At 71.9% G+C, this 56,089-nt stretch carries 53 protein-coding genes (1 of these 53 cut by a window edge); 22 read left to right on the plus strand and 31 right to left on the minus strand.

The features are described from left to right. Positions 1 to 198: 198 nt before the first annotated feature. Entirely contained in the window at positions 199 to 954 is a 756-nt protein-coding gene (locus ACZ6I3_RS09295) for a GOLPH3/VPS74 family protein (protein ID WP_469413137.1), read from the minus strand. A gap of 236 nt (positions 955 to 1,190) precedes the next feature. Between ACZ6I3_RS09295 and ACZ6I3_RS09300 the strand changes: the two genes are divergently transcribed. After that, complete coding sequence (locus tag ACZ6I3_RS09300) at positions 1,191 to 4,082, plus strand: D-alanyl-D-alanine carboxypeptidase (protein WP_469413139.1); 2,892 nt, start codon at positions 1,191 to 1,193, stop codon at positions 4,080 to 4,082. Between the two features lie 206 nt (positions 4,083 to 4,288). Next, positions 4,289 to 6,193 (plus strand): MFS transporter, encoded by a 1,905-nt coding sequence (locus tag ACZ6I3_RS09305; RefSeq protein WP_469413141.1) that lies wholly within the window; start codon positions 4,289 to 4,291, stop codon positions 6,191 to 6,193. A gap of 12 nt (positions 6,194 to 6,205) precedes the next feature. On the opposite strand, the gene ACZ6I3_RS09310 is transcribed toward ACZ6I3_RS09305, so the two are convergent. Beyond that, a complete protein-coding gene (locus ACZ6I3_RS09310) occupies positions 6,206 to 7,066 on the minus strand; it encodes a hypothetical protein (protein ID WP_469413143.1) in 861 nt (286 codons plus the stop codon). A 99-nt stretch (positions 7,067 to 7,165) separates the two neighbouring features. Between ACZ6I3_RS09310 and ACZ6I3_RS09315 the strand changes: the two genes are divergently transcribed. Together ACZ6I3_RS09315 and ACZ6I3_RS09320 are read left to right on the plus strand one after the other, a co-directional pair. Further along, positions 7,166 to 7,954 carry an SDR family oxidoreductase gene (locus ACZ6I3_RS09315; RefSeq protein ID WP_469413145.1) on the plus strand — a complete coding sequence of 263 codons (789 nt, stop codon included), beginning with the start codon at positions 7,166 to 7,168 and terminating at the stop codon, positions 7,952 to 7,954. A 150-nt stretch (positions 7,955 to 8,104) separates the two neighbouring features. Further along, positions 8,105 to 9,676, plus strand: a complete 1,572-nt coding sequence (locus tag ACZ6I3_RS09320) for a sodium:solute symporter family protein (protein ID WP_469413146.1) — start codon at positions 8,105 to 8,107, stop codon at positions 9,674 to 9,676. A gap of 9 nt (positions 9,677 to 9,685) precedes the next feature. Here the strand turns inward: ACZ6I3_RS09320 and ACZ6I3_RS09325 are convergent, their stop codons facing one another. Then, a complete protein-coding gene (locus ACZ6I3_RS09325) occupies positions 9,686 to 10,801 on the minus strand; it encodes an ADP-ribosylglycohydrolase family protein (RefSeq protein WP_469413147.1) in 1,116 nt (371 codons plus the stop codon). Between the two features lie 156 nt (positions 10,802 to 10,957). Here ACZ6I3_RS09325 and ACZ6I3_RS09330 point away from each other — a divergent pair, with 156 nt between their 5' ends. Continuing rightward, complete coding sequence (locus tag ACZ6I3_RS09330) at positions 10,958 to 11,479, plus strand: GNAT family N-acetyltransferase (RefSeq protein ID WP_469413149.1); 522 nt, start codon at positions 10,958 to 10,960, stop codon at positions 11,477 to 11,479. Positions 11,480 to 11,496: 17 nt separating this feature from the next. Here ACZ6I3_RS09330 and ACZ6I3_RS09335 read toward each other — a convergent pair whose 3' ends face one another. The 5 genes from ACZ6I3_RS09335 to ACZ6I3_RS09355 form a co-directional block, all read right to left on the minus strand. Then, positions 11,497 to 11,757: a hypothetical protein gene (locus ACZ6I3_RS09335; RefSeq protein WP_469413151.1), complete on the minus strand. Its 261-nt coding sequence runs from the start codon at positions 11,755 to 11,757 to the stop codon at positions 11,497 to 11,499. Beyond that, positions 11,754 to 12,101 (minus strand): DUF6247 family protein, encoded by a 348-nt coding sequence (locus ACZ6I3_RS09340; protein WP_469413153.1) that lies wholly within the window; start codon positions 12,099 to 12,101, stop codon positions 11,754 to 11,756. The genes ACZ6I3_RS09335 and ACZ6I3_RS09340 overlap by 4 nt, the downstream gene beginning before the upstream one ends. A gap of 101 nt (positions 12,102 to 12,202) precedes the next feature. Further along, the gene (locus tag ACZ6I3_RS09345; RefSeq protein WP_469413155.1) at positions 12,203 to 12,994 is read right to left on the minus strand and encodes a helix-turn-helix domain-containing protein; all 792 of its coding nucleotides are present in this window, start codon (positions 12,992 to 12,994) and stop codon (positions 12,203 to 12,205) included. A gap of 225 nt (positions 12,995 to 13,219) precedes the next feature. After that, complete coding sequence (locus ACZ6I3_RS09350) at positions 13,220 to 13,768, minus strand: hypothetical protein (protein ID WP_469413156.1); 549 nt, start codon at positions 13,766 to 13,768, stop codon at positions 13,220 to 13,222. Then, on the minus strand, positions 13,768 to 14,202 hold the full coding sequence (locus ACZ6I3_RS09355; RefSeq protein ID WP_469413158.1) for an ATP-binding protein: 435 nt from the start codon (positions 14,200 to 14,202) through the stop codon (positions 13,768 to 13,770). The genes ACZ6I3_RS09350 and ACZ6I3_RS09355 overlap by 1 nt, the downstream gene beginning before the upstream one ends. Positions 14,203 to 14,315: 113 nt before the next feature. Between ACZ6I3_RS09355 and ACZ6I3_RS09360 the strand changes: the two genes are divergently transcribed. Both ACZ6I3_RS09360 and ACZ6I3_RS09365 read left to right on the plus strand, forming a co-directional pair. Next, positions 14,316 to 15,128: a helix-turn-helix domain-containing protein gene (locus ACZ6I3_RS09360; protein WP_469413160.1), complete on the plus strand. Its 813-nt coding sequence runs from the start codon at positions 14,316 to 14,318 to the stop codon at positions 15,126 to 15,128. Then, entirely contained in the window at positions 15,125 to 15,307 is a 183-nt protein-coding gene (locus tag ACZ6I3_RS09365) for a DUF397 domain-containing protein (protein ID WP_469413161.1), read from the plus strand. The genes ACZ6I3_RS09360 and ACZ6I3_RS09365 overlap by 4 nt, the downstream gene beginning before the upstream one ends. On the opposite strand, the gene ACZ6I3_RS09370 is transcribed toward ACZ6I3_RS09365, so the two are convergent. Beyond that, positions 15,304 to 16,155, minus strand: coding sequence for an ABC transporter permease (locus ACZ6I3_RS09370; RefSeq protein ID WP_469413163.1), 852 nt, complete (start codon positions 16,153 to 16,155; stop codon positions 15,304 to 15,306). The two genes, ACZ6I3_RS09365 and ACZ6I3_RS09370, sit on opposite strands and share 4 nt — an antisense overlap. Then, a complete protein-coding gene (locus ACZ6I3_RS09375) occupies positions 16,152 to 17,081 on the minus strand; it encodes an ABC transporter ATP-binding protein (RefSeq protein ID WP_469413165.1) in 930 nt (309 codons plus the stop codon). The genes ACZ6I3_RS09370 and ACZ6I3_RS09375 overlap by 4 nt, the downstream gene beginning before the upstream one ends. Positions 17,082 to 17,218: 137 nt before the next feature. Here ACZ6I3_RS09375 and ACZ6I3_RS09380 point away from each other — a divergent pair, with 137 nt between their 5' ends. Continuing rightward, a complete protein-coding gene (locus ACZ6I3_RS09380; RefSeq protein WP_469413167.1) occupies positions 17,219 to 17,731 on the plus strand; it encodes a DUF2165 domain-containing protein in 513 nt (170 codons plus the stop codon). Here the strand turns inward: ACZ6I3_RS09380 and ACZ6I3_RS09385 are convergent. Both ACZ6I3_RS09385 and ACZ6I3_RS09390 read right to left on the minus strand, forming a co-directional pair. Then, positions 17,724 to 18,284, minus strand: coding sequence for a hypothetical protein (locus ACZ6I3_RS09385; protein ID WP_469413168.1), 561 nt, complete (start codon positions 18,282 to 18,284; stop codon positions 17,724 to 17,726). The genes ACZ6I3_RS09380 and ACZ6I3_RS09385 overlap by 8 nt on opposite strands. A gap of 87 nt (positions 18,285 to 18,371) precedes the next feature. Then, positions 18,372 to 19,355 carry a glycosyltransferase family 2 protein gene (locus ACZ6I3_RS09390; protein WP_469413169.1) on the minus strand — a complete coding sequence of 328 codons (984 nt, stop codon included), beginning with the start codon at positions 19,353 to 19,355 and terminating at the stop codon, positions 18,372 to 18,374. Positions 19,356 to 19,469: 114 nt separating this feature from the next. Between ACZ6I3_RS09390 and ACZ6I3_RS09395 the strand changes: the two genes are divergently transcribed. Both ACZ6I3_RS09395 and ACZ6I3_RS09400 read left to right on the plus strand, forming a co-directional pair. After that, complete coding sequence (locus ACZ6I3_RS09395) at positions 19,470 to 19,940, plus strand: GtrA family protein (protein ID WP_469413172.1); 471 nt, start codon at positions 19,470 to 19,472, stop codon at positions 19,938 to 19,940. 18 nt (positions 19,941 to 19,958) lie between these two features. Further along, positions 19,959 to 21,371: a hypothetical protein gene (locus tag ACZ6I3_RS09400; protein ID WP_469413174.1), complete on the plus strand. Its 1,413-nt coding sequence runs from the start codon at positions 19,959 to 19,961 to the stop codon at positions 21,369 to 21,371. 380 nt (positions 21,372 to 21,751) lie between these two features. On the opposite strand, the gene ACZ6I3_RS09405 is transcribed toward ACZ6I3_RS09400, so the two are convergent. From ACZ6I3_RS09405 to ACZ6I3_RS09425, 5 genes are all read right to left on the minus strand, one after another. After that, positions 21,752 to 24,337: a bifunctional FO biosynthesis protein CofGH gene (locus ACZ6I3_RS09405; protein ID WP_469413176.1), complete on the minus strand. Its 2,586-nt coding sequence runs from the start codon at positions 24,335 to 24,337 to the stop codon at positions 21,752 to 21,754. 43 nt (positions 24,338 to 24,380) lie between these two features. Beyond that, the gene (locus tag ACZ6I3_RS09410) at positions 24,381 to 24,587 is read right to left on the minus strand and encodes a hypothetical protein (RefSeq protein WP_469413178.1); all 207 of its coding nucleotides are present in this window, start codon (positions 24,585 to 24,587) and stop codon (positions 24,381 to 24,383) included. Between the two features lie 233 nt (positions 24,588 to 24,820). Then, a complete protein-coding gene (locus tag ACZ6I3_RS09415) occupies positions 24,821 to 25,669 on the minus strand; it encodes an LLM class F420-dependent oxidoreductase (protein ID WP_469413180.1) in 849 nt (282 codons plus the stop codon). A gap of 53 nt (positions 25,670 to 25,722) precedes the next feature. Continuing rightward, positions 25,723 to 26,229 carry a DedA family protein gene (locus ACZ6I3_RS09420; RefSeq protein ID WP_469413182.1) on the minus strand — a complete coding sequence of 169 codons (507 nt, stop codon included), beginning with the start codon at positions 26,227 to 26,229 and terminating at the stop codon, positions 25,723 to 25,725. Continuing rightward, on the minus strand, positions 26,226 to 26,924 hold the full coding sequence (locus tag ACZ6I3_RS09425; protein WP_469413183.1) for a class I SAM-dependent methyltransferase: 699 nt from the start codon (positions 26,922 to 26,924) through the stop codon (positions 26,226 to 26,228). The genes ACZ6I3_RS09420 and ACZ6I3_RS09425 overlap by 4 nt, the downstream gene beginning before the upstream one ends. 132 nt (positions 26,925 to 27,056) lie before the next feature. Here ACZ6I3_RS09425 and ACZ6I3_RS09430 point away from each other — a divergent pair, with 132 nt between their 5' ends. From ACZ6I3_RS09430 to ACZ6I3_RS09440, 3 genes are all read left to right on the plus strand, one after another. Next, positions 27,057 to 28,208 (plus strand): sensor histidine kinase, encoded by a 1,152-nt coding sequence (locus ACZ6I3_RS09430; RefSeq protein ID WP_469413185.1) that lies wholly within the window; start codon positions 27,057 to 27,059, stop codon positions 28,206 to 28,208. Next, a complete protein-coding gene (locus ACZ6I3_RS09435) occupies positions 28,205 to 28,855 on the plus strand; it encodes a response regulator (RefSeq protein WP_469413188.1) in 651 nt (216 codons plus the stop codon). Before ACZ6I3_RS09430 ends, ACZ6I3_RS09435 begins: the two co-directional genes overlap by 4 nt. A 141-nt stretch (positions 28,856 to 28,996) precedes the next feature. Then, the gene (locus ACZ6I3_RS09440) at positions 28,997 to 30,526 is read left to right on the plus strand and encodes a CehA/McbA family metallohydrolase (protein WP_469413190.1); all 1,530 of its coding nucleotides are present in this window, start codon (positions 28,997 to 28,999) and stop codon (positions 30,524 to 30,526) included. Positions 30,527 to 30,623: 97 nt separating this feature from the next. On the opposite strand, the gene ACZ6I3_RS09445 is transcribed toward ACZ6I3_RS09440, so the two are convergent. Beyond that, positions 30,624 to 31,022: a VOC family protein gene (locus ACZ6I3_RS09445; protein WP_469413192.1), complete on the minus strand. Its 399-nt coding sequence runs from the start codon at positions 31,020 to 31,022 to the stop codon at positions 30,624 to 30,626. Between the two features lie 93 nt (positions 31,023 to 31,115). On the opposite strand from ACZ6I3_RS09445, the gene ACZ6I3_RS09450 reads away from it, so the two are divergent. Next, positions 31,116 to 32,105 carry a helix-turn-helix transcriptional regulator gene (locus ACZ6I3_RS09450; protein WP_469413194.1) on the plus strand — a complete coding sequence of 330 codons (990 nt, stop codon included), beginning with the start codon at positions 31,116 to 31,118 and terminating at the stop codon, positions 32,103 to 32,105. Between the two features lie 51 nt (positions 32,106 to 32,156). Continuing rightward, a complete protein-coding gene (locus ACZ6I3_RS09455) occupies positions 32,157 to 32,549 on the plus strand; it encodes a nitroreductase/quinone reductase family protein (protein ID WP_469413196.1) in 393 nt (130 codons plus the stop codon). Positions 32,550 to 32,555: 6 nt separating this feature from the next. On the opposite strand, the gene ACZ6I3_RS09460 is transcribed toward ACZ6I3_RS09455, so the two are convergent. The 9 genes from ACZ6I3_RS09460 to afsR form a co-directional block, all read right to left on the minus strand. Further along, positions 32,556 to 34,007: an aldehyde dehydrogenase family protein gene (locus ACZ6I3_RS09460; RefSeq protein ID WP_469413197.1), complete on the minus strand. Its 1,452-nt coding sequence runs from the start codon at positions 34,005 to 34,007 to the stop codon at positions 32,556 to 32,558. Then, entirely contained in the window at positions 34,004 to 35,734 is a 1,731-nt protein-coding gene (locus ACZ6I3_RS09465; protein WP_469413199.1) for an N-acyl-D-amino-acid deacylase family protein, read from the minus strand. Before ACZ6I3_RS09465 ends, ACZ6I3_RS09460 begins: the two co-directional genes overlap by 4 nt. A 90-nt stretch (positions 35,735 to 35,824) precedes the next feature. Then, positions 35,825 to 36,943, minus strand: coding sequence for an LLM class flavin-dependent oxidoreductase (locus ACZ6I3_RS09470; RefSeq protein ID WP_469413201.1), 1,119 nt, complete (start codon positions 36,941 to 36,943; stop codon positions 35,825 to 35,827). A gap of 97 nt (positions 36,944 to 37,040) precedes the next feature. After that, a complete protein-coding gene (locus tag ACZ6I3_RS09475) occupies positions 37,041 to 37,811 on the minus strand; it encodes an SDR family NAD(P)-dependent oxidoreductase (RefSeq protein ID WP_469413203.1) in 771 nt (256 codons plus the stop codon). An 8-nt stretch (positions 37,812 to 37,819) separates the two neighbouring features. Continuing rightward, positions 37,820 to 38,722, minus strand: a complete 903-nt coding sequence (locus ACZ6I3_RS09480) for an LLM class F420-dependent oxidoreductase (protein ID WP_469413676.1) — start codon at positions 38,720 to 38,722, stop codon at positions 37,820 to 37,822. Positions 38,723 to 38,736: 14 nt separating this feature from the next. Further along, positions 38,737 to 39,981, minus strand: coding sequence for an amidohydrolase family protein (locus ACZ6I3_RS09485; protein WP_469413205.1), 1,245 nt, complete (start codon positions 39,979 to 39,981; stop codon positions 38,737 to 38,739). Positions 39,982 to 40,124: 143 nt separating this feature from the next. After that, the gene (locus ACZ6I3_RS09490; protein ID WP_469413207.1) at positions 40,125 to 41,051 is read right to left on the minus strand and encodes an endonuclease domain-containing protein; all 927 of its coding nucleotides are present in this window, start codon (positions 41,049 to 41,051) and stop codon (positions 40,125 to 40,127) included. Positions 41,052 to 41,260: 209 nt separating this feature from the next. Then, positions 41,261 to 41,446, minus strand: a complete 186-nt coding sequence (locus ACZ6I3_RS09495) for a hypothetical protein (RefSeq protein ID WP_382580118.1) — start codon at positions 41,444 to 41,446, stop codon at positions 41,261 to 41,263. Positions 41,447 to 41,676: 230 nt separating this feature from the next. Then, positions 41,677 to 44,670, minus strand: coding sequence for an SARP-family global regulator AfsR (afsR, locus tag ACZ6I3_RS09500; protein WP_469413209.1), 2,994 nt, complete (start codon positions 44,668 to 44,670; stop codon positions 41,677 to 41,679). Positions 44,671 to 45,177: 507 nt separating this feature from the next. Between afsR and ACZ6I3_RS09505 the strand changes: the two genes are divergently transcribed. After that, on the plus strand, positions 45,178 to 46,107 hold the full coding sequence (locus tag ACZ6I3_RS09505; RefSeq protein WP_469413211.1) for an SMP-30/gluconolactonase/LRE family protein: 930 nt from the start codon (positions 45,178 to 45,180) through the stop codon (positions 46,105 to 46,107). On the opposite strand, the gene ACZ6I3_RS09510 is transcribed toward ACZ6I3_RS09505, so the two are convergent. After that, the gene (locus tag ACZ6I3_RS09510) at positions 46,050 to 47,699 is read right to left on the minus strand and encodes a FadD3 family acyl-CoA ligase (RefSeq protein WP_469413213.1); all 1,650 of its coding nucleotides are present in this window, start codon (positions 47,697 to 47,699) and stop codon (positions 46,050 to 46,052) included. The two genes, ACZ6I3_RS09505 and ACZ6I3_RS09510, sit on opposite strands and share 58 nt — an antisense overlap. 96 nt (positions 47,700 to 47,795) lie before the next feature. Here ACZ6I3_RS09510 and ACZ6I3_RS09515 point away from each other — a divergent pair, with 96 nt between their 5' ends. The 5 genes from ACZ6I3_RS09515 to ACZ6I3_RS09535 are packed head-to-tail and all read left to right on the plus strand — an operon-like array spanning position 47,796 to position 51,518. Beyond that, entirely contained in the window at positions 47,796 to 48,956 is a 1,161-nt protein-coding gene (locus ACZ6I3_RS09515; protein ID WP_469413214.1) for a lipid-transfer protein, read from the plus strand. A gap of 10 nt (positions 48,957 to 48,966) precedes the next feature. Next, complete coding sequence (locus ACZ6I3_RS09520; RefSeq protein WP_469413678.1) at positions 48,967 to 49,380, plus strand: Zn-ribbon domain-containing OB-fold protein; 414 nt, start codon at positions 48,967 to 48,969, stop codon at positions 49,378 to 49,380. Next, positions 49,377 to 50,150, plus strand: coding sequence for an enoyl-CoA hydratase/isomerase family protein (locus ACZ6I3_RS09525; RefSeq protein WP_469413215.1), 774 nt, complete (start codon positions 49,377 to 49,379; stop codon positions 50,148 to 50,150). Before ACZ6I3_RS09520 ends, ACZ6I3_RS09525 begins: the two co-directional genes overlap by 4 nt. Before the next feature lie 52 nt (positions 50,151 to 50,202). Further along, positions 50,203 to 51,156, plus strand: coding sequence for an alpha/beta fold hydrolase (locus ACZ6I3_RS09530; RefSeq protein WP_469413680.1), 954 nt, complete (start codon positions 50,203 to 50,205; stop codon positions 51,154 to 51,156). Between the two features lie 35 nt (positions 51,157 to 51,191). Next, complete coding sequence (locus tag ACZ6I3_RS09535; RefSeq protein WP_469413216.1) at positions 51,192 to 51,518, plus strand: hypothetical protein; 327 nt, start codon at positions 51,192 to 51,194, stop codon at positions 51,516 to 51,518. A gap of 115 nt (positions 51,519 to 51,633) precedes the next feature. Here the strand turns inward: ACZ6I3_RS09535 and afsK are convergent, their stop codons facing one another. Both afsK and kbpA read right to left on the minus strand, forming a co-directional pair. Beyond that, a complete protein-coding gene (gene afsK / locus ACZ6I3_RS09540; protein ID WP_469413219.1) occupies positions 51,634 to 54,051 on the minus strand; it encodes a protein serine/threonine kinase AfsK in 2,418 nt (805 codons plus the stop codon). Positions 54,052 to 54,243: 192 nt separating this feature from the next. Continuing rightward, on the minus strand, positions 54,244 to 54,981 hold the full coding sequence (gene kbpA / locus ACZ6I3_RS09545) for an AfsK-binding protein KbpA (protein WP_469413221.1): 738 nt from the start codon (positions 54,979 to 54,981) through the stop codon (positions 54,244 to 54,246). Between the two features lie 134 nt (positions 54,982 to 55,115). Here kbpA and ACZ6I3_RS09550 point away from each other — a divergent pair, with 134 nt between their 5' ends. Next, complete coding sequence (locus tag ACZ6I3_RS09550; RefSeq protein ID WP_382829113.1) at positions 55,116 to 55,751, plus strand: TetR family transcriptional regulator; 636 nt, start codon at positions 55,116 to 55,118, stop codon at positions 55,749 to 55,751. Between the two features lie 112 nt (positions 55,752 to 55,863). Here the strand turns inward: ACZ6I3_RS09550 and ACZ6I3_RS09555 are convergent, their stop codons facing one another. Next, on the minus strand, positions 55,864 to 56,089 hold the 3' portion of the coding sequence (locus ACZ6I3_RS09555; RefSeq protein ID WP_469413222.1) for a nitroreductase family deazaflavin-dependent oxidoreductase. It continues 248 nt past the right edge of the window; 226 of the gene's 474 nt are visible here — the last part of the coding sequence; its start codon lies off the right edge, out of view — the gene reads right to left on this strand; it ends in the stop codon at positions 55,864 to 55,866.

Genomic DNA, 56,089 nt, shown 5'->3' on the forward strand with positions numbered 1-56,089 from the left:
TGTGTGTGTTTTGGAGAGGGGCGCCCCACAAAGTTTTTTGTGGTTGGGGGAGGGGTGGGGGTGTGGGGGGGCCCCGGGGGGGGGGGGGGGGGACGGGGGGGGGGGGGGGGGGGCCTTCCCCCCCCCCCCCCCCCGCTCGGACAGCGGCTCCCGTGACCGGGTCGTGGGTGCGGCGTCGTGCCGGTGGTGCGGCGCGGCTCAGTGGGCCGCGACGCGGGCCATGGTTCCGCGGTGGGGCTGCATCGGAACACCACGGGCGGGTTCCGGTGCGGACCTGGCTCCGCCGGCGGCCTGGCGGCCGGGCGGTGCCGGGTTGCGGCGCGGCTGCGCGGCCACGCCGTTCTGGACGTCCATCACGGCGTGCGCGACGAGACCGCCCATGGGGTCGTGCCTGATCAGGTCCCGCAGCCGGGACCGGGACGAACGTCCCTCGTTCCCCGGATACAGGTGCTTGCCGAGGCCGACCGCGTGTGCCAGGGCGGCGAGCGCGGCGGTCCGCGGGTCCGGCGGTACGCCGGTGCGGATCGCTGAATCCAGCCTGGCCCTGATCTCCCGGCTGATTTCGGTGTCCGTCGCCTGGTAACGAGTCGTCGGCAGCACTCCGCACATCTGGCCCGCCACGGCATGCACCATGCCGCATCGCTCCAGATGCGAGAGGTAGGTCTGGCGGAGCCCCAGTCGCGGCCCGCCGATCCAGTGGACGGCCCGCACGGGAGCGCCACGCCTTCGCAGCAACTCCAATGCGCAGTCCAGTGTTGGATCTCCAGTCGGCCGTGGTGCCACCACGGCGATACGATCCCCGTCCGGGGCTATCCGTCCGGCCAGCGCCAGCTCTACTAGCTGTGCTCCGGCCAGACCGAGGTCGAGCGACTGCGGCTGTGCAGTGGTACCCGTGGTCGGGTCCAATGCCAGCAGCAAAAGCTCTTCCGGGATTGTTCTGCGGCTCCTGCCCATCCATGCCTCCCCGCGTGGATGACAGACAGGGTGACCCCTCTCACATTGGTCTGTCGAGGGTGCGTGACCGGTTCGTAGTGGAACCAGTAGGTATGTCGTTCTCGTCTACCGGATGGGTTCGACCCGTACACAGGACACTGGTACATGGTTCGGACAGCGCCGGGGAGCGGTGTCACGGCGGCGGTTCACGGTTCGTTACGCGTACGCGGGGAGTGCGGCGCGAGGAGGAGGCATCGGTGGCGGGCGAGTCCCCCGACAGGTCGAAGAAGCGCGAGTCGTCGGAACGAAAGACGTCGGGGAGCGCGAGTCCGGTTCCGGAAGCCAGGAGCGAGGCGTCCGCGGAAGCCCGCGACCCGCGCCTCGCGGTGGCCCGGGACGCGGAGAAGTCCTCAGCACGCGGCGGCGTCGACACGGCGACCCGCGTGTTCTCCGTACGCACCACGGACGACCCGACGGACACCCCCGCCCCCAAGCAGCCCGCGGACGCGACGGGTGACGCCGAGGAGGGCGACGGCGACGCGGGCGTCGGGGGCACGGCGGGCGACGCCGAGCGGGGCGAGGGCGACGCGGCGGGTGATGCCGCGGACGGCGAGAGCGACGCGGACGCCGAAGGCGCGGCGGAAGACGCCGGGCGGGACGACGACAGCCACGCGGCGGGTGACGCCGCGGACAGCCAGAGCGGCGCAGGCGCCGAAGGCGCGGCGGAAGACGCCGGGCAGGACGACAGCCACTCGGATACCGCGAGCACAGCGGGTGACGCCGACTCGGCTGCTGAGGAGGCCCGGGAGCCTGCGGAGGGTGCCGGATCCGCTGAGGGCAGTGAGTCCTCCGGCTCCGGTCAGGCCGGCGACACCGCGGGCAGTGACGGGCGGCTGCGGGACGCGGTGGCCGCGTGGGTCGCGTCGGCGGACGAGGGCAAGGAGGCCGCGGAGAGCTCCGAGAAGGACTCCACGGACGGCCGGGAGACCGCCGAGGGCACGGACGAGCCCACGAAGGCCGAGAGCGCGGACGAGTCCGCTGAGGCCGACGCGGGCGCCCGGGACGGCCAGGAGGCCGCCGAGAGCGCGGGCGAGAGCCCTGACGGGCCTGCGGACGCCCCTGAGGCCCAGGAAGCCGTGGAGGAGGCGTCCAAGGGCGCCGAGGCGAGCCAGGACGAGGACGACGAGCCCCAGGCGGACCGTTCCGCCACCGCCGACAGCACGGACGCGGACGCCCCCGACGCAGACGCCGACGCCGAGCCGGGCACCGATTCCGAGGCCGGAACGAAGCCCGCCGAGGGCGGCAGCGCGACGAGTGACGCCGACAGCACCACGAAGGCGGACAGCACGGCGGACACGGACGACGAGGCCGCCAAGCCCAAGGCCCCGCACGCCTCCGAAGGATCCGAGTCCGCGTCGAAGGCCGACAACACGGCGGACACCGAGGACAAGGCCGCCAAGCCCAAGGCCCCGCGCACCTCCGACGACTCCAAGTCCTCCCCGAAGGCCGCCAAGCCCAAGGACCCACGCGCCGGCGACGACGTCGAGGACAGTTCCCCCGAAGCCGAGAAGACCGGCGACGGACGGAAGTCGGATGACGGTGGCGACGGGCCCGTCGTCGATCAGCCCACCGCTGTTTTCAAGGCGCCGCGGCCGGCGGTCGATCAGCCGACCACGATGTTGAAGATCGGGGGCGCGACCAAGGACAAGGGCGCCCCCGAGAGGGACGCCGAGCGGACCAGTAAGTTCGTCGCGCTCAAGCCGCTGGACGGACCGGCGACACGGAAGCCGGCCGCACCCGCCCCCGCCGAAGCCACCGCCCCCGTCCCCACCGTCAGCCCCGAGCGGACCACGCAGCAGCCGTTGCCGCCGCGGCCGCCGCTCGACATGCTGGCCGAGCTGACGAACACCCCGCCGCCCCCGGACACCCCGCTGCGGACGGCCGTACGGCGGGTGAAGATCTGGACGCCGCTGGCGCTGCTGCTCGTGATCGTCTTCGCGGTCGTGCAGAACGTGCGCCCGCTGCCGGCGCCCACCCTCCAGCTCACCGCGAAGGACAGCTACACCTTCGAGGGCGGCAAGGTCGACATCCCCTGGCCGGCCGACGGCCAGGCCGCGCTGGACGTGCAGGGCATCGGTACGTTCGGCTCGTCCGGCGAGCAGAAGCCCGTGCCGATCGCGAGTGTCGCCAAGGTCATGACCGCCTACGTGATCCTGCGTGAGCACCCGCTGAAGAGCGGCGAGGACGGGCCGAAGATCGGGATCGACCAGGCGGCCGAGGACCAGTCCGACGCCGGCCAGGAGTCCACCGTCGATGTGACGAAGGGCGACAAGATCACCCAGCGGGAGGCTCTGGAGAGCATCCTGATCGCGTCCGCGAACAACGTGGCGCGGCTGCTGGCCCGCTGGGACGCGGGGTCGGAGAAGGCGTTCGTGCAGAAGATGAACGACGCCGCCAAGGACCTCGGCATGAAGAACTCGACGTACACCGACCCCTCGGGCCTGAACAACACGACCGTGTCCACGGCCGTGGACCAGGTGAAGCTCGCCCGGGCCGCGATGGAGCAGCCCGCCTTCCGCGAGGTCGCGGCGATGATGTCGTACGTCGACTACAAGGGCACCAAGCACGACAACTGGAACCGCCTGGTCGGCTACAACGACGTCACCGGCATCAAGACCGGCACCACCACCTCGGCGCTCGGCAACCTCGTCTTCTCCGCGAAGAAGGACGTCGACGGCGAGATCCACCGGGTCATCGGCGCCGTCGTGCGCCAGCCCGCCGGCGGTCCGGACAACACGATCCTGGGCGCCGCGCTGCACGAGGGCGACCAGCTGATCCGGGCCGCGCAGGGCGCGCTGGAGTCGGCGACGATCCTGAAGAAGGGCGACGTCGTCGGGTACGCCGACGACGGTCTCGGCGGCCGTACGCCGGTCGCCGTCACGGAGGACGTCACGGCCGTCGGCTGGGCGGGCCTGTCCGTCAAGCTGACGTTCGCCCCGGACGAGCTGCCGCACACGGCCAAGGCCGGCAAGAAGGTGGGCACGCTCACCGTCGGTGACGGCAGCAGCAGCGCGGTCAAGGTTCCGGTCGCCCTCCAGGAGGACCTCGTGGAGCCGGGCTTCGCGGACAAGCTCACGCGCATCAGCTGAGCCGGGACGCCCACCAGCACCACCGCACCCCGCCGGTCAGGCGGCCCAACGGCCCGTCCGGGCTCCGTCCGGCGGGGTGCGTGCTAGCGTCCCGAATCGGGGCAGGTCGCCGTCCGCGGCGGCGCGGTCGCGAACCGAGGGTGAACGGTACGCGGCCGGGAAGCAGAAGCTGAGAACAGAAGACGGGACACGGGGAGTGCCTTTCAGTGGCCACTGCGGAGCCGACACGCACCGAGAACGCCGATCCGGGCCCGGTATCCGGCCCGCGAATAGGCATGCCAGCATCGCAGGAAGCCAACGCTCGGGAAGCTGACGCACGGGACGCTGACGCACGGGACGCCGACGGCACGACCGGCCGTGAGCGTCCTGCCCGCGACACCCGGCTGCGGACCGCCGTACTGACGCTGCGTGAGCGCATGCTGCGCCACCCGGTCCTGTCCGTCACCGGCCTCGCCGGAGTGCTCCACGTCGTCTGGTTCTTCACGTTCGCGAACAGTGGCGGCGACCTCGCCGCGCAGGACGCGTGGGCCGAGTTCGTCGGCCGGCACCCGGACTCGGCGTACAACCTCGCCTGGTACGGCGGGATGCACCCGGTGTCGTACAGCGTCGTGTCGCCGTATCTGATGTCGGTGCTCGGCGTGCGGACGACGATGATGATCGCGGGGACGGTGTCGGCCGGGCTGCTGACGCTGCTCCTGCTGCGCAGCCGGTCCGTCCGCAACCCCCTGTGGGCGTCGATGGCGGGCGTGTTCGGGCTGTTCTGCAACGCGGTGTCCGGGCGGGTGACGTTCGGCCTCGGCATGATGTTCGCGCTCGGCGCGGTGGCCGTCGTGTTCTGCTGGCCGTACAGGTGGCGTTACAAGCGCTGGGCGAAGGCCCTGTGCGCGGCGCCGCTGGCCGCGCTTGCCACCATGTCGTCGCCGGTCGCGGGCCTGTTCGTGGGCCTGGTGGCGGTCGCGCTGTTCCTGCAGAAGCGGCGGCCGGGCGCGTGGGCGCTGGGGCTGGCTCCGACTGCGGTGGTGGGCGTGTCGGCGCTGCTGTTCCCCTTCTCGGGGACGCAGCCGATGATATTCGGCTCGGTGATCCTGCCGGTCGCGTTCTCGGTCCTCGTCTTCGTCCTCGTCCCTGAGGACTGGAAGACGGTCCGGCTGACGGCCGCGATCTACGGACTGAGCGTCGTGCTGGTGTGGCTGGTCAGCTCCCAGATCGGTTCGAACATCACGCGTCTGGCGATGCTGTTCGCCGGGGTCGGGCTGGTCACCGCGCTGCCGTTCACGGTGCCGCGCAGCCGCAGGTGGTACGCGGTCGTCGTCGCGTTCGTCGGTTTCACCGGGTGGATCGGCTTCAAGACGGTCGACGACATCATCCACACGGCCCCGGAGGCGTCCTGGTCGCGTGAGCTGGCTCCGCTGGTCAACGAGTTGCAGGAGGTCGGCGCCGAGAAGGGCCGCGTGGAGGTCGTCCCCGCCCGCTCCCACCGCGAGGCCTCCGCCCTCGCCCCGTACGTCAACCTGGCCCGCGGCTGGCTCCGCCAGGCCGACATGGAGCGCAACCCCCTCTTCTACGACGACACGCTCAACTCCGCGAACTACCACGAGTGGCTGAAACGCTGGGCGGTCCACTACGTCGTCCTGCCGAAGGGCGAGCCGGACGGCGACGGCGGCCAGCGGGAACGGGCCCTGGTGCAGCGCGGCCTGCCCTATCTGAACCAGGTCTGGGGCGACGCCAACTGGCAGCTGTTCAAGGTGACCGACCCCGCCCCGCTGGCGGCGCCGAACACGGTGGTCGACCGGGCCGAGCAGGGCGAGATGATCCTGCAGGTGAAGAAGGCGGGCCGGATCCTGGTCCGGATCCCGTACACGCCGTGGCTGAGCGTCGTCGACGCGGAGGGCAAGAGCCTGAAGCCGCCGCGGGAGACGGCGGAGTCCAGTGAGCGCCCCGAGGGCGAGCCCAAGACGTACGTCAACGTCAACGGCTGCCTCACGGAGACGGAAGAGGACGCACAGGGCGACAAGTGGACGGAGCTGCTCGCGCCGAAGGCGGGGACGTACCGGCTCGCGGCGCCGTACAAGTTCCCGCGGGGGACTCCGTGCCCGGAGGAGCTGCGCTGATCGCCTGAGTCCTCAGCGGAGCCGGTCCACGTAGGTGTCGGTGCCCGGCAGGGTCGGTACGAACGGTGCCACCAGTTCCACCCTGCCGAGCCCCGACTCCGCCACCGCCGCGTCGAGACCGGTGAAGTGGTTCTCCCAGCACTCCCTGGGGTCGGCCTGGAGGAACCACAGCAGGGTCAGGCGGGTGTCGACGCCCTCGACCTGCTTGACGTAGGTCATGCGGTCGCCGGGGAGCGGGGTCGGGCGGAAGACCGTCACCATCGCCGCCGGGGAGCCCGCGAGGCGCTTCGGCAGGTGGCGGGAGCGCAGCCACTCCAGCAGCCCGGCGCGCTGCTCGGGAGTGTCGGCCTCGACGACCTGGAGGACCAGGCCGGCGTAGGGGTGGTCGAGGGCGTGCCGGTCCCTGGGGCCCGCCGCGCCGTCCCGGTAGACGGTCGCCTCGTGGTCCTGGAACGCGGTGAGGACGTGGGTGCGGTCCTGGTAGACGCGGCCGTCGCGGTTGAGGCGCTTGTTGATGGCGACCGTCCAGCGCATGTGGTCGTCGTAGCGGCCGTCGGTGATCCAGTACGTGGAGAGGTAGCAGCCCGTGGTGACGGGCTGGGCGATCGCCGACTTCTCGGGGTAGCGCAGGAGTTGCAGGTCCCGGGTGGCCACCCAGCGGCGGCCCGCGTACATCCAGGGCATGGCCATCGCGCCGGCGTAGTAGTGGTCGTCCTCGTACCAGCGGTTGTAGGCGTACTCGTGGCCCGGGTGCGGTTCGACCATGGTGATCAGGGCGTGGCCGGGGTGGGTGCCGTAGGGGCCGACGGCGGCCAGTTCGGCGTACAGCTCGCTGCGGGTGTCGTCTGCTCGGCCGCGGGTGTCGTCGCTCATGACCCTTCCCCTTCGTCGGTGGCAGGCCCATACTCTGACGCTCCGTCAGATAAAGCGCCAGAGGTCCGGCTTCGGGTCCGGCTGCGGGGAGGTCCTGCCATGTCATTGCTCGCGGGGAAGACGGTCGTGGTGTCGGGGGTCGGGGCCGGGCTGGGGCGGCAGGTCGCGGCGGCCGTCGTACGGGACGGCGGGCGGGCCGTGCTCGGTGCCCGGACGGAGGCGAACCTGGCGAAGACGGCCGCCGAGATCGATCCCGGCGGGGCGCACACCGCCCACCGGGCCGTCGACATCACCGACGAGGCGCAGTGCGAGGCGCTGGCGGGGCTGGCGGCGGAGCGGTTCGGGCGGATCGACGCGGTGGTGCAGGTGGCCGCGCTGGACGGCTACTTCGGCGGTGTCGAGGACGCGGACTTCGAGAGCTGGCGTGCGGTGCTGGACGTGAACCTGCTGGGCACGCTGCGGATGACCCGGGCCTGTCTGCCGGCGCTGAAGGAGGGCGGCGGCGGATCGGTCGTGTTCATCGGGACGCAGTCGGCGGTGGCGGCTCCGTCGCAGGTGCGGCAGGCGGCGTACGCGGCGTCGAAGGGGGCGCTGACGAGCGCGATGTACTCGCTGGCGCGGGAGCTGGGGCCGTACCGGATCCGGGTCAACACCGTGCTGCCGGGCTGGATGTGGGGGCCGCCGGTGCAGGCGTACGTGCGGTTCACGGCCCAGACGGAGGGCGTGTCCGAGGCTTCCGTCCTGGAGCGGCTGACCGGGCGGATGGCGCTGCCCGAGCTGGCCGCCGACTCGGATGTGGCCGACGCGGCGGTGTTCCTCGCGTCGGACCGGGCCCGGGCGATCACCGGGCAGTCATTGCTGGTCAACGCCGGGGAGTTGATGCGATGAGTTCATGTAGCTGAACCATAGCCACCACGCCGAACATTTTTACCCCTCCTTGACCTGACCGTCACTTGTCGTGTTCACGCGGCAGCGCCCACGATGAGCGCCGGGCTGATCGCTGGACTGATCGCTGGGCTGACCCCTGGGAGGGCGCACATGAACGGTCTCGACTGGGCCGTGCTCATCGGCTATTTCGCCGTGATGGTCGCGATCGGCGTCTGGTCGCACAAACGCGTGGACAACGTCAGCGACTTCTTCACCGCCGGCGGCAAGATGCCGTGGTGGCTCTCCGGTATCTCCCACCACATGTCGGGCTACAGCGCGGTGATGTTCACCGGGTACGCGGGCATCGCCTACACCTACGGCGTCACCTCCTTCGTCACCTGGTCCTTCCCGATCGCCCTCGGCATCGCCATCGGGTCCAAACTCTTCGCCCCGCGCATCAACCGGTTACGCTTCCGCCTCCATGTGGCCTCCCCGCTGGAGTACCTGAAGAACCGCTACGACCTGAAGACGCAGCAGGCGCTGGCCTGGTCCGGCATGCTGCTGAAGATCGTGGACGTGGGCGCGAAGTGGGCGGCGATCGCGACGCTGCTGTCCGTCTTCACGGGCATTTCCCTGAACCAGGGCATCCTCATCACCGGTGCCATCACGGCCATCTACTGCACGATCGGCGGCCTGTGGGCGGACGCGCTGACCGAACTCGGCCAGTTCATCATCCAGTTGCTGGCCGGCATCGCGATGTTCGTGGCCGTCTTCGTACGGCTGGACGACCATGGCGGCTTCCTCGGTGTCTGGGACTCCCCCGAACTCCAGGGCCACGGCAAGCCGCTGGTCGGACCGTACGGCACGGTGTTCCTGCTCGCGTTCCTGTTCATCAAGCTCTTCGAGTACAACGGCGGCATGCTCAACCAGGCCCAGCGCTACATGGCCACGCCGAACGTGAAGGAGGCCGAGCGCTCGGCCCGCCTCTCGGCGATCCTGTGGCTGGTCTGGCCGCTGGTGCTGTTCTTCCCCATGTGGATGTCGCCGCTGCTGGTCGAGTCGCAGAAGCCGGACGGCTCCGACTCCTACGCCCTGATGACCGAACAGCTCCTCCCCCACGGCCTGCTGGGCCTGGTCATCGTCGGCTTCTTCTCCCACACGATGGCCATGTGCTCCTCGGACGCCAACGCCATCGCGGCGGTGTTCACCCGGGACTGCGCGCCGGTGATCTGGGCGCGGGCCCGGGCCTGGAACCAGAGCCAGGGCCTGCGGGTCGCCCGTATCGCCACGGTCGTCTTCCTCGGTCTGTCCATGGCGGCGGCGACGCAGGTCAACTCCCCCGCGTTCAAGGACATCATCACCGTCGTCATCAAGTGGGTGGCCGGCCTGATGGGCCCGATGGCCATCCCGATGATGCTGGGCCTGCTCCGCGCGTTCCGCCGCTCCGGCCCGACGGCCGCCCTCACCAGCTGGTCGATGGGCCTGCTCGCCTTCTGGCTGGTGAACTACCCGATCCACTGGAACGTCGAGGGCGGCGTCCCCCTCCAGTACCAGGTCTCGATCCCCCTGGCGGTCTCCCTGGTCCTCTACATCCTCATCGGCTACATCAAGCCGGAGGACACCCCGGAGCGGCTGGCACTGATCGAGAAGATCAACACGGACGGGGACGGGACGGCGGCCGCGGCGGTCCCGACACCGGGCGGACCGGCGGACGGGGTGGTACGGACGACGGTCAAGGACTGAGGCGCGGGCTCAGGCCCTCGGGTAGCGGGCGAGCCACCCCGGCGACGATCCCCCGGGGCCGTGCAGGGCGGGGCCCTGGGTCATTTCCATGGCGAAGTCGTCGGCCAGTTCCAGGACGGTGGGGCGGCCCTCCAGTTCGGCCAGCCAGGCCGGGGGGAGGGCCGTTTCGCCGTGCAGGGCGCCGAGGAGGCCGCCGGTGAGCGCGCCGGTGGCGGCGGACGGGCCGTCGTGGTTGACGGCGAGACACAGCCCGTGCCGGACGTCGGCGGCGACGAGGGCGCAGTACACGGCGGCGCCGACGAGGCTCTCCGCCGTACCGGTCCCGCACAGCTCGCTCACGCGCTCCGGGCCGGGCATGCCCTGCCGTACGGCGCCCAGCGCGTGCTGGAGGGCGTCCGAGACGGGCTGGTGCCCGGGCCGGGCGGCCAGCATCGCGAAGGCGCGCTGCACGGCGGCGTCGAGGCTCTCGCCGAGGGCGAGGGCGTGCACGATCACGGCGTACGCGCCCGCCGCGAGGGAGGCCGTGGGGTGACCGTGGGTCTGCGCCGCGCACTCGACGGCGAGCTGCGCGACCAGCTGCGGCTCCCAGCCCACGAGCAGTCCGAACGGGGCGGAGCGGGTGGCGGCCTCGGGCCCGGCCTCGCCGGGGTTCTTGGGGGTCTCCGGGGTGCCCATGATCTCGTCGCCGAGCCCCAGCAACAGGGCGGGACCGGGATCCCGCCGCGCGTACAGCCACTCCTCCCGGGCGAGCCAGCCGTCGTCCTTGCGGCGCTCGTCGGGCCCCCAGTCCCGCTGGGTGGCGGCCCAGCGCAGATACGCCCGGTGCACATCGGTCGGCGGATGCCAGGCTCCGGTGTCGCGGCGCACGTGGGCCCGGATCAGTCCGTCCACGGAGAACAGGGTGAGCTGCGTGATGTGCGTGACAGCGCCGCGTCTGCCGTAGGCCGGGGCCAGATCGACCAGCCCCTCGGCCCCGTGCGCCTCCCTGATCCCGTCGATCCCCAGCCCGTCCACGGGCGTGCCCAGCGCGTCCCCCACGGCCACGCCGAGCAGCGTCCCGCGCACCCTGCTGCGGTAGTCCTGCTGCTCCGTACGGCCCCAGACGGCGCCGGCAGTCGCACCCACCTTGACCTCCCAGGGACCGTCCATACGTACGACAGCTAGGCACTGTAATCGAACGAGGACGGGGGGTTCAGAGGCCGGAATGCCGCCTTCACGGCCGGCTTACGGACCGTCGCTCTGAGCACTCAAGGTATCGGACAGGCGTGCGAGGATCTCCGGATGAACGAATTACACGTCCGCCCGGCGACCGAGGCCGATCTGTCCGCCCTCGTCCGCCTCCGCGACGACGCGGCCCGCTGGATGCTGACCCGTGGCATCACCGGGCAGTGGCAGCCGGGAGAGCTCGACGAGTCCCACTTCCGCCGGGTCATGACCCACGGCGAGGTCTGGCTCGCGGAGGCCGACGGGCACGTCGCCGGCGCCTGGGAACTGTGGTGGGAGGACGAGTCCGCCTGGGGCCCGCAGCCGCCCGTGGCCGGGTACGTGCACCGCCTCATGGTGAACCGGAGCGCGTCCGCGCCCGGGACGGGGCGGCTGCTGCTGGAGGCGGCGGAGCATCGCGTGGCCGCGACCGGCCGGACCCACGTACGCCTGGACTGCCTGGCCGGCAACGCCCCGCTTACCGCGTACTACCGCGACGCGGGCTACCAGATAGTGGGCCACAAGGAGGGCAAGCCGCAGCCGGGCGGGGCGCCCAAGTCCTTCACACTGCTGGAGAAGGAACTCGGGCGGGCCGCCTGAGGTACGACGGGTCGATGTCAGCCGTACCAGATCACATTGCAGACGTAGACACACTCGTGGCGTGGTACGGCCAGAAAACTGATGAAGCCACGCCCGCCGAGCAGATCGAACTCGCGCAGCCCGGCCTCGCGGTCGAACGGTCTACCGACCCTCACGGAATCATGGCCGAGCGCTGCCAACTCGACTGCGAGTCGTTCGACCTCCGCCACCACTCCGGGCGGCAGCCCCTTCATCACGTACTCGGCACTCGGGTTGTAGTCCCAGGACCAGTCCGTCACAGGCCTGCCTCTGCCTCTGCAGCCTCCCGGACAGCGCGGATCTCGGCGATGGCATCGGAGGGGTCCTCTTCGCCGGCGTCCACGATCCGCTCCAGCTCCCGCAGGCGCTCAGCCCGCGCGGGGTGTCGTTCGATCGCGACGAAGACCGCCCAGGAGTGCACGAAGGCGCGCAGGGGGGCGAGACTCTGGGTCTGCTGTGCGTTGGTGGTGGCCTCGAAGAGATGCCGCGTGAGCGTAGGCAGCCGACTCGGGGCGATCCGGGCGACGGCATCACGCAGCGCGTCCGGGGTCAGCTGCGGCATGGGGATCAGCGGTCCGTACGGGCCGTCGCTCTGAGCACTCACGGTGACCTCCGGTGCTGGTGCTTCGCTCCTCGTACGGTACCGGCGAACGCCGTGGGAAACCGCTGAGACAGCGCACACCCCATGACTCGTTCCCGGCATGCCTAGGCCACCGTCCGCTCGCTGGGGCGGCAGTCGCGGCACCGGTCGCCTGGGTGCGCTGCTCGGAAGGCTCGTTCGCAGCCGTCGCAGGTCTGGAGCGGGGCCGGGCGCGGGGTCGGTGCAGGGCGGGATGGGGCCGTGGGGAGGGGTGGCGGGAGGAGGGTGGTCAGGCGGTGGGCGAGGAGGGCCGCCGGGTGCTTGATCGGGTCGTGGGGCAGGCCCGACGTCAGGGTCCGTTCCACCGCTGTGGCGGGGACGCCCCGCTCCAGCCAGGTCGACACCTGCGGGGCCAGGCGGTGCACGTCGCGCTCGCTCAGCAGAAGGCGGGGGTCGGCCGCTCGCAGGCCGGTGAGGAGGTCGGCGGCGGTGGCGGCGGTGCGGTGGGGCTTCGGGGCCGGGGGTTCCGTCCGGGGCGGAGGGGAGGCCGGGCGGTGCTCGGGGGGCGTCGTCCGGGGCTTGTTGTACGCGACCGTGCGGGTTACGACTCGGCCGGATTGAAGACGCTCCCTGGCACGCGTCAGGTAACCGTGGGTCTCCAGTTCCCGCAGGGCCGCGGCGATCCGGATCTCGCCCTCCTGGAACTTGGCCGTCAGCGCCTTGATGCCGATCGGGGTTCCGGCGGGCAGCGACTGGATGTGGACGGCCAGGCCGATCGCGGTGAGTGACAGGTCCGGGTGCTGGGCCAAGTGGTTGCCGACCACCGTGAAGTTGTCCTCGTGGCGTTCCGTTACGTGCTGGACGCCGGAAGTGCCGGACTGTGCGCGTGCGGGCACGCTAGGGTTCTTGTCAGTCATCGGGAAGGTCTCGCTTCCTAGGTGATCAGGCCCTCGCACTGGGATGCCAGTCCCGGCGGGGGCCGTATTCGTTTGTGGGGTTGTCTGCGCTGACGCTGCACCATCGACTGCCCTCCACGCCAGTTGAGTTGGCGATGTTCACCCCTGCGGGTGAGCTGCGGGGGCGGTGGGGGCGGGTTGGTTCTTTCCCCGGTTCTTTGGTTCTTGACGTCGGGAGACGCCGGGTCATGACGGGCCGCGATCCGGCTCCTCGAAGTCCTGCGTCACGCCCAGGTCCCGGCGCATCGCCTCTCTCATGGCGGCGATCAGAGGCCAGACGTCCTGTTGGGCCTCGACGGCCGACTGCGAGGTCTCACCGGGTCGTGGGTTTCCTTGCTCCAGGCGCTTGACCTGGCCGTAGACCCTGTTCAGGGCGCCGTTCACCTCCCTGGCCGGGGTGATCACCGCGTCCGGCGCGATCATCAGGGACTCGGACCAGCGGTCGCGGTAGGCGTCCTTGGCGGACTCCAGCGCCTGGATGTCCTCGCCGCCGGGCGTACGGTCGCGGAGCGCGTACAGATGGCGGCTCAGGGCCGTGCAGAACTGTCTCGCGTCCCGGTGCTGCTCCGAATAGCAGCGCCGCCGGAGTTCACGGTTCTCCCGCGTCTCCTGGAGCGCCTGGGTCATCTCCAGCTCGCGCCGCTTGGCCTTCTCGGCCCCGCGTTGGGTGAGCAGGGCTCCCCCCAGCGTTCCCGCCACACCGGCCACGGCTATCAAGACCGCCCCCACGTCCATCAAGTCACCCTAGATCCCAGCGTCAGTTCGGCCCAGACCGTCTTGGCGTGGGCCGGTGCCTCCGCCACTCCCCAGCGGTCCGCGTACGCCGAGACGATCCGCAGACCCCGGCCGAACTCCGCGTCCTCCGCTACCGGTTCCGGGACTCGCGGGATCCGGTCGCCCCGGGCGTCGGTCACCTCGACGCGGAGCGTGCGGTCGGCGTGCAGCTTCAGGCCGAGGCGGAAGTCCCTGCCCCGGACGCGGCCGTGCAGCACGGCGTTGGACGCCAGCTCCGCCACCACCTGCGCGGCAGCCTCGTAGGGCTCACCCCACTCGTCGAGTTGGCGTTCGGTCAGCAGGCGAGCCAGTCGGGCGCCTCTTCGGGTAGCGGACAGCTGGATCGTGAAGTGGCGGGTGAGGAGCGGGATTCGCGTGGGGGATTTCTGGCTCATGTCACCCAGCGTGGCCGTCTGTCCCTACTCTGAACAGCAACGACCTCGGTACGGAGGGTGACTGTCCGGTCGCTTCGCGGGGTCGTACGGCTGGTACGTCAGGAGGGGAAGGCATGGAGGACGAGGAAGCGGCGGCCGTGCTCAGGACGGTCGGGCGGCAGATCAAGATGTGGCGCGAGGCGGCGGGGCTGAAGCAGACGGAGTTGGGCGCCGCCATCGGGTACGGCGAGGAGATGGTCTCGTCCGTGGAGCGGGCGCGGCGCGTCCCCAAGCCGGACTTTCTCGACAAGGCCGATGAGGTGCTCGGCGCCTGCGGCAAGCTCTCCGCGATGAAGGAGGACGTGGAGAAGGCCCGGTACCCGAAGAAGGTGAGGGACCTGGCGAAGCTGGAGGACGAGGCCGTTGAGCTGGGCGCCTACGACAACCACCAGATCCACGGACTGCTCCAGACACCGGAGTACGCCCAGGCGTTGTACGCCATGAGGAGGCCGGCCTTCACGGAGGACGAGATCGAGCGGCACGTCGCGGCACGTATGGCACGGAAGGTCGTGTTCGATCGCGTGCCGCGAGCGCTCATCACGTTTGTCCAGGAAGAGTCGACACTGCGGAGGCCGATCGGCGGCAGAATGGTGCTGCGCCGACAGCTCGAACACCTGTTGGAGGTCGGCAAGTTGAGGCACGTGTCGATCCAGGTCATGCCGACGGATCGGGAGGATCACGCGGGGATGGCGGGCCCGTTCCGAGTGCTGAAGCTCCAGGAGGGCAAGACGCTGGGGCACTTCGAGGCGCAGCTGCACAATCGCGTGATCAGCGACTCCCGGGACGCCCAAATCCTCGACATGCGCTATGGAATGATCCGGGCGCAGGCGCTCTCGCCCCGAGAGTCCCTGGCCTTCATTGAGAAAGTTCTGGGAGAAGAGACGTGACCGCTGAACTCCACTGGTTCAAGAGCAGCTACAGCAGCAACGACGGACCCGACTGCGTCGAGATCGCCATATCAATCCCCACCGTCCACATCCGCGACTCCAAGAACAAGGACGGCGCCCGTCTGGCAGTCGCAGACGGAGCCTGGTCCGAATTTCTGGAGTTCGCGGCAGGGCGCTAGCCGATCCGCTGCATCGCCTTGCGGTGTCGTTCCGCCATAGCCGCACCCGACTCGCGGCGGGCCATCCTGCGCAGGACGCTCGGCGCGAGGAGCAGGCCGGCGACCGTCCACGCGCCCAGTACGCCCGCCGTCTCCAGGAGCCGCCAGGACGCGTCGACCTCGGCGGCGACCGCGTCGGCCGGAAGCAGCGCGGAGCGCAGAGCGAGGCCGAGCCAGTACACCGGGAAGACCTGCCCGACGGTCCGCAGCCACTCGGGCAGTTCCGACAGGGGGAAGTAGATACCGGAGATCACGACGAGTCCCATCACCGGGAGCATCAGCAGCCCCACGGTGCGCGGGCTGTTGACGAGTGAGCCGATGACGGCTCCGATCGGGAGGGTCGCCAGGAGTCCCAGCGGAATCGCCCACAGCAGCGTCAGCAACGCTCCGCCGCCCTGCCGGGCGACTCCGTCCACCAGGAACAGGCCGACGGCGAAGGGGAGTGCCATGGAGACCAAGGCCGTTCCCGACACCATGATGATCTTGCCGACCAGGTGACCGACCATGCCGTTGGGCACGGCCTTGGCCCGCAGCAGCGTGCCGTCCTCCCGCTCGGTGGCGAGCAGTTGCGCCGTGGTCATCATGCCGGTGAACGCGAGTGTCATCCCCAGCATGCTCGGCAGCATGAACGCGCCGGTCGAGATGCCGGCGCCCTTCAGCGGGTCGTCCCTGAGCAGGAACAGCGGCACCATGAGCATGACGGTCCAGAGCACGTAGCCGAACACGTCCTGGCCGGTGGTGAAGGTCTGCCGGAGTTCCGTCCAGCCGCGCCGGGCGCCTGTTCCCGCCGCGTGCCACACCGGGCTCATCGCGCCGCCTCCAGTTCTCGCACCATCGTCAGGTAGGTGTCCTCCAGGCTCGCCCGGCGCACTTCGAGCCCGCCGACCGCCTCGCCGTGCTCCTCGAACAGCTCACGGACGAACCGGGTGGGCTCCGCCGTCGCCTCCTCGAAGGGCCGCCCGTCCAGCGTCCAGCGCACCGTGGCCTCGGCCGACGCCTGCCGGGACAGTTCCTCGGCCGAACCGTCGGCCACGATCCGGCCGCCGGCCAGGATGAGGATCCGGTCGGCGAGTTTCTCCGCCTCGGCGAGGTCGTGCGTGGTCATCAGGACGGTCGTGTTCTCGTCCGCGAGCCCGCGCACCAGGCCGTGGAACTCGTTCCGGGCCTCCGGGTCGAGACCGGCCGTCGGCTCGTCGAGGAACAGCAGCTCGGGTCGGCCGACGATGCCGATGGCCACGTCGAGACGCCTGCGCTGCCCGCCGGACAGGGTGCCGACCCGCTTGTCCGCGTGCTCGGTGAGCCCCACCGCGGCGAGGAGTTCGCCGGCGTCCCAGGGGCGCTGGATGGCGGCGGTGGAGTAGGGCACGTAGTACGAGCCGAGATGGGCCAGGAGTTCCCGCACGCGCCACTTGCCATGGTCTCGCCAGGACTGCAACACGATGCCGAGGCGTGCCCTCCACTGTTCGTCCCCGCGGGCCGGATCGGTGCCGAGGACGGTCACGTCGCCGTCCGAACGCATCCGGAAGCCTTCGAGGACCTCGATCGTGGTCGTCTTGCCGGCGCCGTTCGGGCCGAGCAGCACGATCACTTCGCCTCGCCGGGCCCTGAAGTCGACGCCCTTCAGCACGTCATGGCTGCGGTAGCGCATGCGCAGATCGTGTACGGCGATGACGGCGTCGCCGTCCGGTGGTGAGCTGCCGCTCTCGATCTCGGTCAAGGCGTGAGCGTTCGTCATCCGCGTTCCCCCGTGCGACTCGCGTGTCTTGACCGATACTTTACCGAACGTTCGTGCGGCTGTGTGGCCAAGTGGCTGCGGATCAGGGCCGGTTCACTGTGTCGCGCCCGCCGCGGCTGCCGGGGAGAATGATCGGCATGGCCACCTCCCCCACTTCACGCGGCACGCTGCCTCTCGCCGCCATGCTGCTCACCGCCACCATCGCCCTCTACATGACGCTCGTCGCCTTCGGGAACATCACCGACTTCGGCACCAACCAGCAGTTCGTCCGGCATGTGCTGGCCATGGACACCACGTTCAAGGACGAGGACCTGATGTGGCGGGCCATCACGAGCCAGACCCTTCAGGACGCCGCCTACATCGCGATCATCGCGTGGGAGACCGTCGCCGCGTTCGCCCTCATAGCCGGGAGCTGGCTGTGGGCCAGGCGTGATCAGCGGCGCGCCCGGCAATTGTCGACGTACGGGCTGCTGATGGTGATGCTGCTGTTCGGGGCCGGGTTCATCGGGATCGGCGGCGAGTGGTTCTCGATGTGGCAGTCCGAGGACTGGAACGGGCTGGACGCGGCGACCCGTGTCTTCCTGTTCAGCGGTGTCGTGCTGATCGTCAACCAGCTGTCGGACCGGGGGAATCAGGCTCCCGCTACTTGACGACCGCCACGGTCGTGCCGACCGTGCCGAACGCCCACAGTGCCGTGCCGTCCGCCTTCCGCATCCGGACTCCGCCCGTCTTGGTGCCGGAGGCGGCGGGCGGCGGTGAGGCGCCGTCGACCGCGTTGGAGAAGGCGACGGAGACGCCGTCCTTCGCGGCGAAGTACATGATGTGCTCGATCTGGACGCCGTCCGAGCCGGTCGTGCCCTCGTTGCGCGACGACACCGTGTACGAGCCGGGGTCGGGGCTGACCGTGCCCGGCCAGACCGTGAACGTACGGCGGCTGCCCTCGCTCGCGTCGACCAGCCACACCCGCTTCTCACCGACGGAGTAGACGACGCGCCGGCCGGTGCCGGAGCCGTCGGGCACCCGGGTCGGGACGGACGCGGTGGGGGTGGGCTTCGCACCCGCCGAGGCCGTACTTCTCGGCTTGGCCGATGTGGCGGTGGGGTGCGGGCCCCGGTCCGCCTGCACGGCAAGGACCGTCACCGCGGCTATCGCTCCCACGGTCAGCCCGGTCGTCCAGGCCCACGAGGGAAGTCGGGCAGGCACGGGCACGCATCTCCTCAGTCACGGGACCCCGTACGGACACCGGGGTTCCGATCATCGTACTGCGCGCATGCCCCTCCCCCGGCGGCCTCAGGGGGTCTTTCGGACCGGTACCGGGCCGGTGCCGGCGCCATGGGCGGTGGGGAGCGGGGCACGGGCGGGGGCCGGGTAGGAGAGGTGCACGAGGCGGGACTGCTCCTGCCGCATGTGCATGAGCGACTCGAGGATGTAGCCCACGAGCAGGACGAGGGCCGCGATGGTCATGATGGCGGCGGCGAGGATCGCCGTGGGGACACGGGGCACGGTGCCCGTCTCGATGAAGTCGGCGATGACGGGGATGCCGAGGATGACCGAGACCAGGGCCAGCACGCCCGCGACGACGGTGTGGACGAGTGAGGGCCGCTCGCGTCGCGCCAGGTCGAGGATGACCCGCATGATGCGCCAGCCGTCCCGGTAGGTGTGGAGTTTACTCTCGCCGCCCGCGGGCCGTTCCCGGTAGTCCACGACGACCTCGGCGGTGGGGAGGCGGAGGTGGAGGGCGTGGATCGTCATCTCGGTCTCCGTCTCGAACTCCCTCGCCAGCGCCGGGAACGACTTCACGAAGCGCCGCGAGAAGACCCGGTAGCCGCTGAGCATGTCGGTCACGTCGTTGCCGAACAGGGACCGCACGGCCCCGGTGAGCACCTTGTTGCCGACCGCGTGTCCCGCCCGGTAGGCGCCGTCGGCCGTCACCCGGCGGGCGCCCACGACCTGGTCGTAGGGCCCCTCGAAGAGCAGGTCCACCAGGTCACGGGCGCGGGCGGCGTCGTAGGTGTCGTCGCCGTCGACGATGAGCAGGGCGTCGGCGTCGACGTCGGCGAAGGCGCGCCGGATGACATTGCCCTTGCCCTTGCGGGTCTCCTCCCGAACGACCGCGCCCGCTGCCCGGGCGATCTCCACCGTGCGGTCGGTGGAGGCGTTGTCGTACACGTAGACGACGGCCTCGGGGAGGGCCGCCCGCAGGTCGCGGACCACCTTGCCGATGGCCGCCTCCTCGTTGTGGCACGGCACGACACACGCGATCGTCGGTTCCACGGCTGCTCCTCCCGGACCGGTGCCGAATGTGACGGATAGGACGAATATGACGAAAATCATGCGATATGGGCGGGTCTGGGTAGCGAGGGCGCGCCGGGTCGTTACGCTCACCGTGTGCCGGTCCTCGCATCTGCCGCGCTGCGTGCGCGTGACGCCGTCAAGGGCGTCTGGCGGGAGGCCGCCAAGTTCGGCGTCATCGGGGCCCTGGCCTTCGTCGTGGACAACGGCGGCTACAACCTGCTCGTCTTCGGTCTGCCCGGCGGTGCGCAGGGCGGGCCGATGCGGGCCGCTCCCGTGCAGGCGTCCGTCCTCGCGACGGCCGCCGCCGCGCTCTTCAGCTGGGTCGGGAACCGCTACTGGACCTACCGCGGCCGGCACCGCGAGCAGGTGACCCGCGAACTCGCCCTGTTCCTGGTCGCCAACGGCGTGGGGCTCGCCATCACCGCGGGCACGGTCTTCGCCTCCCGGCAGCTGCTCGGGCTCGACTCGGCGCTCAGCGACAACACCGCCCGGATCTTCGGCTGGGTGCTCGCGACGTTGTTCCGCTTCTACGCCTATCGGCGCTACGTCTTCGTCGCACCCTGAGCCGTTAGCATCCGGCTTATGGGACAAATGGGATGGATGCCGCGTGTGCGGCGCTGGGTCTGGGTGCTGGCCGCCGTCGCCGCCGTCTGCTGCCTGGGCACGATCCTCGTCTTCGCCCCCGGTTATCTGAGCCCCGACAGCCTCGAACAACTCCGTCAGGCCGAGGGGAAGCTGCCCCTGACGGACTGGCACCCGCCGGTGCTGAGCCTGGTGTGGCGTGCGTTGATCGCCGTGACCGGCTCGATCGCGTCGATGCTCGTCCTCCAGTGCCTCTTCTTCTGGGGCGCGCTGGGAGTGCTGTCCTGGTGCGTGTGGGGGCTGACCGGAAGCCGTGGTGGCTCACTGGCCGTGCTCGGCCTCGGGCTGGCCCCTTTCGTGCTGACGTTCGTCGGGGTGGTGTGGAAGGACGTCCACGCGGCGTTCGCGCTGCTCGCCGCGTGCGCGGTCGCGTTCACCGGGCTGCGGCTGCGGGACCGGGACCTGCGTCGTCCCGCCTTGCGGTGGGGGCTGCTCGGGCTGGGTGTGCTGTTCCTCGCGTACGCCATGCTGGTGCGCAAGAACGCCTTCTTCGCCGCGATCCCCGTCTTCGTCCTGCTGGTCCTCGCGCTGTGGCGCGCTCCCGGACGGCGTACGTGGGTGACGTGCACGGCGGCGCTCGTGGGCGCCCTGGTCGTGCCGGCCGCCGCCATCTCCCTGTTCGCCCGGCCCCTGGAGACGAAGCAGGGCGCGCAGATCATGCTCGACGACCTGGTCCACGTCCTGAGGGTGGACGAACTCCGCTCGGCGGACGTGTCACCCGCCCTGCGTGACCGGCTCGTCGCCTCCGCCGAGGAGTGCCGACGGGTCGGCGCCCTGTCGGACGCCTACTGGGCCTGCTACGCGCGCCCGGCGGACGGGCTGCGCTCCGACTCGGGCGAGATCACGTCCCTGTGGCTGGACGAGATGAGCGGGCATGTGCCGGGGTATCTCCAGTACCGGCTGCGGCTCTTCGCGAGTCTGCTGTTCGATACCGGCTACGTCTACAAAGCGGGGATCACTCGCAACGACCTGGGCGTCGAGGTGGCGCACCCCCGGCTGGAGGACACCCTCGGCACGTACGTGCGCGGCATGGCGAGTGACCTGCCGTGGCTGTTCCGCGGCTGGTTCTGGCTCGCCGTGGCCCTGGTACTGGCCGTCCGCCCGGGCACGGGCCTGTTCTCCATGCCGGTCCGCGCGCTGGGCATCAGCTCGGCGGCCTACATCCTCGGCTATCTGCCGATCATGCCCGCGACGGACTTCCGCTACCTCTACTGGCCGGCGATCGCCACCTCCCTCGGCCTGCTCCTGCTCTGGCTGGGCCGGGGCACGACTCCCCCACCACCGAAGAGCCCCGGCGCCGCCGCCGACCGTGCCGTGACGGCACATCAACCGGCGGATGCCGGGGGCCAGTAGACCGCCGGTCGGCGGGTTGTCGGCCCGGCAGGGCTTCAGGCCCCGGCAGGGCGCGAGGCCCCCGGCAAGGCGTCAAGCCCGGCAGAGCGTCACAGGCCGCCAGGGCATCAGACCCCGCAGGGCGTCACCCACCGCCAGGCCGTCAGGGTCCCGCAAGGCGTCAGACCGCCAGACCGGGCCGGTCCGACAGACCTGTAGCACGGGCAGGCCGCCAGGCCCTCAGGCCCGGCAGGCCACCGAGCCAGCAAGCCGCCAGACCGTCAGCCCTCAGCCCTCAGCCCGCCGAGCCGTCACACCGTCAGGCCCTCAGGCCGCCAGCCCGGGTAAACCGCCGCCCGGGCAAGCCGCCAGCCCGGGCAAGCCGCCAGCCCGTCAGACCCTCAGTCGAGAACCGGCAGCAGCTCCGGCAGATGGCCGTCCGAGGCGGCCGCCGCCTGCTGGCGGTCCTCGGGGACCTCTCCGTAGAGGGTGTTCCGGGCCTTGGCGGGGCGGCCGGCCGCGTCGGCTACCGCGATGAGGTCCTTGACCGACTTGTAGGAGCCGTACGAGGAGCCCGCCATACGGGAGATGGTCTCCTCCATGAGCGTGCCGCCGAGGTCGTTCGCGCCGGAGCGGAGCATCTCCGCCGCGCCCTCGGTGCCGAGCTTCACCCAGCTGGTCTGGATGTTGGGGATGTGCGGGTGCAGCAGCAGCCGGGCCATGGCGGTGACCGCGCGGTTGTCCCGCATGGTCGGGCCCGGGCGGGCGATCCCCGCCAGGTACACCGGCGCGTTGGTGTGCACGAACGGCAGCGTCACGAACTCGGTGAAGCCGCCCGTGCGCTGCTGGATGCCCGCGAGGGTGCGCAGATGCCCGAGCCAGTGCCGGGGCTGGTCGACATGGCCGTACATCATCGTCGAGGACGAGCGGATGCCCAGCTCGTGGGCCGTCGACACGACCTCGATCCAGTCGGCGGCGGGCAGCTTGCCCTTGGTGAGGATCCAGCGGACCTCGTCGTCGAGGATCTCGGCGGCCGTGCCCGGGATGGTGTCCAGGCCCGCTTCCTTCGCGGCCGTCAGCCACTCGCGGATCGACATGCCCGTGCGGGTCGCGCCGTTGACGACCTCCATCGGCGAGAAGGCGTGCACATGCATGCCGGGGACGCGTTCCTTCACCGCCCGCGCGATGTCGAAGTACGCCGTGCCGGGCAGGTCCGGGTGGATGCCGCCCTGCATGCAGACCTCGACCGCGCCGACGTCCCAGGCCTGCTGGGCCCGGTCGGCGACCTGGTCCAGGGAGAGGGTGTAGGCGTCGGCGTCCGTGCGGCGCTGGGCGAACGCGCAGAAGCGGCAGCCCGTGTAGCAGACGTTGGTGAAGTTGATGTTCCGCGTGACGATGTAGGTGACGTCGTCGCCGACGGCCGACTTGCGTACGTCGTCGGCGACCCGGGCGAGGGCGTCCAGGGCCGGCCCGTCGGCGTGCAGCAGGGCCAGCGCCTCGTCGTCGGTGAGCTTCGTGGGGTCGTCGGCGGCCGTGCGCAGGGCCTCGCGTACGTCCGTGTCGATGCGCTGCGGTGCCATGCCCGGGGCGGCGGCCTCGCGCAGGGCGCCCCAGTCGCCGTACACCTCGTCGAAGTCGTCCCGCCGGTCGGAGGTGCGGCCCTCGCTGTCGATCGTGGTGTGCAGGTCGGTGCGGCCGGACGCCGTGAAGACCTCCTCCGGCTCCTGCCACGGCAGTCCCTGCGGCAGCGCGTCGGGGCGGGCAAGCCCGGTCTCCGGGTCGGCCAGCGCCGCCACGTGCGGGCGCAGCCGCGGGTCCAGCCAGGGCTCGCCGCGCCGCACGAACTCCGGGTACACGCACAGGCGTTCCCGCAGCTCGAACCCGGCCGCCCGGGACTTCTCGGCGAGCTGCTCGATCTGCGGCCAGGGGCGCTCGGGGTTGACGTGGTCGATGGTCAGCGGGGAGACCCCGCCCCAGTCGTCGATGCCGGCCCCGATCAGCCGCTCGTACTCGTCGTCGACGAGGTTGGGCGGGGCCTGGATGCAGCCCGACGGGCCCATGAGCAGCCGGGCGACGGCGACCGTGGCGACCAGTTCGTCCAGTTCCGCGTCGGGCATGCCGCGCATGGCGGTGTCCGGCTTGGCGCGGAAGTTCTGGATGATGAGTTCCTGGACGCCGTGGTAGGCCCGGGTCACCTTGCGCAGCGCGAACAGTGATTCGGCTCGCTCGTCGTAGTTCTCCCCGATGCCTATCAGGACCCCGCTGGTGAAGGGAACGGACGAACGCCCGGCGTCCTCCAGCACCCGCAGCCGAACCGCCGGCTCCTTGTCGGGAGAGCCGTGGTGAGGGCCGCCCGGCTCCGACCAGAGCCGGGTCGCGGTCGTCTCCAGCATCATGCCCATCGACGGGGCCACCGGCTTCAGGCGCTGGAAGTCGGTCCAGCTCATGACGCCCGGGTTGAGGTGGGGCAGCAGGCCCGTCTCCTCCAGGATGCGGATGGAGATGGCCCGTACGTAGGCGAGGGTGTCGTCGTAGCCGTGCGCGTCGAGCCACTCGCGCGCCTCGGGCCAGCGGTCCTCGGGCTTGTCCCCGAGGGTGATGAGGGCTTCCTTGCAGCCGAGGGCGGCGCCCTTGCGGGCGATGTCCAGGACCTCGTCCGGGGACATGAACATCCCGTGGCCCTCGCGGCGCAGCTTGCCGGGGACGGTGACGAAGGTGCAGTAGTGGCACTTGTCCCGGCACAGCCGGGTCAGGGGGATGAAGACGCTCTTCGAGTACGTGATGACACCGGGGCGGCCGGCCGCCTCCAGACCGGCGTCCCGGACCCGGGCGGCCGAGGCCGACAGGTCCTCCAGGTGCCCGCCCCGGGCCTGGAGCAGCACCGCCGCCTCGGCGACATCGAGGGAGACGCCGTCCCTGGCCCGTTTCAGGGCGCGACGCATGGAGTTCTCGGTGGGGCCCGTTCCGGAGGTCGCGGAAGTCGTCATCCTTCGAGCATACGAGTGCGCTGATCAACGCGGGTGAGCCCCGTCAGTGGAAGGCCAGCCACCCGATGCCCAGGGCGGACGTGAGGCCCGCTGCGGTCACGGCGAGCGGCCTGTTGCGGTGCAGCGTGTACCAGACCAGCGCGGCGGTCACGAGCACGGCCAGCGTGCCGATCGCGGCGGGCAGCAGCCCTTTGCTGTAGCCGTACTCGTCGAAATGGCCCGCGAGCCTCGCTAAGAAGGCGATCCTCATGAAGCTCTCCCCCCATGGGCGACATGAATCCGGCCCGCAGTTTAGCCAGCTGCGCCGGTGCGGGTGGGCGGTGGTTGCTCGCGCAGTTCCCCGCGCCCCTGAAGGGATGGCCTGCGGCCCCCTTCAGGATCAGCACGGGGAGCAGCCGACCTTCAGGGGCGCGGGGAACTGCGCGACCGGCCACGACGGACCCGCAGTCGGCCACAGCCCCCGCCCGGCGGACGAGACGCCGACTACCCCACGAACACCCCGTACTCGTCCAGCGCCTTGAGCACCTCCCCCTCCCCCGCCGGAGGCAACTGCACCACGACCTCCTCGATGCCGAGGTCGGCATAGTGCGCGAGCTTGCCCGGGGTCGGGTGGACGGCGTACGGGACGACCTGGAGGGCCTCGGGGTCGCGGCCCGCCTCCGCCCAGGCCGTGCGCAGCCGGGGCAGGGATTCGGAGAGGCCTCGGCCGCCGATGGGCAGCCAGCCGTCGGCGTACTCGCAGATGTGGGCGAAGAGTTTGGGCCCGGCGGCCCCGCCGAGCAGCGTGCGCGGACCCACGACCGGGCCGCGCGGCTTCTGCACGGGCTTGGGGTGCGCGTGACTGGCCCGGACGCCGCCGAACTCCCCCTCGTACGCGACCGGTTCCTCCGACCACAGCGCCCGCATCAGCGCCATCCGGTCCCGGCCCAGCTCGCGCCGGGTGTGCCACCGTACGCCGTGGTCGGCGGCCTCCTCGACGTTCCAGCCGAAGCCGAGCCCGAGGGTGAACCGGCCGCCGGACAGATGGTCCAGGGTCGCGACCTGCTTGGCCAGGTCGATCGGATCGTGCTGGGCGACGAGCGTGATGCCCGTGCCGAGACCGAGCCGCTCGGTGACGGCGGCGGCCTGGCCGAGCGCCACGAACGCGTCGAGGGTACGGCCGTACTCGCGCGGCAGTTCGCCGCCCGCGGGGTACGGGGTGGTCCGCTCGACGGGGATGTGCGTGTGCTCGGGCAGATACAGCCCGGCGAAACCGCGGCCCTCCAGCTCCCGGGCGAGCCGGGTGGGGGTGATCGTCTCGTCGGTGAGGAAGATCGTTACGGCGATGCGCATGACGTATCTCTACCCGAGGGAGACCCGGGCGTCCATGCCGACCGGTCGGACTTTCAGGTGACGGTCGCGAGCGCCGCGTAGCCGAGGCCGGTCTCGGCGGTGGCCCACAGGGCAGCGGCGGCGGCGCTGTGGGGCGCGATGCGGTGGTAGGGCAGGCGGGTGGCGCCCGCGAGATGCGGGGTGAGGGTGCGGGCCACCGGGAGGAAGCGGGCCAGGAAGACGGCTCCGCCACCGCGGCGGTCCATCTGGGCCTCGGCCTGCCGCCAGGCGGCGGCGGGGATGCGGCGGCCCAGGTTCCCCGTGCGAAGGCGATCGCCCAGCAGGGCTCCGGTGCGGTGGGCGAGGAAGTCGCCGGTCACCGCCGCGGCCGTGGTGACACCGATGACCAGGGGCAGGCTCAGCGGTCCGGTGCGGGCCAGCGCCCCCGCCGCCAGCAACAGGCCGAGGCTGGGGACGAAGGCGCCGAGCAGCAGGACGGACTCGGCCAGCACCGCGGCGGCCAGCGTCGCGTAGGCGGCGGTGGCGGGGAGGTGACCGAGGAGGTCCGACGGGTCGGTCACCGGCCGGCTCCGGTGACGGCTCGCGGCTCGCCCCGCTCCTGCCGCCCGGCCCGGTACGGCCTCCGCAACTGCCAGACCCTGGCCGGCGGAAGGTTCGCCCACACCGACCAGCGGCCGGTGGCGTACCGGCGCTGGTAGGCGGCCATGACCTCCTGGACGGCGTGGTGCCGTCGGGCCTCGGCACGGGAGGACAGCAGGGCGCGGGCCTGCCGGGTGCCCAGGTAGGCGAAGTAGGTCAGGGTGCCGCCGGGGTGCAGCAGCCCCAGGTAGCGGGTCATGATCGCGTCGACGCCGTCCGGGGTGAAGTTGGTCAGCGGGAGGCCGGAGACGATCACGTCGTAGCGCTGTTCGCCGGGGAGGTCCTCGACGTAGGAGCGGTGGACGCTGACCCGCTCGGGCTCACCGGCCAGGTGCGGGTGGGTGTCGACGAGCCGGCGCAGCCGGTCGGCGAAGCGCGGGTTGGCCTCGACGACGTCCAGGCGGCTGCCCGGGGACAGCTGGGGTATCAGGGCGCGGGTGACCGCGCCGGTCCCGGCGCCCGCCTCCAGTACGGTCAGCGGCCCCGGGGCCAGGGTGCGCACCGGGTCGGTCAGCGCACGGGCGAGGGCCTTGCCGCTGGGGGCGACGGCGCCGGTGGTGCGCGGATCGCGTGCGGCTTCGGTGAGGAACGTCCAGTCCATGGTGCGTAGAGCCATGGCTTTGACGCTAGGAACCGGGCCGCACCCGGAGATCATGCCTTGTGCGGCCGTCATCCCCTACGAAAGTAGGGGATGGAAGGGGACTGAGGTCGGACGGCGGGCGGACCGTGCCCGCCTAGGATCCGACGGGTGAAACGGAGAGATGGCTTCCGGTGGAGCGCCTTCGGACGCTGGTGCCTGGTCGTGACGCTGACCGCCCTCGCCGTGCTGAACAGCGCCACCCCGGCCGGCGGCCGGTATCTGATCCCGGCCACCGTCGCGGCGGTGCTGTGCGGGGCGGCCCTGCTGGTGCGGCGGCTGCCCTGGTACGCCGCGGCCGGGCTGACCACCGTGGCGACCGGGCTGTGGGGGTGGCCGCTGCTGGTGCTGCTGCTCGTCGCGCTGTTCGACCTGGCGTCGCGGCGGCGTGCCTGGGCGGCGCTGACCTGTGCCGCGACCGCGCTGGTCGCCAACCTGCTCATCCCTCCGGCGATCTCGCTGTGGACCCCGCAGCAGTACGGCTCCACCCTGTTCGTGCTGCTGGCCCTGGTGGGCGGGCTGTGGGTGGGCAGCCACCGACGGCTGCTGACGGCGCTGGGCGACCAGGTCGAGCATCTGCGCATCGAGCGGGAGTTGCGCGAGGAGGCGGCCCGGTCCGCCGAGCGGTCCCGGATCGCGGCCGAGATGCACGACGTACTGGCGCACCGCCTGAGCCTGATCGCCCTGCACACGGGGGTCCTGACGACCAGGAGCGAGCCGCTGCCCGAGCCGGTCGTGGCACGTCTGGCCCTGCTGCGCACCGCCTCCACCGAGGCCCTGGCAGATCTCCGCGACGTCCTCGGGGCTCTGCGCGACCCCGGGGCGGAGCCCGCCGAAGCCGCTCCCGTCCCCGTCCTGCGCGCCGTGGACGAACTGGTCGAGCAGGCCCGGGCAGCGGGGCAGCGGGCCGAACTGCGGGTCGAGGGACGGCCCGAGCAGGCTCCGGCCTCGCACCGGCTGGCCGTCTACCGCCTCGTCCAGGAAGCGCTGACGAACGCCCGCAAGCACGCCGGAGGCGCCCCGGTGCGCGTCCACATCAGCTACCGGCCGCCCGCCACCACCGTGGAGGTCACCAACGCCCCCGGCGGCCAGGCCGGGCACGCCGTCGCCTCCGGGTTCGGGCTGGTCGGGCTGCGCGAGCGCGTCACCTCCCTCGGGGGCGACCTGCACGCCGGGCCGGGCGGGGCCGGCAGCTGGCGACTGGCCGCGCGCATCCCCCACCCTCACCCCGTCCCCGTCGAACAGAACGGCACCCCCGCATGATCCGCGCCCTGATCGCCGACGACGACGCCCTGGTCCGCCTGGGCCTGGCCGACCTCCTCGACGGGGACCCGGGCATCGAGGTCGTCGCCCAAGCCTCCGACGGACTGCACGCCGTCGAGCAGGCCACCGCGCACCGCGCCGACGTCGCCCTGGTCGACGTACGCATGCCCCGCATGGACGGCATCACGGCCACCGCCCGGCTGCGCGCCCTGCCCCACCCGCCGAGGGTGATCACACTGACCACCTTCGATCTCGACGAGTACGTCTACGACGCCCTCGCGGCCGGGGCGGACGGCTTCCTCCTGAAGGACACCGACCCGGCCGAGATCCTGCGCGCCGTCCATCTCGTCGCCGCCGGCTCGGCGATGCTCCACCCCAGCGCCGCCCGCCGCCTCATCGACCGCTACCACCGGTCGGGCGGACCGCGGGCGAGAGCCGCCCGGGCCGGCCTCGAACGGCTCACACCCCGGGAACGCGACGTGTTGGCCCTGCTCGCCCAGGGCGAGACCAACGCCGACATCGCCGCCCGCCTCGGCATGCGCGAGTCCACCGTCAAGGCCCATGTCAGCCGCATCCTCACCGCGCTGGAGGTCACCAACCGGGTGCAGGCGGCCCTGCTGGCCCGGGACGCGGGGCCGACGGCCTGACCCCGGCGGGCTGTTTCCCTGTTCCCCGCCGTCCAATTCCCTTCCCTTGCACGCCGGTTCACGGGTGGCTACAAGGGTGCACAGGCACCACCCCGCACCACACCCATGCCACGTCACCGACGACACCCTGGGAGCAGCAGCATGTGCGAGGACCATCAGGTGGACAGCCACGAGGGCGGCCGCGGCGGGCTCGCCCGGCGCGCTCTGTTCGTGACGGGAGCCGCCGCCGCGCTTACGTTGGGAAGCGTGAGCTTCGCTGCAGCGGCCGACGGGGACCAGGAGACCAGAACGGTGCGGGGCACCCTGCCGCCCGGCTCCCCCGACTTCGTGTACGTGCCCGTCGAGGTCCCGGCCGGGGTCCGGGAGATCAAGGTCGCCTACACCTACGACCGGCCGTCCGTCCCGGCCGGCACGACGGGCAACGCCCTCGACATCGGCGTCTTCGACGACCGCGGCACCGAGCTCGGCGGCCGGGGCTTCCGGGGCTGGTCGGGCGGCGCACGCACCGAGTTCTTCGTCCGTGCCGACGACGCGACGCCCGGCTACCTCCCGGGACCGGTGCGCGAGGGCACCTGGCACATCGCGCTCGGCCCGTACACGGTCGCCCCGCAGGGCCTGTCGTACGAGATCACGATCACGCTGACGTACGGCGAGCCGGGCGAGGCCGCCCGGCCGGTGTATCCGCCGGAGCGGGCCAAGGGGCGGGGGCGTGCCTGGTACCGGGGCGACTGCCACCTGCACTCCTGGTTCTCCGACGGCCGCCGCACCCCCGCCGAGATCGGGGCGCTGGCGCGGGCGGCGGGGCTGGACTTCATCAACTCCTCCGAGCACAACACGCACTCGGCGCACGCGCACTGGGCGGATGTGGCCGGGGACGACCTGCTGGTCATGCTGGGCGAGGAGATCACCACCCGGAACGGGCACGTGGTGGCACTCGGCACCGACCCGGGCACGTTCATCGACTGGCGCTACCGTGCCCGCGACAACCGCTTCGGCCGGTTCGCCCGCCAGATCCGGCGCGCCGGCGGCCTGGTCGTCCCGGCCCATCCGCACGCCACCTGCGTCGGCTGCAACTGGAAGTTCGGCTTCGGCGAGGCCGACGCGGTGGAGGTGTGGAACGGCCCCTACACGCCCGACGACGAGGTGACGCTGGCCGACTGGGACAGCATGCTCGTGGCGTCCGTGCGGGGCGAACGCGGCTGGATCCCGGCGATGGGCAGCAGCGACGCCCACCGCGACCCGGACCCCGTCGGCAGCCCCCAGACGGTCGTCCTGGCCGACGACCTGACCCGGGAGGCGATCCAGGAGGGCATCCGGGCGGGGCGGTCGTACGTCGCCGAGTCCGCCAGGGTCTCGCTGTCCTTCCGGGTGTCCGGCGGGCGCGGCGAACACGCCGGCATCGGCGAGCGGCTCACCGTCGGCCGCGACACCCCGGTCACCGTCCGCCTGGAAGTCACCGGCGCCCCGCGCTGCACGGTCCGCTTCGTCACCGACCAGGGCGTGCTGCACACCAGCGCGCCGCTGCCGGTGGCGGGCGCGGGGGTGGTGGAGTGGCACACGACGCCGTCGTACGCGGCCTACGTACGGGCGGAACTACGGCACGAGGCCGCGGCCGGCCCGCTGCCGGGGCCGCTGGCGGCGTTCACGAACCCGGTGTTCCTGGGGCGTTAGCTGCCGCGGGATGTCCGCAACGACGTGCGCGAACGGACGTCCGGCTCACCGGGAGTCCTGGGATCTCAGGCTCCCGTGTGGGCGGCTGTGTGTCGCGTCAGCGTGCGAACTTCTCGACGGCCGCTGGGGTGACGGGGGTGAAGAAGTTGACGAGGTTGCCGTCGGGGTCGCGGAACAGCAGCGACCGGTTGCCCCAGGGCATCGTGGTGGGCTCGGTGACGAAGTCGGTGACGAAGCCGGTCAGGTTCTGGCGAACGCGGTCCACGTCGTCGACGAGGAACTCGGTGATCACGCTGTGGTTGTCCGCCGGGCGGGCAGAGCCCGGGGCGAACAGCGGGACGGTCCGGGTGCCGGCGATCGCGAGGGTGGCGCCCCCGGCCTTGAGTTCGGCGAAGTCCTCCGTGGCCCACGTCGCCCGCGCCCCTGTGGCTCGCTCGTAGAACTCGACGAGGCGCGCCACGTCGCTGGTGATGATGCGGATAGAGACGAAGTCCATGGGGATCTCCTTGGCTGTGCTGGAGGCGTGCACGTCGCAGACTAGGAGAAATAGTGGACAGAATCGGTCCGGTATTCGCCGTAGGGTGTGCGCATGCCCCGACCCACCGGCCGCGTGCTGACACTCCTGGAGTTGCTGCAGTCGGGCGGCACTCGGACAGCGGCCGAACTCGCTGACCGGCTCGCCGTCGAAGAGCGCACCGTGCGGCGGTACGTGGACCAGCTGATCGACCTGGACGTGCCGGTGGAATCGGTGCGCGGCCGCTACGGCGGGTACCGGCTCGCCCCCGGGTACCGCTTGCCTCCGCTCATGCTCAGCGACGACGAGGCGCTGGCCGTGCTGCTCGGCCTGGTCGCCGGCCGCCGAGCAGGGTTGACGACGACGGAGCACACGGCAAGCGAGACGGCATCGGCCAAGATCCGGCGGGTGCTGCCCAAGCACATCGCCCATCGGCTCGACACACTCCTGGAAGCTCTCGCCTTCACGGATCAGCCCGGCGAGTCCGACACCCCGGACGCCGAGGTCCTGCTCGCCGTCGCCGATGCGGTGCGCCACTGCCGACCGGTCTCGATCCGCTACACCGACCGCGAAGGACGGCACAGCGAACGCACGCTGCACGCGTACGGGATCGTCGCCCATGCGGGCCGGTGGTACGTCACGGGCAAGGACGCCCGGATCGGCGAGGACCGAACCTTCCGGCTCGATCGCATCGCAGACGCGCGGACCCTGCCCGGCTCGTTCGAAGTACCCGTGGGCCCCGGTCCGGCACAGCGCGTGTTGTCAGCGTTCGCCACGGCCGAGTACCGGCATGAGGTGACCTTGCGGATCCACGGCACGGTCGGGCAGATCCGCGCCCGCCTTCCCGCCGGCGTCGCGAGCCTGGAGGAGCACGAGCCCGTGGCAGGCGAGGACCGGGAAACCGAGCGCTGGCTGCGCGTCGAGCTGCGGGCGGAGCGGCTCGACTGGCTGCCTCCGGTACTCGCCTCACTCGACCGGCCGTTCGTCATCGAGCGCCCCGATGAACTGCGCGACCTCGTCACCGCGCTCGCCGATCGCCTCACGTCCTGCGCCCGTCAAGCCTGACAGGCCGGCCGGCAGCCCGCCCGCACCCCCGTACGAAGGAGACCCCCGACGATGTCCCGCCTCTCCGACATCAGGTTCCGTGGCGCCACGGCCTTCCAGCGCCGGATCAATCCGGTGCTGCGCCGCCTCCCCCTCCAGACGGTCATCGAGACGAAGGGCCGTGTCTCCGGGCTGCCCCGGCAGACGCCGGTGGGCGGGCGGCGGGTCGGCGACGTCTTCTGGCTGGTGTCGGAGTTCGGGGAGCGGTCGCAGTACGTCCGCAACATCCAGGCCGATCCGCGGGTGCGGGTGCGGGTCCGGGGGCGGTGGCACACGGGGACCGCCCGGCTGGTGCCGGACGACGATCCGGTGGCGCGGCTGCGGCGGCTGCCCCGCTTCAACGGGCTGGGGGTTCGGGCGTTCGGGACGAATCTGCTGACGGTGCGGGTGGACCTGGACAGTTGAGGGACGTCAGCCCGGCCACACGATCGCCTGCACCTCGCTGTACGCGTGGAGGGCGTACGAGCCGACGTCCCTGCCGACCCCGCTCTTCTTGAACCCGCCGAAGGGTGCCTCCATGTTGCGGCCGACGGTGTTGACCCCGACCCCGCCGGCCCGCAGCCGCCGTGCCACCCGGAAGGCTCGGGCCACGTCCCCCGACCAGACGTAGTCGATGAGGCCGTAGTCGGTGTCGTTGGCCAGTTCCACACCCTCCTCCTCGTCGTCGAAGGGGATGACGGTCACGACCGGGCCGAAGATCTCCTCGCGGGCCACGCGCATGTCGTTGGTGCAGTCGGCGAGGAGGGTCGGGGCGACGTAGAAGCCGTGCGGCAGACCGGGGCGCTCACCACCCGCCACCACCACCGCGCCCTCCTTGCGGCCCAGTTCGACGTACGACTCCACACGGTCCCGGTGTGCCGCCGAGATCACCGGGCCCACCACCGTGTCCGGCTCCCTCGGGTCACCGACCTTCAACCGGCTGGTGTATACGGCCAGTTGCTCGACCAGACGGTCGTACACGCCGCGCTGCGCCAGCACCCGCGTCGGTGCCGTGCAGATCTGGCCGCTGTAGAAGGAGAAGGTGGTCCCGATCCCGGACACGGCCGAGCCGAGGTCCGCGTCGTCGAAGACGACCGCCGCGCCCTTCCCGCCCAACTCCATCAACTGCCGTTTCATGCCGCGCCCGCACACCTCGGCGATGCGCTGCCCGACCGCCGTGGAGCCGGTGAAGCTGACCATGTCGACGTCCGGCGACTCCACGGCCGCCTCACCGACCTCCGTCCGCGACCCGCTGACCACGTTCACCACGCCCGGAGGCACGCCCGCCGCCTCCAGTGCCTCCGCCATCCGGTAGACCGACAGCGGGTCCTGCGGGGCCGGTTTCACCACCACCGTGTTGCCCATGGCCAGGGCCGGGGCGACCTTGCCTGCCGCGTTGGCCCAGGGGTTGTTGTACGAGGTGACGCAGGTGACGACCCCGACGGGCTGGCGGACGGCCAGGGCGCCCATCACGCCCGCCTTCCCCATGGGACCGGCCTCGTTGATCTGGGGCGGGATCGCCCACTCGGCGGGTTCCACGCGCGCGTAGCGCCGGAAGCGGGCGGCGGCGACCCCGACCTGCATGGCGCGGGCGGTGGCCGTGGTCGCGCCGGTCTCGGCCCGGGCCAGCTCCGCGTACGGCACGAGACGTTCCCGGATGACGTCCGCCGCCCGGCCGAGGATCACCGCCCGTTCCTCCGGCGAGGTCCGTGACCAGGGCCCGAGGGCCTCGCGGGCCGCGGCACAGGCCGCCAGCACCTGATCCCGCGAGGCCTCCGGAGCCCACCCGACGGTCTCCTCGGTCGCCGGGTCGATCACCTCGTAGTGCCCACGGTCCGGCTCCGCCCAGGAGCCACCGACGAACAACGCCTGGCGTGCCGTCACCTGGTGCTCACCGTCTCCGTGTCCCGGCCCGAGCGCAGCACGCGCCCCGGTACGGCGCCCGTCACCACGTCGTCCCGGATCGCCTCGACGCCGTTGACCCACACGGCCCGGACGCCGAGCGCCCGGGAGTCCAGGCGCGGGCTGTCGCCCGGCAGGTCGTGCACCAGGGTGGCCGGGCCCGCGTCGATGCGGTCCGGGTCGAAGAGGACCAGGTCCGCGTGCCAGCCCTCCCGCACCCGCCCCCGCTCCAGCAGGCCGAAGAGCCGGGCCGGGTCGTCGGTCAGCATCTTCACCGCCTGCTCCAGACCGACCAGTTTCCGGCCCCGCAGACAGTCCCCGAGGAACCGGGTCGTGTACGGCGCCCCGCACATCCGGTCCAGATGGGCGCCCGCGTCGGACCCGCCGAGCAGCACGTCCTCGTGCTGCCAGGTCTCCGCCCTGAGCGCCCAGGACGCCGGGTCGTTGTCGGTGGGCATCGGCCACAGCACCGTACGCAGCTCATCGGCGGCGCAGATCTCCACCAGGCACTCGAAGGGCTCCTGGCCGCGCTCCTCGGCGATGTCCCTCACCACGCGCCCGGTCAGCCCGTCGTTCGCGTCGCTGTAGGTGTCGCCGATGACGTACCGCCCGAAGTGGGAGAGCCGCCGGAAGACGCCCGCCTCCTTGGAGGTGGCCCGGCGCAACAGCTCCGCCCGCACGGCCGGATCGCGCAGCCTCTCGATCCGCTCGGGCACGGGCAGCGCGAGCACCGGACCCCACCCGGGGATCAGGTTCAGCGCGCAGAACGTACCCAGCGACATGTTCATCGGCGTGAGGATCGGCATGGTCAGCGCCACGACCCGGCCGCCCGCCTTCCGCGCCTGCTCGCTCGCGAGGAGCTGGCGGGGCACGCGCTCGGGAACGGACGCGTCGACCGTCAGCACGTTCCAGTTCAGCGGCCGCCCCGCCACCGCGCTCATCTCCACGAACAGATCGATCTCGGCGTCGCTGAACTGATCCAGACAGCCCGCGACGATCGCCTCGATCTGCGTGCCCTCGTGCTCACCGACGGCCCGCGAGAGTGCCAGCAGTTCGGCCGGCCCCGCGTGCCGGGAGGCGACCGGCTGCCCGTCGCCGTCCGAGTGACTGGTCGACTGGGTGGTGGAGAACCCCCACGCCCCGGCGTCCATGGCCTCGCGCAGCAACCGCACCATGTCGGCGAGCTGCGCCGCACTCGGCTGCCCGCCCACCGCCTCCGGCCCCATCACATACCGCCGCAGCGCGCAGTGCCCCACCATGAACCCGGCGTTGACCGCGATCCGCCCCTCCAGAGCGTCCAGATACTCCCCGAAGGAACTCCAGCTCCACGGCGCCCCCTCCTCCAACGCCACCAGCGCCATGCCCTCGACCTTCGACATCATGCGGCGCGTGTAGTCGGCGTCCTCGGGGCGGTCGGGGTTCAGCGGCGCGAGCGTGAATCCGCAGTTCCCGCCCGCGACGGTGGTGACACCGTGGTTGAGCGAGGGCGTGGCGTACGGGTCCCAGAAGAGCTGGGCGTCGTAGTGGGTGTGGGGATCGACGAACCCGGGCGCGAGAACGAGACCGGCGGCGTCCTCGGTGCTGCGGGCTTCCTCGGTGACCCGACCGATGACGGCGATACGCCCGTCCCGTATGCCGACGTCGGCGGTGAAGCCGGGCGCACCGGTCCCGTCCACGACGGTCGCCCCTTTGATGACGTGATCGAGCATGACCACTCAACTCCTTGAGCCGCATGTCCCTTCAGGGGCGCGGGGAACTGCGCGACCAGCCACACACCACCCGCACCCGCCAACGAACGCTCAGACCCCTCGACGGAACCGCGAAGTCCGATGCACAGGATCCGTATCGATCTTCGGAATCACGTACTCCCCGACCAGCCGGATCGTCTGCAGCGTCTCCTCCTTCGGCACCCCCACCGGCAACCCGAAACTCAACTGATCCGCCCCGGCCCGCTCCCACCGCTCACACTGCCGCAGCACCTCGTCGGGATCCCCGCAGATCAGCAGCTCCTCCTCGATGAGCACCTCCACGAACTCCTCGGTGTACTCCGGCAGCGTCTCGGGCCACACCGGGAACCCCTCGGGCCGGGGAAACGTGTCGTGGTACCGGAACACCAGCGAGGGCAGATAGTGCAGCCCCCCGCTCGCCGCGATCCGCACGGCCTCCGCATGGGTCGGCGCGCAGATCGCCGTGGTCGTCACCATCACGTTGTCGTTGACGAAGTCACCCACCGGCTCCGCGTCCACGATCGCGGTCTTGTACTGCTCCAGCACCCACTCCATGTCGGAGACCTTCTGCACGCTGAAGCCGAGCACGCCGAGCCCCTTCTTCGCGGCCATGGCGTACGACGGCGGCGACCCGGCCGCGTACCACATGGCCGGGTGGGACTTCCCGTACGGCTTCGGCAGGATCTTCCGCGGCGGCAGCGACCAGTGCTTGCCCTGGAAGCCGGCGTACTCGTCCTGGAGCCACATCTTCGGGAACTCGGCGATGGTCTCCTCCCAGAGTTCCTTGGTGTGGTTCATGTCGGTGATCCCCGGCAGGAACCCGAGGATCTCGTGCGATCCGGCGCCCCGCCCGCTGCCGAACTCGAACCGCCCCTCGCTGAGATGGTCGAGCATGGCGACCTTCTCGGCGACCTTCACCGGGTGGTTGACCGGGGCGAGCGGGTTGAAGATCCCCGAGCCGAGATGGATCCGCTCGGTCGCGTGCGCCAGGTACCCGAGGAAGACGTCGTTGGCGGAGAGGTGCGAGTACTCCTCCAGGAAGTGGTGCTCGGAGGCCCAGGCGTACTTGAAGCCGGACCTGTCCGCCTGGATGACGTACTCGGTCTCCTCCATCAGCGCCTTGTGCTCGGCGAGCGGGTCGGTCTCGGCCCGCTTGCCGACGTATCCCTGTACGAAGATGCCGAATTCCAAGGAGGTTCACCGCCCCGGTACTAGTTCTGACGATCCGTCAGATGCGTGACTCCGACTGTTCCACCGGCCCCCGGGAGCGTCAATAGCTGACGGTGCGTCAGATAATGGTCACCCCGGCCAGCCACCCGCCGTCGATCACGAACGGCTGTCCCGTGATGTACGACGAGTCCTGAGAGGTCAGGAACAGGGCGAGCCTGGCCACCTCCTCCGGCTGCCCGACCCGCCCCAGCGGCACGAGCTTGCGGTAGAGCCGGTCGAGGCCCTTCGCCGTCTCCGTCAGATCGGCGCCCGGGTCCAGCCGGGCCGGGTTGGACATCGCCGTGTCGATGGCGCCCGGGCAGACGGCGTTGACGCGTATCCCCCGCCCGGCCAGTTCCAGCGCGGCGACCCGGGTCAGCCCGAGAACGGCGTGCTTGGTCGCCGCGTAGGAACCCACCGCCGCCATCCCGGTCAGGCCCGTGTAGGAGGCGGTGTTGACGATCGTGCCCCCGTCGGCCATCTCCGGGGCGACCGCCCTGATGCCGAGGAAGCAGCCCACCTGGTTGACCTGGACGACCTGCATGAACTCGTCGAGGGGCGTGTCGAGGAGGGAGTTGAAGCGCAGGATGCCGGCGTTGTTGACGAGCCCGTCGACGTGCCCGTACGCCTCCTTCGCCGCCGCGACGGCGGCCTGCCAGTCGTCCTCCCGGCCCACGTCGAGATGGACGTACCGGGCGCCGATCTCCTTCGCGAGGGCCTCGCCCTGGTCGTCCAGTACATCGGCGACGACCACCCGTGCCCCCTCGGCCGTGAACAGCCGGGCCTCCTGCTCGCCCTGGCCGCGCGCGGCGCCGGTGACGATGACGACCCGTCCGTCGAGCTTGCCCATGGCTCTCCTCACAGGTGGGGTGCGACCTCGGCGCCGAACGCCGCGATCTGGTCGGTGAGTTCGGTCCGGCTCCGGCTGCGGAACCGCACCTGGATCTGGTGCACGCCCATCGCCCGGTACGCCCGCAGCGACTCGGCGAGCTCCTGCGGACCGCCGGAGAGGGTCCTGCGGCCCACATCCCAGCGGGGCGCGCCCACGTACAGCGGCTCGGTGATGGCGCCGACGGTGAACGGACCTCGGGCGCCCGCCTGTTCGCGCAGCTCCCGGATCCGGGCGATCTGCGCGGGCAGCCGGTCCCTCGGATCCCCCTGCGGCAGCCAGCCGTCGCCCTTGAGCGCGGCCCGTCGTACGGCGGCGGGCGAGGAGCCGCCGACCCACAGGGGGACGCGGTCCTGCGCCGGACGGGGCCGCTGGCCGAGCCCCTCGAAGTCGTACAGCTTGCCGTGGTGCTCGGGGAACTCGTCGGGTCCGAGGGCGGCGCGCAGGGCGTCGAGGCACTCGTCGAGCACCGCCCCGCGCCGGTGGAAGTCCACGCCCAGGGTCTCGAACTCCTCCTGGACGTGCCCGGCGCCGACCCCGAGGAGCAGCCGGCCTCCGCTGAGATGGTCGAGGGTGGCGTACTGCTTGGCGGTGAGCAGGGGGTGCCGCAGCCCGACGATCGCGACATGGCTGAGCAGTCGGACGCGTTCGGTGGCGGCGGCGAGGAAGGAGAGCGTGGCGACGGGGTCGTACCAGATCGTGCTCATGGCGGCGGCGAGCCTGCGCGGGATGCCGACGTGGTCGCAGCTCGCGAGGTAGGCGAAGCCGGACCGGTCGGCGGCGCGGGCGATCTCCAGCAGGTCCTCGGGACCGGCCTCCGCCTCCCAGGGCTCGGCGTAGAGGGTGCTCTGGGACTGGACGGGAAGCTGCATCCCGTATCGCAGGCTCACCGCGCACCACCGCCGCCCGGCCACAGTCCTTCCTCCGTCAGCCCGAGCAGCTCGATGGCGTTGCCCCGCACGATCCGCTCCACGACCTCCGGCTGAAGATGCCCCATCTGCGCCTCGCCGACCTCGCGGGACTTGGGCCAGGTGCTGTCGGAGTGCGGGTAGTCGGTCTCGTAGAGCACGTTGCCGACGCCTATCGCGTCCAGGTTCTTCAGCCCGAAGGCGTCGTCGAAGAAGCAGCCGTAGACGTGCTCGGCGAACAGCTCCGACGGCGGCCGGTGCACCTTGTCGGCGACGCCGCCCCAGGCCCGGTTCTCCTCCCACACCACGTCCGCGCGCTCCAGGATGTAGGGGATCCAGCCGATCTGCCCCTCGGCGTACATGACCTTGAGGCCGGGGAACCGCTCGAACTTGCCGCTCATCAGCCAGTCGACCATCGAGAAGCAGCAGTTGGCGTAGGTGATGGTGGAGCCGACGGCGGGCGGGGCGTCCGCGGAGGTGGACGGCATGCGGCTGGAGGAGCCGATGTGCATGGCGATGACCGTGCCGGTCTCGGCGCACGCGGCGAGGAAGGGGTCCCAGGCGTCGGTGTGGATGGAGGGCAGCCCGAGGTGCGGCGGTATCTCGGAGAAGGCGACGGCACGGGCCCCGCGCGCGGCGTTGCGCCGGACCTCGGCCGCCGCGAGCTCGGCGTCCCACAGGGGGATGAGGGGCAGGGGGATGAGCCGCCCGTGCGCGTCCGGGCCGCACCACTCCTCCAGCATCCAGTCGTTGTAGGCCCGGACGCAGAGCAGGCCCAGTTCGTGGTCCTTGGCCTCGGTGAAGGTCTGGCCGCAGAAACGCGGGAAGGTCGGGAAGCACAGGGCGGACTGGACGTGGTTGACGTCCATGTCGGCGAGGCGGGCCGGGACGTCGTAGGAGCCGGGCCGCATCTGCTCGTACGTGATGACTTCGAGGCGTATCTCGTCCCTGTCGTACCCCACGGCGGTGTCGAGGCGGGTCAGAGGGCGGCGGAGGTCTTCGTAGACCCACCAGTCACCGACCGGGCCGTCGTCGCCGGGCTGCCCCATCACGGGCTTGAAGCGCCCGCCGAGGAAGGTCATCTCCTTCACGGGCGCACGGACGATCCGGGGTCCGACGTCCCGGTACTTCTCCGGAAGCCGGTCCTGCCAGACGGTCGCGGGCTCCACGGTGTGGTCGTCCACGGAGATGATCAGCGGAAACGAGCTGTCGTGGGTGTCCATGGCGCTCACGGTAGCGCTGATCTGACGGGGCGTCAGCTACACGGAGGGCACCGGCAACTGGAGCGTTCGGGCAGCGCCCACCTCCCCACAGCCGGGAACGCCCGCACCCCTCTCGCCCATCTGCTCCAAGTCCGGCTCGGCCTTCACCTCAAGGTGATCAGTGCCGCCCGGATCTCCGCGATCATTCGGTCGGGCTCCCGGAATACGTCCTGGGCGGTGAAACGCAGCAGACTGCGCACCTCGCGGCACTGGAGGACCTGATTGAAGCGGGAGACGTCCCGGCGGTGCGCCTCGCGGGTGCCGTGGTAGGCGTATCCCTCGATCTCGACCGCCAGGCCCTCACGCCGGAAGAGGAAGTCGAGGACGACCCGGCGACCGGCCGGAGTGAACAGTTCGATCTGGCTCTCGGGCCGGAGACCGGCGTCGCCCATGCTCAGGCGGGCGATCGTCTCCGCCGGTGACCCGGCCCGGGGGTCGCACGACCCGAGCAGGCGGCGGGCTCTCGCCGATCCCTGCGAGGGGACGGCCAGCGCCCCTGCCACCGCGTCCAGTTCCACCAGCGGCGCCCTCCGCGCCCCGCCGACCCTCCGGTAAGTCACCGCTGACTCCAGGGCGACGAGCGCATCGTTCCTCGGCAGGGAGCGAAGCAGGTCGGTGAGCGTCCGCACGGGGCCGGTGAGCCGCAGGCCCTGCCGCAGCGCCACATCCCCGGATTCGAGGAGCATCCGCCGCACGCGCACGCCCCTGGCCTTCCCGCGGAAACTCAGGGCCGGATCGATGAACTCCAAAGGGGCCTCGTTGGTCGGGGCGAGGGTCTCGATCCACCACAGGGCGGCCGCGGAACGGTGACTCACGACAAGCCGGGGGTTGAGCAGCTGGACCGCCCGGAGCCGGGTGGGCAGGTCCACGGCCCGCCCCGGTTCCGACCAGGCACCCGACTGAATCCGGCCCCAGCCTTCCGCCCGGAGGGCCCGGGTGAGACCCCGCGCAGGCCAGCCCGACGCCAGGGCAGGACCGGTGAGCAGCACGCCCCCCTGCGCCAGCTCCCGCAGCGCCCTTCGTTCCTCCATGCCACCAAGATCGCAGGATTCCGGCATGTCTTGGCGGCCTGTGGATAACTCCTGGGCTCAGCTCTTCAGGGAGGTTGGGCGGGCAAGACGGTGTGGTGTGAAGTGGCGGGGGGGCGAGCCCGCGGCAATCTGACGGGCGGTGCGGACATGCATCGGCCGCGACGGCTCCCCCTCCGCGCCGCCGCGGCCGAACCCCGTGTGGGAGTGGCTTACTTCGTCGGCTTGAAGGGCTCCGACGTGGCGTGCAGGTCCTTCGTCTCGAGCGGCTCGTCCGTGGCGTGCAGGTCCTGCTTCTTCACCGCGCCCTCGTCCGTGGCGTGCAGGTCCTCCGTCGACAGCTCGCCGGCCTTCGCGTCCGTCGCGTGCAGGTCCTGCGGCTTGAGCTCGTCGCCCATGATCGTCAACTCTCCTTGGCGTGGGTCGAGTAGTGAGGTGCGCGGGCCCGCCCGGTCACTCCCCCGAGTCCGACCGGGCGGGCCCATATGAGCCGCTCACCCTAGTCATCCGGTGTGCGGCCCAGCGCAGTGACCCGTCTGCCCCCCGACGCGACGGATCGACTACGTCCATCATGGCGTGGGGCGATAAACGAACGATGAACGCGGCCGGCCGGCCCCGGGACCTGCCCTCAGGCCGCCCGCACCGGGGACAGCAACGCGCGCACCTCGGCGGCCTCGGGCGAGCCCAGCTCCTCGTAGATCCCGGCCGCCTCCTGCCAGCAGACCTGGGCCCTGCCCGTCTGCCCGATGCCGCTGAGGGCGCGGCCGAGGACGGTGAGGACGTTGCCCCGCCGCCACTCCCCGCCGATGCCCCGGAGCACGGTGAGGGCCATCTCGGCGTTCGAGGCGGCCTGCGTGGGGCGCCGGGCGGCGAGGTCCAGCTCGGCCAGCCGGAACAAGCTCATGCCCTCCCAGAGGCGCTGCCTGCTGTCGCGGAACACCTCCAGCGCTTCCTGGAGCCGGTCGGCCGCGTTGCCCAGCTCACCGCTCTGGGTGAGGGCGAGGCCGAGGGCGTAGCGGGCGTTGGCCCCGCGCAGGGAGTTGCCCATGCCGTCGTAGATGGCGATGCCCTCCTGGGCCAGCGCGACCGCGCTCTGGGTCCGCCCGGTCGCGAGATGGATCCGGGACAGGTTGCACAGCGCGGCGGCCTCGCCCGGCCGGTCCCCCAGGGCCCGGAAGTGCTCGATGGCCCGGGAGAGGTGTTCCTCGCCGTCCTCGTGCCGGTTCTGGTACAGCGCGATGATGCCGCGCGCGTTGCGGGCCCAGCACACGGGCAGCAGGTCCTCGGCCTCCTGTGCGAGGAGGATGGCCCGCTCCGCCTCCTGGTCGGCCCGCTCGAAACGGCCGCTCACGTGGTGGACGTTGACGAGCGTCGTCAGCGCCCGGGCCTCCGCCCGCCCCAGGCCGTGCAGCCGGGCCGCTTCCAGGAGCGACGTGGCCGTCGCCTCGTACTCCCTGGAGTTGGCGCCCGACTCGGAGAGGTCGTGGGCGGCCCACAGCAGATCGATCGCCCGGGGGAGCGTCTCCGGCTGCCCCGCGGACTGCCGTACGCACGCGAGGACGCAGATGGCCTCCGCGTACAGCCAGTCCTGCGCCGCGTGCCGGTTGTCGAACCGCAGCCCCGGATGGGCGGTCGGCTCCAGGTGGTCCACCAGCCGGTCACCGGGCCGCTCGATCGCGTACACCCCGGCCGCGGAGGAGAGGTAGAAGTCCAGCAGCCGCGACACGGCCGCCGTCCGCTCGCTCGGCGGCCACTCGTCGCGTTCCGCGCACGCACGCGCGTAGAGCCGTACGAGATCGTGGAAGCGGTAGCGGCCGGGGGCCGCCGACTCCAGCAGGGACGTGTCGACGAGGGACTCCAGCAGGTCCTCCGTGTCCTCGGCGGGCAGGTCCAGGACCGCGGCCGCGGCCGGCAGGGACATGTCCGGGCCGTCGGCCAGGCCCAGCAGGCGGAAGGCGCGGGCCTGGGCGGGCTCCAGCTGGCCGTAGCCCAGCTCGAAGGTGGCCTTCACGGCCAGGTCGCCGGCCTGGAGTTCGTCGAGGCGGCGGCGTTCGTCGGCGAGCTTCGCCGCGAGGACCGACACCGTCCAGGTGCGGCGGGCCGCCAGCCGGGACGCCGCGATACGGATCGCCAGCGGCAGGAAACCGCAGGCCCCCACCACGTCCAGGGCGGCCTTCCGCTCGGACGCCACCCGCTCCTCGCCCACGATCTTCGTGAACAGCGCCAGCGCCTCGTCCGGGGACATCACGTCCAGGTCGATGAGGTGGGCGCCCGCCAGGTCCACCATCCGCACCCGGGAGGTGACCAGCGCGGCACAGCCGTCCGTGCCGGGCAGCAGGGGGCGTATCTGGGCGGCGTCGCGGGCGTTGTCCAGCAGCACCAGGACGCGGCGGCCGGCCAGCACCGAGCGGTAGAGCGCCGCGCGTTCCTCCAGGGAGTCGGGGATCGCCGAGTCGGCGGTGCCGAGGGCGCGCAGGAACGAGCCGAGGACCGTCTCCGGGTCCGCCGAGCGGGCGCCCGCGCCCTGGAGGTCGACGTACAGCTGTCCGTCGGGGAACGCCGTGCGCGCCAGGTGGGCCACGTGCACGGCGAGGGTCGTCTTGCCCACGCCGCCGATCCCGGCCAGGGCCGAGACCGCCATGACACGGCCCTCGGCCGCGGTCAGGATGTCGCCGAGCTCGCGCACGAAGCCGGAGCGGCCGGTGAAGTCCGGCACCGTCGCGGGCAGTTGTGCCGGACGGACCGGTACGGGGGCGGGCTCGGCGGCCGGGGAGGCGGGCTCCGCGAGACCCGGGTCGGCCTGGAGGATGCGCTGCTGCAGTTCGCTCAGGCCGGGGCGCGGGTCCACGCCCAGTTCGTCGGCGAGCAGGCGCCGGGTGTCGGCGTACACCGCGAGGGCCTCCGCCTGACGGCCGCTGCGGTACAGCGCCAGCATCAGCAGCTCGCGGAGCCGCTCGCGCAGGGGATGGTCGGCGGTGAGGGCCGTGAGCTCCGAGACGGCCTCCGCGTGGCAGCCCTGCTCCAGGTCCATGTCCAGGCGGGACTCGACGAGCTGGAGCCGCCACTCCTCCAGACGGACGCGCTGCGCCTCGGCGTACGGGCCCGGCACGCCCGCCAGGGTCTCCCCGTCCCACAGGGCGAGGGAGCGCCGCAGGGTGTCGCGGGCGTGGCAGAGGTCGCCCGCCGACCGGGCCTTCTCCGCCTCGGTCGCGAGGTCCTGGGCGACGGCCAGGTCGAGGGCGCCCTCGGCGAGGCCCCGTACGGCGTAGCCGCCGGACTCGCTGACCAGGACGCCCGGGTCCAGCACCTTGCGCAGCCGGGACGCGTACGTCCGCAGCGCCGCCAGGGCCTGCGAGGGCGGTTCCTCGCCCCACAGGGCGTCGATCAGCTCCGCCGCGGTGGCCGTACGGCCCTCACGCAGCAGCAGGGCCGCGAGCAGGGCGCGTTGCTGGGGGGAGCCGGTGGTGATCGGCTCGTCGCCGCGCGAGGCGCGCACCGGTCCGAGCACGCTGAAGCGCAGCGTCGTCGAGGCCGCCGGTTCCGCCGATTCCGGTGACTTCGATGAGGAGTCGGGACGCCGCTGCTCCGGTACGCGCGGCACACCGTCCGGTACACCGTCCATGCAGTCCCCCTAGACATCCTGAGCAACCAGGCCAGTTTGCCTTGTGCACGGCGGATACGTCAGCTGCGGGGGACACCGATCACAGGCCGACGCACGGGAGTCCACAAGGTCCGCACACTCTCTCCGCACATGAAGGAGCAGGGGCCGTTATTGAAGGGGAGTTGGAGCATTCGGGCGCGGAGGTGGGGCGGGGTGCCCAGGTCAGGAAGTGGCAGGAGTGCCCAGATGCTCCAGTTGAGCCGCGCGGGCATCGCCCGGCACGACTCGGGACAGCGCCTGGCCGTCCCGGACGCGAAGCTCGGCACCATCAGCACGCTCTTCGGAGCTGATCGCGGGCCGGCTTCTTCATCGCCATACCCCATAGCATGCCCGCCCTGGGCATCGCCGTCCTGGCGGAAATCCGTGCCGCTCCGGCCGTCGGGTGTCAGTGCGGACATGGACCGCCGCCGCGCGCGATAGTGGATCCGGCAGATCAGCCCCAGCCCGCTCAACCCCGGAGGCAGCCGCATGCCCGGCGAGCAACCCCACCTGTACGAGACCCTCGACGAGCGCTTCCGGACGGGCCGGTGTCAGGCCGGGGACTCCCGGCTGGAGACCCTCTACGACGGGTGCCGGTGGGCAGAGGGGCCGGTGTACGTGCCCGCCGGGCGGTATCTGCTCTGGAGCGACATTCCGAACGACCGGCTGCTGCGGTGGGACGAGACGACCGGGGCCGTCGGGGTCTTCCGCTCACCGGCCGGGTACCCGAACGGCAACACGCTGGACGGGCAGGGCCGGCTCATCACCTGTGAGCAGGGGAACCGGCGGGTGACCCGGACCGAGCACGACGGGTCGGTCACCGTGATCGCCGAGCGGTTCCGGGGGAAGCGGCTCAACAGCCCGAACGACGCCGTCGTGAAGTCCGACGGGTCGGTGTGGTTCTCCGACCCCGAGTTCGGGATCGCGTCCGACTACGAGGGCCATCGGGGCGAGAGCGAGATCGGCGCCCGGAACGTCTACCGCGTCGACCCGGGCAGTGGGGAGGTGCGGCTGGTGGCCGACGGGTTCCAGGGGCCCAACGGGCTCGTGTTCGGCCCCGGCGAGCACCGGCTGTACGTGTCGGACAGCCTCGCCAACCACATCCGCGTCTTCGACGTCAGCGAGGACGGGACCGCCCTCACCGACGGCGGGGTCTTCGCCGAGTGCGCCGACGGCAGCTTCGACAACATCCGGTTCGACGACGCGGGGCGGCTCTGGGCCGGTGCCATGCACGGGGGCGTGCACTGCTACGACCCCGACGGCACCCTCCTCGGCCGCGTCCTGGTGCCCGGCACCGTCGCCAACATCCGCTTCGGCGGCGCCCGGCGGAACCGGATGTTCATCGCCGCCGACACCACCCTCTACTCCCTCGTCATGTCCGTGACCGGGACCCCGCCCCTGCCACCGGCAGGGCCCTGAGCCCGCAGCGCCCCTTTCACCACCTTCCCGCTCGCGTTCCTCGGCAGTTCCGCCACGAACTCCACCGACCGCGGGACCTTGTAGTTCGCCATCTCCCGGCGTGACCAGGCGATCAGGTCGTCGGCCGTGACCAACGCCCCCGGGCGCCTCACGACATACGCCTTGCCGACCTCCCCGAGCCGGGCGTCCGGGACACCGATCACCGCCACGTCCGCCACGTCCGGGTGGAGGCCCAACAGCTGCTCTATCTCGGCGGGGTAGGCGTTGAAGCCGCCGACGATGAACATGTCCTTGAGGCGGTCGGTGATGCGCAGGTTGCCCTCGGGGTCCAGGACGCCGATGTCGCCCGTGCGCAGCCAGCCGTCCTCCGACACGGCCTCGGCGGTGGCGGACGCGTCCTCGTAGTAGCCGGTCATGACGTTGAAGCCGCGGACCAGGACCTCGCCCGGTGACCCGGACTCCAGGGTCCGCCCCCGCGGATCAACGACCCGTACCTCCGTGCCGGGGATGGCCCGGCCCGAGGTCGAGGCGATCACCGTGGGGTCGTCGCCGCGCCGGCACATCGTGACGACGCCGCCCGCCTCGGAGAGGCCGTACGCGGTCAGGACCGTGGCGACGCCGAGTTCGGCGCGCAGGCGCTCGACGAGCCGCAGCGGCACCACCGCCGCCCCGGTCACCACCAGGCGCAGGGCGGAGAGGTCGTGCGCGTCGCGGGACGGGTGGTCCAGGAGGGACTGGAGGAGCGTCGGGGGGCCGGGCAGCACCGACACCCGTTCCGCGGCGATATTGGCCAGGACCGTGTTCACGCCGAACACCGGCTGGGGGATCATCGTCGCGCCCCGCATCAGGCAGGCGATCACCCCGGCCTTGTAGCCGAAGGTGTGGAAGAAGGGGTTGACGATGAGGTACCGGTCGCCCTCGGCCAGGCCCGCCAGCTCGCTCCAGATGGCGTACGCCCGCAGCGTCTGGGCGTGGGTGATGACCGCGCCCTTGGGGCGGCCCGTCGTGCCCGAGGTGAAGATGATGTCCGAGGGCCAGGACGCCCTTACCGACCCCGCCCGGTCCCGTACGTCCGCCTCCCCGACCCCCTCCCCGCTCGCCAGGAAGTCCTTCCAGGTGAGGAAGTCGGCGGGGGCGTCCTCGGAGAGCACGACCACGCGTTCCAGGTCCGGCAGGCCGGGCAGCGGGCCGGTGCCCGGGCCCTCCCCCGCGGCTCGCCGCAGCGACGCCACGTACGAGGTGCCGAGGAAGGTGCCCGTCACGAACAGCAGCCGCGCCCCGCCGCGCCGCAGGACGTCCGCCGCCTCGGCGCCCTTGAAGCGGGTGTTGAGCGGGACGAGGACCGCGCCCGCCGAGACGGCGCCCAGGGCGCTCACGATCCAGTCGAGGGTGTTCGGCGCCCAGACTCCGACCCGGTCACCGGGCTCCACCCCGTTCGCGAGACAGGCCGCCGCCGCGCGCTCCACGCGGGCGCCCAGCTCGGCGTAGGTGATCCGGGTGCGGCCCTCGACGACCGCCTCCGTGCCCGCGTACCGCTCGGCCGCCGTCCTGACCAGGTCCGGAACGCTTGCCCATGCCGTATCCGCTCGCACCGTACGCCTCCCGAGGAAAGAGGAGCTGACTGTCCGTCAGATTATCGGTAATCTGACACTCTGTCAGCGACGGCTCGGCCCGGAGGTGCGCGCAGCATGGCAGCAGGATCGGGTGGCCTCAAGGACGCCACCGCCATCGTCGGCATAGGCCAGACCCCCTTCGCCAAGCAACTCCCCGAGGACGAACGCACCCTGGCCTGCCGGGCCGTGCTGGCCGCCCTCGACGACGCCGGGATCGCGCCCGGCGAGGTCGACGCCCTCGCCTCCTACACCATGGAGGAGACCGACGAGGTCGAGCTGGCCAAGGCCTGCGGCTTCGGGGACCTCACGTTCTTCAGCAAGGTCGGCTTCGGGGGCGGCGGTTCGTGCGCCACCGTCGCCCATCTCGCCGCCGCGATCGCGGCCGGACAGGCGAGCGTCGGGGTCGCCTGGCGGTCGCGCAAGCGGGGCAGCGGGCCCCGGCCCTGGACCAACACCGCCGTCCAGCTCCCGACCCCGGCCCAGTGGACCCGGCCGTACGGGCTGCTCAGGCCCGTCGACGAGATCGCCATGCTCGCCCGGCGCTACCTGCACGAGTACGGGGCCACCCGCGACCACCTGTTCAACGTCGCCCTGGCCTGCCGCAACCGCGCCAACCAGAACCCCGACGCGATCATGTACGACCGCCCCCTCACCCGCGAGATGTACATGACGTCCCGCTGGGTCAGCGAGCCGCTCTGCCTCTTCGACAACTGCCTGGAGACGGACGGGGCGCTGGCCTGTGTGGTCGTCTCCGCCGAGCGGGCCCGGGACTGCCGCCGGAAACCCGTCTACGTCCACTCCGCCGCCCAGTCGCTCCCCGCCCAGCACCACGGCATGGTCAACTACTGGAACGACGACCCCCTCACCGGCCCCGCCTGGAGCGCCGCCCGGCATCTGTGGAAGCACTCCGACCTGACCCCCGAGGACGTGGACGTCGCCCAGATCTACGACGCCTTCACGCCCCTGGTCCTGCTCTCCCTGGAGGGCTACGGCTTCTGCGAGCGCGGTGAGGGCGGGGCGTTCACCGAGGGCGGCGCGCTGGAGACCGGCGGGCTGCTGCCCGTGAACACCGGCGGGGGCGGGCTGTCCGAGGCCTATGTGCACGGCTTCAACCTCATCAACGAAGGGGTGAAGCAGCTGCGCGGGACCAGTACCGCTCAGGTGCCGGGGGCCGCCACCTGTCTGGTCACGGCGGGTGAAGGGGTGCCGACCTCCGCCCTTCTGCTGAGGAGTTGAGATGCCACCGATGCTGCGCCCCGTCACCGACCCCGACGGCGCCCCCTTCTGGGAGTACGCCGCCCGGGGCGAGCTGCGCGTCCAGGCCTGCTCCGGCTGCGGCGAACTCCGCTTCCCGCCCCGGCCGTGCTGCCCGCACTGCCAGTCCTTCGCGTCCGAGTGGCGCCTCGTCCCGGGCGGCGGCCGGATCTGGTCGTACGTCGTGCCGCATCCGCCGCTGCTGCCCGGCTACGCGGAGCTGGCGCCGTACAACGTGGTCGTCGTCGAGCTGGACGAGGCGCCGCGGGTCCGGCTCGTCGGCAATCTGGTCGCGGAGCCCGGCGCGGCGATCGACTCCGTGCCCGCCGAACGGATCCGCATCGGTGCCCGGGTGCGGGTCGTCTTCGACGACGGCCTGCCGCGGTGGGTCCTGGAGCGGTCATGAGCAGTGTGCTCGTCAGCGGGGACAAGGACAGCGGGGTGGCCGTCGTCACCCTCAACCGGCCCGACCGGCTCAACGCGATCGACCTGGAGATGGCGGACCGACTCGTCGACGTCTGGCGGGAGTTGCGGTTCGACGACACCGTACGGGCCGTCGTGCTCACGGGGGCCGGGGAGCGCGCCTTCTGCACCGGCGTCGACCGGGACGCCGTCGTGCCGCAGCCGAACTCGCCGTTCGCGCAGGACGATCCGCTGCTCGGGATCGGGCCGAAGGCGAACGACCTGTGGAAGCCGGTCGTCGCCGCCGTGCGCGGGATGGCCTGCGGGGGTGCCTTCTATCTGCTCGGCGAGGCGGAGTTCATCGTCGCCGACACCACCGCCTCCTTCTTCGACCCGCACACCACCTACGGCATGGTCAGCGCCTACGAGTCCGTCCTCATGGCGCAGCGCATGCCGTACGGGGAGGTCGCGCGGATGGTGCTGACGGGCACGGCCGAGCGGATCTCGGCGCGGCGGGCGTACGAGGTCGGGCTGGTGTCCGAACTCGCCCCGGAGGGCGGGGCGCCGGCGGCGGCGATCGCGTGTGCGGCCGTGATCGCCGGGCATCCGACGGAGGCCGTGCAGGGGACCGTACGGGCGCTGTGGGCCGCGAGTGAGGCGGGGCGGGGGCGGGGGTTCGCGCAGGCACCGCACCTCATCGCGCTCGGGAACGCGGCGGGTGAGCGGCAGGCCCGGCTGTTCGCGGGGCGGGGGCGTGCGTACCGGTTGCGGTAGTAAAAGTCGTTTACTCATACACGCGTATGCTCGACTCGTGGTTGAGCATCGGATGATCGACGTGAACGGCATACAACTGCACATCGCGGAGCAGGGCGAGGGCCCGCTCGTGGTGCTGCTGCACGGTTTCCCGGAGTCCTGGCACTCCTGGCGGCACCAGTTCGGTCCGCTGGCCGAGGCCGGGTTCCGGGTGGTCGCGCCCGACCAGCGCGGATACGGCGGCAGTGACCGCCCCGAGGACGTGTCCGAGTACAGCATCTTCCACCTGGTGGGCGATGTGGTCGGGCTGATCCACGCGCTGGGCGAGGAGCGGGCGTTCGTCGTCGGGCACGACTGGGGGGCGCCGGTGGCCTGGCACACCGCGCTGCTGCGGCCCGACGTGGTGCGCGGGGTGGCGGGTCTGAGCGTGCCGCCGCCCTTCCGGGGTGGGCAGCCGCCGCTCAAGACCATGCGGGAGCGGTTCGGCGGGCACTTCTACTGGAACTACTTCGAGGAGCCCGGCGTCGCGGACGCCGAGTTCGCCGCCGACACCCGCACCGCCCTGCGCAAGCTCCTGTACTCCGCCTCCGGTGACGCGCCGAACGCCGGCCGTCCCGAGCAGGCCCTGGTCGAGGACCTGGGGCGCGGCTGGCTCGCGGACGCCCCGAACCCCGAGGCGCTGCCCGACTGGCTCACCGAGCAGGACCTCGACACCCTCACCGAGGCCTTCGAGCCGGGCTTCACGGGCGCGCTGAACTGGTACCGCAACCTGGACCGCAACTGGGAGCTGACCGCCCCCTGGCAGGGCGCGGTGGTGTCCCCGCCCGCGCTGTACGTGTACGGCGACCGCGACCTGGTCCCGGCCTTCCCGGGCACGCCCGAACTGATCGAGGCCCTGCCCGGGTTGATGCCGAACCTGCGGCGCGAGCCGGTCGTGCTGCCGGGCTGCGGCCACTGGACCCAGCAGGAGCGGCCCGCCGAGGTGAACAAGGTACTGATCGACTTCCTGACGGAACTGCGGGGCTGAGAGCCCGGGGCGCGGGTCAGGCGGCCGGCCTCGTCGTGGCCGACCGCCGGGCCCGAACCGCCGGAGCCAGGGCCCGGACCACCGGGGCAACCGCCACGCCCGGACCGCCGGGGCCGGACCACCGCGGCCGGACCACCGCGGCCGGACCACCGGGCCCGGACCGCCGGGCCCGGACCGCCGGGGCGACCGCCACGTCCGGATCGCCGGGGCCGGACCACCGGGGCGACCACCAGCGCCCGGATCGCGACATCCCCGACCGCCGGGGCGACCGCCGGCGCCCGGACCGCACGGTCCGGGCCGCCGGGCCCGGACCGTCCGTCACCGGCGGCCACCGCGTGGCGACCGCCGCGCACCCGGCGTAGCGTCTTGGGTGAGAGCGGTGATCGGGCCGCCTTCCCGAAGCGAACCGCTCCCCGTAGCGACGGCCGCCGTCTGGAACCCTTCCGTGCGCCGGTACGACGGCCGTCCCGGGACGTGTCACGCGGTGCGTGCCGTGCCCGTGCCCTTCTCCGCGTCCAGTGCGTACACACAGCGGTCCTTGCTGCACGCGTACACCACCCCGTCCCGGACGACCGGGGAGCCGGTGATCTCGCCGCCGGTGGCGAGCTTCCAGCGCAGCCGGCCGTCGTCGGCCTTGAGGGTGTAGAGGAGATGGTCGGTGGAGCCGAAGTGGATGCGGCCCTCGGCCACCGAGGGGGCGCCCACGATGTCGCCGCCCGCCTGGAAGCGCCACTTGGGTGTGCCGGTGACCGCGTCGAGGGTGTAGAGGCCCTTGCCGCTGCCCACGTGGACATGGCCGGCGGCGACCAGGACGGGCTCGACGGAGGCGCGGGACTCGGTGGCGATGCGCCAGCGGTCGCGGCCGTCGGTGGCGTCGAGGGCGTACACCGTGCCGAGGTAGTCGGCGAGGTAGATGCCGCCGCCGGTGACGGCCGGGCCGGGGACGAAGGTGGGCGGCGAGAGGAAGGCGGCCGGGGCCTCGAAGTGCCACTTCACATGGCCGGCGGCCGTGTCGAGGGCCAGGACACGGGTGCCGGCGCAGACGTACACGTATCCGTCGGCCGCCGGGGTGACCCGGACCGGGACGCCGCCGCAGGAGCCCGCGTCGCCGATCGGGTACGACCAGCGCTCGTCGCCGGTACGGGCGTCCAGGGCGCGCAGCCGGGCGTCCTGCCACACGTAGACCGTGCCGTCGTGCAGGACCGGTCCGGCCTCGGGGGACTCGAAGTCGGTCTGGCAGCCGGTGACCTCCCAGAGCTTCTGGCCGGCCGAGGCCTCCCAGCCCTGGACGCCGCCGCCGCGGGTGCCGGTGACGACGGTGCCGCGGCCGGCCTGGAGCGCGTAGACCCAGGCGTCCGTCTGCAGGCGCCACAGGTCGGCGCCCTCACGGGCGTCCAGGGCGAACAGCGTGGGCCCGTCGGAGGCGTGGATACGGCCCTCAGCGACCGCCATGGACCAGGCGACGTCCCGCGTCTTGAAGCGGCGGCGGCCGGTGCCCACGTCCAGGGCGTGCACCTCGAAGGAGGTGACGTAGACGAGGTCGCCGTCGACGGAGGGGGTGCCCCAGACGTCGTTGGACATGCGGAAGCGCCAGGGCCGCCAGCCGCTCGCCTCGGGCGGCGCGACCGGGGCCGGGGGCGCGGCGACGGCGGGGCCCACGGCGGGACCCGTGCCGTTGACGCCGGGGCGGGGCTTGGACCAGGAGGCGGTGAGGGCGGCCTCGGGAGGGGGTGCCTTGACGGCGGCGGCACGGACGTCGGCGACGCGCGGGCCCGGGCCGATGGGCACCTGGGCGCCGGCCAGCCGGACGGGGCCGGTGTCGGGGCCGCCGCCCACGGGAGCCACCACGGACGCCACCGCGGACGCGGCCACGGACGCGGGCGCCGGGACGACGGGGTCGTGCGAGGGCGGGGGCGGGATGGGCGCGGGGCCGGGGGCCGGGACCGGGGCGGGGCGCCCGCCGCCGCTGCGGCCGGCGGGAGCGGGCTTGCCGGCCGGGCGGCCGTTGCGGCGGGACTCGATCAGGCCCACGGCCCGCTCGGGCAGCCACGCGGAGGCGGTGCCGCTGTCGTCGGAGCCGGAGCCGAAGAGGTGGGGGGCCAGCTGGGCCTGGAGGTCGGCCGGGTTGGGGCGGCCCGTGGCCTCCATCTGCATACAGGACTCGATGAGCGGACGCAGCTCGTCCGGGAGGCCCTCCAGGTCCGGGCCCTCGCGCAGCAGCATGAAGACCGTCTCGACCGGGTTGGCGCCGTGGAAGGGCGGGTGTCCGGTGGCGGCGAAGACCAGCATGGAGCCGAGGGAGAAGACGTCGGAGGCGCCCGTGACGCTCCGGGAGTCCTTGGCCTGCTCGGGGGACATGTAGGCGGGCGTGCCGACGGCGACATTGGTCATCGTCAAACGTGTGTTCGATACACCGGAGGCGATACCGAAGTCGATCACCCGGGGGCCGTCCTCGACGACGAGCACGTTGGAGGGCTTGAGGTCGCGGTGGACGAGCCCCGCGCCGTGGATGGACTGGAGCGCCTCGGCCACACCCGCCGCGAGCCAGCGCACCGCCTGGGCCGGGAGCGGCCCGCAGTCGTTCACTATCTCCTCGAGGGAGGGCGCGGGGACATAGGCGGTGGCCAGCCAAGGCACGGCGGCGCGCGGGTCGGCGTCCACGACCGCGGCCGTGTAGAAGCCGGAGACCGCCCGGGCCGCCTCCACCTCACGCGTGAAGCGGACCCGGAACAGCTGGTCCTCGGCCAGCTCCGTGCGGACGGTCTTGATCGCCACCCGCCGACCCGACGCCGAGCGCGCGAGATAGACCAGCCCCATGCCGCCGGCACCCAGCCGTCCCAGCACCTCGAACGGCCCGATCCGCCGCGGATCGTGCTGCGTCAGCTGATCCACCACTCTGCCTGCCACCTCCCCGTACGAGCCGCGCCAAGCCACATGTTCCACGCGACCCCGTGCAGCGTCTCACCACCGCACCGCCATGGCGGCACGCACCCCGATTCTTCCTGGCCAAAGCCGTGGTGGCGAACCCGGCGACGATTGGGGTGTCTCCGTACATACAGGGGCAATAGATGACCATATGGCGCCTGGTCAGGCGCCTGGTGAGCGGTGCAGCAGCGCGAAGGACGCCCCCTGATCGTCCGTGACGACGGCGACCGTGCCGTACGAGGTCTCGAACGGCGGGACCTGGACCCGGCCGCCGAGCCGGGTGACGTCCTCCAGCGCGGCCGGTACGTCCTCGGCGGCGAAGTGGACGAGGAAGTGGGGCGGCATCTCGGCCGCGAAACGGTCGGTGACGGCGGCGCGGCCGAAGTCGGGCTCGGCGTCCGGACCGAACAGGGCCTCCTGGAAGAGGTCGCCGTAGAAGTCGTCGGCCGCCTCGGTGTCCCGCGCGTACAGCTCGGCCCAGGCGAAGGTGCCCGGCTCGTGCCGCGTGCCGAAGCCGGGGTGCTCGTCCGGCTGCCACAGGGCGAAGACGGCCCCCTCCGGGTCGGTGACCAGGGCGGTGACGCCCAGGTCACCGGCCGGCACCGGCGCCGACACGATCTGCCCGCCCGCGTCCCGGATGCGCCGGGCCAGGGCCGGGGCGTCCGGGGTCGCGAAGTACACCGTCCAGACGGTGGGCAGCCGGCCGTCCACCTTGCGGACCAGGGCGGCCACGGGTTCGCCGTCCTTCAGCGCCTCGGCGAAGGAGCCGTACCACTCGTCCTCGAAGGTCCACCCGAAAAGTTCACCGTAGAACCGCTTGCCCGCCTCGAGGTCGCGAAGCTGCGCGTCCACCCAGCAGGGGACGCCCTCTGCGTACACCGATGCCCTGTTTTCGGCCATGCCGCCAACGTAACCGCGACGGCCGCAGCCCGCAGACCAGGCACACCAGCCTCCGCACTCCCTTACACCCCATTTGCAGTCGGCCGAATCGCGCCTCGATCCCGCCTCGGTAAGCTGACGTCATGACAGGACAAGTGCGTACCGTCGACGGCCGCGTGGCCGGCCGGCGTGGGCAGGCGACCCGGCAGAAGCTGCTCGACTGCCTCAGCGAGATGCTCAGCTCCTCCCCGTACCGGGATGTCAAAGTCATCGATGTCGCCCGGAAGGCGGGCACTTCGCCCGCGACCTTCTACCAGTACTTCCCGGACGTCGAGGGCGCCGTCCTGGAGATCGCCGAGCAAATGGCGACCGAGGGCGCCGCGTTGACCGAGCTCCTGGAGGGCCGCTCGTGGGCCGGCAAGGCCGGCTGGCAGACGGCGCAGGAACTCGTCGACGGGTTCCTGGAGTTCTGGCGCAAGAACGACGCGATCCTCCGGGTCGTCGATCTCGGCGCCGCCGAGGGCGACAAGCGCTTCTACAAGCTCCGGATGAAGATCCTGAACTCGGTGAACAACTCCCTCTCGGACGCCGTCGCCGAGCTCCAGGCCAAGGGCCGGGTCGACAAGGACGTGAACCCCGCGGCCGTCGCCGGCTCGCTGGTCGCGATGCTCGCGGCCGTGGCCTCGCACCAGAAGGGCTTCACCTCCTGGGGCGTGAAACAGGCCGAACTGAAGCCGAACCTGGCGCTGTTGGTGCACCTGGGCGTCACCGGCCGAAAGCCGACGAAGTAGCGGCCCCGGCGCCGCTGCCCCCTTTCCCGTTTCCCGTTTCAAGTCCTGTCTGGCAGGCGGCGGTCCACCCGGTGGGCCGCCGCCTGCCGCGCTTTCCGCCCCCGTGTGACGTCTAGCTCCGTACGATCCTGAAGACCCGTATCTCCCGCTCCACCCGTGCCTGGTACGCGGCGTACGGCGGCCAGAACTCCAGCACCGCCTTCCATGCCGCCGCCCGTTCCTCCCCCTCCAGCAGCCGGGCCGTGACCGGGATGTCCTGGCCCTTCCAGTTGATCTCGGCTCTCGGATGGGCCAGCAGATTGTGACTCCAGGCGGGGTGCCCCGAGCGCCCGAAGTTG

Source organism: Streptomyces sp. NPDC041940 (assembly GCF_055589465.1).

Coding starts and splice junctions, on each gene's coding strand:
- ACZ6I3_RS09295 (WP_469413137.1), bottom strand. CDS start 954: ATGGGCAGGAGCCGCAGAACAATCCCGGAAGAGCTTTTGCTGCTGGCA.
- ACZ6I3_RS09310 (WP_469413143.1), bottom strand. CDS start 7,066: ATGAGCGACGACACCCGCGGCCGAGCAGACGACACCCGCAGCGAGCTG.
- ACZ6I3_RS09315 (WP_469413145.1), top strand. CDS start 7,166: ATGTCATTGCTCGCGGGGAAGACGGTCGTGGTGTCGGGGGTCGGGGCC.
- ACZ6I3_RS09320 (WP_469413146.1), top strand. CDS start 8,105: ATGAACGGTCTCGACTGGGCCGTGCTCATCGGCTATTTCGCCGTGATG.
- ACZ6I3_RS09330 (WP_469413149.1), top strand. CDS start 10,958: ATGAACGAATTACACGTCCGCCCGGCGACCGAGGCCGATCTGTCCGCC.
- ACZ6I3_RS09345 (WP_469413155.1), bottom strand. CDS start 12,994: ATGACTGACAAGAACCCTAGCGTGCCCGCACGCGCACAGTCCGGCACT.
- ACZ6I3_RS09350 (WP_469413156.1), bottom strand. CDS start 13,768: ATGGACGTGGGGGCGGTCTTGATAGCCGTGGCCGGTGTGGCGGGAACG.
- ACZ6I3_RS09355 (WP_469413158.1), bottom strand. CDS start 14,202: ATGAGCCAGAAATCCCCCACGCGAATCCCGCTCCTCACCCGCCACTTC.
- ACZ6I3_RS09360 (WP_469413160.1), top strand. CDS start 14,316: ATGGAGGACGAGGAAGCGGCGGCCGTGCTCAGGACGGTCGGGCGGCAG.
- ACZ6I3_RS09370 (WP_469413163.1), bottom strand. CDS start 16,155: ATGAGCCCGGTGTGGCACGCGGCGGGAACAGGCGCCCGGCGCGGCTGG.
- ACZ6I3_RS09375 (WP_469413165.1), bottom strand. CDS start 17,081: ATGACGAACGCTCACGCCTTGACCGAGATCGAGAGCGGCAGCTCACCA.
- ACZ6I3_RS09380 (WP_469413167.1), top strand. CDS start 17,219: ATGGCCACCTCCCCCACTTCACGCGGCACGCTGCCTCTCGCCGCCATG.
- ACZ6I3_RS09400 (WP_469413174.1), top strand. CDS start 19,959: ATGGGACAAATGGGATGGATGCCGCGTGTGCGGCGCTGGGTCTGGGTG.
- ACZ6I3_RS09405 (WP_469413176.1), bottom strand. CDS start 24,337: ATGACGACTTCCGCGACCTCCGGAACGGGCCCCACCGAGAACTCCATG.
- ACZ6I3_RS09410 (WP_469413178.1), bottom strand. CDS start 24,587: ATGAGGATCGCCTTCTTAGCGAGGCTCGCGGGCCATTTCGACGAGTAC.
- ACZ6I3_RS09415 (WP_469413180.1), bottom strand. CDS start 25,669: ATGCGCATCGCCGTAACGATCTTCCTCACCGACGAGACGATCACCCCC.
- ACZ6I3_RS09425 (WP_469413183.1), bottom strand. CDS start 26,924: ATGGCTCTACGCACCATGGACTGGACGTTCCTCACCGAAGCCGCACGC.
- ACZ6I3_RS09435 (WP_469413188.1), top strand. CDS start 28,205: ATGATCCGCGCCCTGATCGCCGACGACGACGCCCTGGTCCGCCTGGGC.
- ACZ6I3_RS09440 (WP_469413190.1), top strand. CDS start 28,997: ATGTGCGAGGACCATCAGGTGGACAGCCACGAGGGCGGCCGCGGCGGG.
- ACZ6I3_RS09445 (WP_469413192.1), bottom strand. CDS start 31,022: ATGGACTTCGTCTCTATCCGCATCATCACCAGCGACGTGGCGCGCCTC.
- ACZ6I3_RS09450 (WP_469413194.1), top strand. CDS start 31,116: ATGCCCCGACCCACCGGCCGCGTGCTGACACTCCTGGAGTTGCTGCAG.
- ACZ6I3_RS09455 (WP_469413196.1), top strand. CDS start 32,157: ATGTCCCGCCTCTCCGACATCAGGTTCCGTGGCGCCACGGCCTTCCAG.
- ACZ6I3_RS09465 (WP_469413199.1), bottom strand. CDS start 35,734: ATGCTCGATCACGTCATCAAAGGGGCGACCGTCGTGGACGGGACCGGT.
- ACZ6I3_RS09475 (WP_469413203.1), bottom strand. CDS start 37,811: ATGGGCAAGCTCGACGGACGGGTCGTCATCGTCACCGGCGCCGCGCGC.
- ACZ6I3_RS09480 (WP_469413676.1), bottom strand. CDS start 38,722: ATGCAGCTTCCCGTCCAGTCCCAGAGCACCCTCTACGCCGAGCCCTGG.
- ACZ6I3_RS09485 (WP_469413205.1), bottom strand. CDS start 39,981: ATGGACACCCACGACAGCTCGTTTCCGCTGATCATCTCCGTGGACGAC.
- ACZ6I3_RS09490 (WP_469413207.1), bottom strand. CDS start 41,051: ATGGAGGAACGAAGGGCGCTGCGGGAGCTGGCGCAGGGGGGCGTGCTG.
- ACZ6I3_RS09495 (WP_382580118.1), bottom strand. CDS start 41,446: ATGGGCGACGAGCTCAAGCCGCAGGACCTGCACGCGACGGACGCGAAG.
- afsR (WP_469413209.1), bottom strand. CDS start 44,670: ATGGACGGTGTACCGGACGGTGTGCCGCGCGTACCGGAGCAGCGGCGT.
- ACZ6I3_RS09505 (WP_469413211.1), top strand. CDS start 45,178: ATGCCCGGCGAGCAACCCCACCTGTACGAGACCCTCGACGAGCGCTTC.
- ACZ6I3_RS09515 (WP_469413214.1), top strand. CDS start 47,796: ATGGCAGCAGGATCGGGTGGCCTCAAGGACGCCACCGCCATCGTCGGC.
- ACZ6I3_RS09520 (WP_469413678.1), top strand. CDS start 48,967: ATGCTGCGCCCCGTCACCGACCCCGACGGCGCCCCCTTCTGGGAGTAC.
- ACZ6I3_RS09525 (WP_469413215.1), top strand. CDS start 49,377: ATGAGCAGTGTGCTCGTCAGCGGGGACAAGGACAGCGGGGTGGCCGTC.
- ACZ6I3_RS09530 (WP_469413680.1), top strand. CDS start 50,203: ATGATCGACGTGAACGGCATACAACTGCACATCGCGGAGCAGGGCGAG.
- kbpA (WP_469413221.1), bottom strand. CDS start 54,981: ATGGCCGAAAACAGGGCATCGGTGTACGCAGAGGGCGTCCCCTGCTGG.